The organism is Chitinophaga sp. CC14 (assembly GCF_048957795.1).
In the GTDB taxonomy this organism is placed as follows: Bacteria; Bacteroidota; Bacteroidia; order Chitinophagales; family Chitinophagaceae; genus Chitinophaga; species Chitinophaga ginsengisegetis.
Genome location: NZ_JARBFY010000003.1, coordinates 2,306,854 through 2,358,846, shown reverse-complemented (window position 1 = coordinate 2,358,846; position 51,993 = coordinate 2,306,854). Strand labels below are relative to the sequence as shown.

Below are 51,993 nucleotides of genomic sequence, written 5' to 3'. Positions count from 1 at the left end.
ACTATTTGTCCGTCGGCATCGCTGGAGGCGCTGCCATCCAGGGCGGCGCTGCTTACCGGCAGCTGAATCTGTATGTCACTGCCTACAACAGCCACGGGTGGCTTATTAACGGCGGCTGCTGTTACCGTAATGTTTACGGAAGCGTTGCTGGTGGCGCCGTTGTTATCGGTTACTGTTAACCGGAACGTATAAGTTCCTGCCTGCAGGTTGGTTACATTTGTTTTCGCGGCATTGGCGGCGGAAAGATTGCCCCCGGCAGGACCGGCGGTCTTTTCCCACAACCAGGTAACTATTTGTCCGTCGGCATCGCTGGAGGCGCTGCCATCCAGGGCGGCGCTGCTTACCGGCAGCTGAATCTGTATGTCGCTGCCTGCAACCGCTACGGGCGGATTATTAACTGGAGCCGCTGTTACTGTAATGTTTACAGTAGCTGTGCTGGTGGCGCCGTTATTATCGGTTACCGTTAATCTGAACGTATAAGTTCCTGCCTGTAGATTGGTAACATTTGTTTTTGCGGCGTTGGCAGCGGAGAGGTTTCCTCCAGCAGGACCGGCAGTTTTTTCCCACAACCAGGTAACTATTTGTCCATCGGCATCAGCGGAGGCGCTGCCATCCAATGCAGCGCTGCTTACCGGCAGCTGAATAGCTATATCATTTCCTGCGTCTGCTACCGGCGATTGATTGGGCGCTGCGGCCAGTACCAGGACAGTTACGGTGGCGGTAGCGGTGGCGTTACTATTGTCGGTGACTGTAAGCTGATAGGTATATGTACCGGCAGACAGGTTACTCACTGTGGTTTTGGCTGCTCCGGCACTTGCCAGGTCGCCACCTGCGGGACCGGCAGTTTTTTGCCACAACCAGCTAACGATCTGTCCATCGGTGTCAGCGGAACTGCTGCCATCAAGCGCTGTGGTGTTTACCGGCAACTGGATCTGTATATTTTTCCCGGCATTGGCTACCGGCGGTTTATTGGCGGCTGCCAATACGGTAATGTTTACCGAGGCGGTATCCTTTGCACCTGTGTTATCGGTGATGATGAGGCGGTAGGTATAGTTACCTGCTACCAGGTTGCTTACATTTGTTTTTGCTGCATTCGCGGCGGAAAGGTCTCCCCCGGCAGGACCCGCAGTTTTTGCCCAGGCCCATGTAGTTATTTGTCCGTCGGCATCAGTAGAGGCGCTGCCATCCAGTGAAGTACTGTTTACAGGTAACTGCACCTGGATATTGCTCCCTGCATTGGCTACCGGTGGCTTATTGGCAGCGGGTTTCACGGTAACGGTGATGCTGTCGCTATCAGTCAGCCCTTTATCATCGGTGATGGTCAAAGCATAAACGTAGGTTCCCGCAGTGAGACCCGTTACATTTGTTTTAACCACATTGGGACTCACGATGGTTCCCGCGGTGGGGCCACTGATCTTCTTCCACACATAGCTTTGAATGGTGCTGCCACCGGAAGCGGCAGACGAGGCGCCATCCAGCGTTACATAATCTATTGGTAAGATAATGGTAACATCGCCACCGGCATTTGAAACAGGCGGTGAGGTGGTACTGGTTTTCAATTCAAAGGCGCCCACATCATATTTACTCTGCTGCGGCCGCGCGGTATTATCGAAATCTGTTTTCAGGGTGAAGTCAGACATATCCCTGCCGGTGTTTACTGCAGTTGAAGTAGATAACAGCCGGTAATTTTTCGCGGCGCCGTCTACAAATTTAGCGGAAGCTACATCTGTATAACAGATGTTATTGCTGGCAGTTAATTTAATAGGCAGATCCCCTTTAATATACATCCCCTTTGAAGGATAATCGTAGGCGGTTCCTGTTTCCACCAGCAGGTTGTTATATACCTGGTGCCCGATGGGCGTCTGGTAAGCAAATATTTTTATACCATTCTTACCTGCGTCTGTATTAACGATGGTGTTATTATAGATAATAGCGGCAGGCGGAGGAAATACATCCGGGGTGGTATTATCCGGAATCTTGTCTGCCACATTAATCCCTTCATAAAAGATATCAGAGATCACGTTGTTATATATCTCGCTTACTCCTGAGCCGAAAACCGTAACACCAGGCATATAGCCGGTAGTGATGGTATTGTTATACACTTTCAGGGCGGAGCCGGAACCAATGAGGATTCCATAACCATGTGCGGAGTTCTTTGAAGTGGCGTAGTTTACCAGGCGGTTATTGAATACACGGTTGTCGCCATTTTTAGTCATGGAGATCTGTAATCCGTCGCTGCCAATATTTTCCAGGTCGTTGTCGTATACCCAGAGGTTTTCAATCCAGTGCGACTTCATATCAACACAGGTGCCTTCCGTCCAGTAATAGTGTGTGTTACCGATATAGAAACCTTCGCCGGTGGAGTTGCGGCATTTAATGTGATGGAGTTTCACATTCTTCATTACAAAGCTGGCTTCCAGGTATTGAGGCTGGGCGCAGGTTTGCAGGGTTTTAGCCTGTAACAGGATGTTGCCGTCGTGGATGTAAATATTATGCACATCAAAATCAGAAGCGCCTACACCCAGTGTAAGACCGAATATTTTAAGGCCGTTGATATTTGTACCATTCAGGTCGAAACCAAATTCATAATTTTTATCCCCGCTCCCGCTTATCTCTACAAACCGGCAGGTGGGTGCATTAAACACGGCTGCAGTTCCCTGGTTCTTTACCCCGAGCTTTACCTGTCCGCCGCAGTTGATGATAACAATAGGTTTCGCGGCTGTTCCGGTCAGGTTACCGAGATGCAGATACTCATATTCTCCTGCAGGAATACACAACGTGTCACCGGGACTTACGTTAAATGTTTTCATGGCATCCGGATAATATATTTCTGCGCGTCCGTTGGCGGTGTTGCTCATTGGCACTACAATACGCTTGCCTCCTGTAACAGGTGGCGGTGTTACCACTCCTCCCTGCGTGTACTGGAGCATCCACTCATACATATTTTTACCATCTTCTTTTGTGGCAGGGTCGTAGGCTTTAGTCCATGCATCGTGTGAAGTGGAACTATAAATAGACAATTTAGCCAGCGGATTGGGAGCCGGCACGGTGGCGTTGATATATTTTACCCAGTTCTTTGAATAATCGGAAGGTACGGTGGGATCGCCATCGTTATGGAATACCCATAAAGGTGTATTGTTGGAGGCCACTACGCCGGCATAGGCGGTAGTGGGTGGATACATGCCACAAACCGGAGCTGCAGCTGCAAATGCTTTTGCTTTTGTTTTATCTTCACAGAGTGCACCCCATGTTAATCCACCTCCCATGCTTAAACCTGTGATATAAATGCGGGAAGGATCAATATCATATTTTGTAAGAAGATAATTCTTAAACAGCGTCACATCTCCGGAACCCGGCCATGTGTTGAACTGAGGGGATATTACTATAAATGAAAAAGTTTGATTGTTTACAGTGAAGGTGGTGGGAAATCTACCATCATTGATTACCCGGGGAAGACCATTTCTCAGCACAGAAGATAAGGGAGAACCATAGCTGGCCAGTTCGCCGTTGCCATGAAAGAAAATGATCAGGGGATATTTCTTGCCACTTCCGGGCGTATAGCCGGCGGGAAGATATTCATAGAAGCCTTTGATATTGGACATCGAAGGATCATTGAAAGAACGCGCCGTTTGCACCTGGCCTGAAACAGGGACTAATCCAAAACAGGATACTAACAATATAGCAGCGCCTAGCCTATAAATACTGCGGCAAAAAAATTGCCTTAGCAATAGCAGATGGTTTATCATATAAATATATGGCTTGTGCAATGGTTTTAAAAGTCTATCCTCATAGTCATTACTTAAAAGTTCCCGGAAAAAGGGTTTTTATTATTGCAAAGAAAGCTTTTTTTTAATTCACATAATGAAAAAAATTAACATATATCACTACAATAAATAAAGTATAAATATTTTATATCTATATTTATTTGTTTATTTTCAATCTATCCTCCATTGCGATGCTAATAATTCTAAATAAAAAAACTACCTTTGTTATTCCGGGCATTGAATATTCCTCCTTTTTTAACCTCATCCTGTAAAAGACCATTATTTTTCATACAATTTGACTGTAATTAATGGTTCATGGCATTTAGACTTTTAGCTGTTGTCCGAAACAGGCATTTCCATTCCCTTCTTGGAAATGTAATAATGGCCTTTTTCAACGTACTTTCCTTTGCATTACTGGTTAGAATGCTTTCCCTGAGCGCATTTGGGGAATGGGTATTATTTCTGGCCACTTATAATATCCTGGATCAGATACGCACCGCCATGCTGCAATCCGGCATTATCAAGTTCAGCGCAGGAACAGATATTGCTGTCAGCAGGCAGGTAACAGGAGCTGCCTGGTATATTTCCCTGTTGCTCACCTTTTCTTTTATCGTGCTTTCCTTTTTGGTATATGCGATTGCCTATCCCTATTTCAGCGCCACGTGGCACTTCTTCCTGGGCTGGCTCGGAGTAATGACTTTATTTTCGCTGCCTTTTAACTTTGCCACCTGGGTGTTGCAGGCAGCGCACAGGTTTGATAAAATTGTGCAGATACGTATGCTCCAGAACGGGTCCTTCCTGGTTTTGCTCGGCGCCCTGTTCTTTATGAAACAGGTAACATTGCACAACGTGTTGTATACTTATTCGCTGTCGCTGCTGATCACCAGTATTTACTGCATGATATTCCGGTGGACCGCCTTAACTACGATGGCTGCCAGAACAAAGGCCCAGGCGATAGAATTGTATCATTACGGACGGTTGATAGTAGGCAGTATGGTGTCTTCTGCCTTTTTGAATTACTCCGATAACCTGGTACTCAGAACAATGCTTAATCCGGCTGCTGTAGCGGTTTACAGCATTCCGCAGAAATTCATGGAGGTGATTGAAATTATATTGAGAAGTTTTGTGGCTACTTCGCAACCTACTATTTCTGCGGCTGCCAACCGGAACGACTGGAAAGAAGTATCGCGTGCCTTTTGCCGGTACACCGGAACCGTTACAATTCTGATTCTTCCTTTTGTGATCGGACTGCTTTTATTTACCAAACCCCTGATTCTTTTACTCGCCGCAAAGGCTTATTTGCCGGCTACAGACATTGTACGGATATTCCTGTTTTCGGCTATCCTCTATCCTATCGACCGGTTTATAGGGGTTACCCTGGATATGATCAATAAACCGCTGATTAATTTCTACAAAAATCTTATCAAACTGATACTGAATATTGTGCTGGATGTTGTACTGGTATTACTTTTTGCAGATATCCGCGCGGTAGCTATCGCTTCTTCCCTGAATCTTTTATTTGCGGTAATCTTCGGATATATCTTCCTGCGGCGTTATCTTCCCGCGGTGAACCTGAAAAGCATATGGCGTTATGGCTGGCTTGAATGCAAAATGTTATTGTCAAAAATAAAACTGTTCCGTTTACAGTATAAATAATCTTCAGTTTATGAAACTCGCTTTTATTATACTGAGTCATAAAAATCCGGCGCAACTATGCCGGTTGCTGAACAGGCTGCAACATCCTGCTATTGATTGCTATATACACCTCGACGCCAAATGTGATATCAACGACTGGCAGGAGGCGATGAATATGCCGCAGGTATATTTTATTGAGAAACGGGTAAATGTTACCTGGGCGGGATATGGAACTATACAGGCAGCATTGAATGGAATTGAATTTATTGCCGGTTCGGGTAACCGGTATGGATTTATTCATCTCATCAGTGCCCAGGATTATCCGCTTACAGATATGAATGTGTACTATGATTTTTTCAACGATCATGCAGGACAACAATTCCTGGATCTGCTTCCTGCTGAAGAACTGAAGAAGATGATGCCCAAAATCACCTCTTATCATTTTGAAGATCTGCGGCTGCCGGGGAAATACAGGATCACTGCGTGGATCAACAAAATATTACCTCAAAGACGCCACCCGCTGAACCTGGAAGTGTATGGAGGATCCCTCTGGTGGAGCCTCACACAGGAATGCGCCGAGTGGTGCCTGCATTACATCAAGGATCACCCTGAACTGGAGCGCTTTTACAAATATACCTGGGGAGGAGATGAATTTATTTTCCAGACCGTTATCATGAACGGGCCTTTTAAAAACAGTGTGCAGAATAACTATCAGCGGTATATCGACTGGTCCGAAGGACATGCGCATCCTAAAACATTTGCCATGACCGACCTTTTTGCTATACTGCAATCCGGCAAATTACTGGCCCGCAAGTTTGATATGGATAAAACGCCCGAGCTACTGGATAAGATAGATGCGGCGGCTAACCGCCGATAAAAAAAAGAGAAGGCTGGTCACCGTGAGCAGCCTTCTTCTTTTTTGTACCAACATTCAAAAATCAACCGGCACTTTTTCTCCATAAGGTGTTAAAGCCACCGGTAAAATTGTAAGGCAATATTTCTGCCACCTGGCAATCGAGCGTTTGCAGGAATTTAAGTCGCTTTGTAAGCAGGGAAAAAGGAAATACATCTTCTACAAAATTCGTTTTCGCAAACCGCACTATTTTGAAATCGCTGGCCTGCGCCAGGTCCTGTAAGTCTTTACGCGTAAAAAACTGTACGTGATCCAGGTTATCTGCCTGGGATTGTGCGGTAGTTCCTTTAAACCCAAGCGCACTTTTTACTTTATTAATGTTCTTCCACAAAACCGGGTTGTTGCGTGCTTTGAGCATGGGTCTTGTTACACACAATTCCCTGGGGCCGTTACCATTTGGAACGGTTACTACCAGCAGGCCATCGTCTTTCAATGATGCGTGGATCGTGTTCAGCAGCAGTTGCGGATGATCCAGGTGCTCCAGTACTTCGCTGCATATTACAGCATCATAGGTTTCGCCCTGGGCAGTAAGCGCTTCCGCGCTGATGGCCGCAAACTTTACGTTGGGATACGTATTGCGCTGCTGGGCAACAGCAATGGTTTTCTCACTGATATCTATCCCCAGCACTTCATAGCCAAACTGCCCGAGATGCCGGCTGATAACACCATTACCACATCCTACATCCAATACCCGGCCTCCATCGGGAATATTACTCTTCAGACTATCCGTTATAAAATTGAGTCTTTTTATATCGGTGATCCGATCATATTCGTAGGTGATTACGGTTTTTGTCATATTGAAATTGATAAAATGTTATTATTTACAAAGCTGTTGATATACCGCCGCAATTTTCTCCGTCATACCAGCCACGTTGAAATTCGCTGCAATGGCAGCTTTAGCATTATTCTGCAAAGTAGTCCTCAATGTATGATCTTTTGCCACTCTCACAATGGCAGCACCCAATGCTGCAGGATTGCCAGATGGCACCAGCAGCCCGTTCTCGCCATCTTTCACTGCTTCTTTTGTACCGTCTACATCGCTGGCAATAACGGCTTTCCCCATTGCCATAGCTTCCAGTACCCCGATGGGGAAGCCTTCCCATAAAGAGGGCAAACAATAAATGTCTCCTGCGTGAAGCACCGCGGGTACATCCTGGCGGAAGCCTGCAAATGTTACCTGCTCTTCCACGCCTGCTTCAGCAGCTGCATTTACCGCGGCAGCCATCAGCTCCCCGTCTCCTATCATCAGCAAATGCAGTTCCGGCGCCTGTTGCAACGCAGCTGCAAAACCCTTTACCATACACACCGGGTCCTTCTGATAGGTCATGCGTGCAATAAAGCAGATCAGGAGCTTATTTTCCGGGATGCCATATTCCGCCCGCAGATCCGGGTATTGCTGGTCCGGGTTGAACTTCTGCAGGTTTACACCGTTTCGTACCACGATACCGGTAAAGTCCTTAAACGCTTTGATGCCGGTTTGCCGGTTGGATTCCGACACGCAGATATTTACCTGTGTTTTACCTGTAATAAATTTTTCAGCGGCAATGCGCAGGCGTTTAGCCAGCGGATGTAATCCGTCATGAAAAGACCAGCCATGAATAGTATATACCACCGGTAAACCCAGGCGGCGTGCAGCCCACAACACATTTGTGTTTGCCCGGGTACCATGCACATGCACAATATCTATCCGTTGGTCCTGCATGAATTTTTTTACTTTTTTCCAGACGCTGATATCAAAAGCTTTCTCACTTTCGATCACAAACACAGGAATATCCATTTTCTGTAAAGCCGTTATCATTGGGCCTTCTGTAAAAGAAAGCACGATGGGATCAAATGCGGATTTATCCAGCGAGGCCACCAGGTCCAGTACGTGACTCTCTCCCCCGCCAATTTTACCCTGGCGGATGGTTTCAAGTACCCGTGTTCTACCATTTGTTTTGCCCATGTTACAATTTTTCAATCCAGCGGCTATACCATAACTGGAAAACCAGCATATTCCATAGTTTCTGATGACTCACCTTGCCACCCGACAAATAAGTTTCCAATAAACCTTCTACGTGAGGTACATTGAAAAGTCCTGATTTGGCGAGGCGCTCACCCGAAAGATAATATTGCATCTGCTCTTTCAACTCATCTTTAAACCATTCCTGCAAAGGAGCAATGAAAGGTCTTTTCGGACGTTCCATTAAGGTTTTGGGGATATACTTATGTACAATAGTTTTCAGTATATACTTATTGATGCCATCTTTTACTTTCAGGCTGGCGGGCACTTTAGCAAGGAATTCCACCAAACGGTGGTCCAGCATAGGTTCCCGTCCTTCAATACTCACCGACATGGTGGCCCTGTCTACCTTTACCAGGTTGTTATCTACCAGGAAAGTTTTATAATCCACCGCCAGCAACCTGTTCAGCGGATCATTCATATTATCCAGCTCCCCGTTCATATCGAAGTTGGTTTTATAACCATCTGCGGGAACTGCGGTATAATAGTTTACTTCGTTTTCTGTGAGATACTGGCTGATATATTTTAGCGCATGTTGCGGCTTACCGCTGGCCCATATCAGTTTCATTTTTTCGTACCGGGAAGCAAAATTATATTGCTTGTTAAAGTAAGGGATAATTTCCGGTGATACCACAGACATCGCAGCGCTGAGCGTACGCTGTATAGGTTTTGGAAAACTTCCTGTATAACGGAGCGACTGGTTAAACTTGTTATACCCGGCAAACACCTCGTCTCCCCCATCAGCAGAGAGTACTACTTTTACTTCCTTGCTGGCAAACCTGCTGACCAGCGTAGTAGGCACGGTAGAATTATCTGCAAATGGTTCATCATATATTTCCGGTAAATGATGCAGTACCTCTTTTGCTTCGTTGGGACCTACTATCCATTCGTGGTGTTCCGTACCCAGGTGCATCGCGATTTTCTTCGCTTCCTTTGATTCGTCCCACTGCGGCTCTTTGTAGCCAATGGTGAAGGTTTTGATGCGACTGGAAGTATCGGACTGCAACAGTGCCGCAACGCTGGCGCTATCGTATCCTCCGCTTAAGAAAACTCCCACCGGCACATCAGATACCATACGGTAACCGTAGGCGCTGTGCATCAGTTCTTCCGTATGCTTAATCACATCGTGTTCAGACAACCCGGTAAGCGGCTGACGATAGGCATCCAGTACATTCCAGTATTGGACTTCCCGGATTGAAGCATCCCGGAGCGATAACTTCAGGAGATGCCCAGGTTTCAGCTTATGGGTATTCCTGTAAATAGTGTACGGCGCCGGAATGTAGCTGTACTGGAGGAACAGCGACAAACTCTTCTCATCAATTTCTTTCCGGAAAGCCGGGTGTTCACAAATTCCTTTTAACTCTGAGGCAAAAAGCAGGGTGCGGTTATGCCAGTAATAGTATAAAGGCTTAACACCGGCGCGGTCGCGGAACAGCGTTACTTCCTCTGAGGTGCGGTCATAAATAACAAAGGCAAACATGCCGATGCATTTATCCAGGATCTTTTCCTTCCATTGTGCATAGCCTTTCAGCAACACTTCTGTATCTGCACCGGAATGAAAGTGGTGACCCAGCTTTTCCAGCTCGGTGCGGATCTCTTTAAAGTTATATACCTCTCCATTGAAGATAATGGAATACTGTTCATAGTGCATTGGCTGGTGTCCTGACTTCGAAAGATCCAGGATCGATAAACGCCGCTGACCGAGGCCAACGGAAGCCTGTGGATGTTCGTACACTTCATAGCCGGCGTCATTTGGCCCGCGGTGTGCCATCACATCTGTCATGCTACGCAGGATGTCTGCGTCTGATTTTTGGGTAAAATCAATAAACCCTGCTATGCCACACATATATTATCTGGTTTAGGGTGTTTAAGATTCCAGAAAATTCCCTTCCAGAATGCATTCATATGAACCGATTCCCTTTTTAATAAAAACTGAACGGTATTTTTGGGAATGGTGAGAAAAATAAAATAAAGCATGAAAAACATCCTGGCAGGAAGCTTTACGTTCCGGCGCATGAATAATATCCTGTTACGTGTAATATAATACGTTTTCAACGGGCTGTTCTTACCGGTGGTCATGGACTCCTTGTGATAGATCAGCGATTTGTACTGATAGTATATTTTATATCCCTGGCGTTTGAATTGTTCGCACCAGTCGAATTCTTCATAATACAGAAAATATACTTCCGGCATCAGGCCCACCTTTGCGAGGGCGCGGGCTGATACCATCATGGCACCACCGTGTGCGTAATGCGTTTCTGATATGGTATCGTACTGACCCTTATCTTCTTCCCGGCAACCAATCATACTGTTTCTCCCGGTGAGTGTATCCACGGCTTTATACCCGGCATACTCTATTGTTCCTTTCTGAAAAAAATAATGGAACTTGGGGCTTACCACACCGGCATCCGGGTGTTTGGCAAATACTTCCAGCAGGCCTTCTATCAGTCCTTCGGTAAATTCTGTATCATTATTCACCAGGAAAAGATATTCACCGGTGGCGGCTTTGATACCGAGATTATTTCCTCCTGCAAAACCCAGGTTACTTTTGCTTTCGATAACAATAGCAGACGGGTACTCATCCTTTATCGCTGCAACCGGACTTTCTGCAGAGGCGTTATCCACTACAATGATCTCCAGGTTGGGATAGCTGATCCTGTTAAGGGAGGCCATGAGTTCCACCGTTACCTTAGCATTGTTATAATTAACAGTTATAATCGATACCAGTGGATAATATGTATTACTTTCTGGCTGCATCTAATAAAGGATTATCAATACCTGTTTGGGTATGAGTAGTATGTATAAAAGTTTTATCGGCGCCTTTCAGGCGGAATAACAATAATATCATGATGCCGACAGCGCGTGGTAAGGTAAGCACAGCGGTAAAAAGATATTTTGTAAAGAACTTCCCCGGAATAGGCAACAAAAGACTAAGTATATTCAGTATAAACAACGCTATCCACCAGTAAACAGAAACGGGTATAAAACGTTCCAGCAGGAAGGCCAGTGCTGTGCAAACCGTTAATGCCGCCAATAGCAGCATCCGCGGCAACAGTGCGTTCTGGCACACAGCAAGGTTGAAGTAATTGATATCGCCTTTGAATAAAGCCGACCATCCTTTACTCCAGAATGTGCGCAGGTATACCAGCTGACTGGACATCCAGCGCTTCCGCTGATTTTCAAACACCGCCGCATGCGTAATCTTTTCATCATACACGTAGGCGTCTTCCAGGTATAAAATGCTGTGTCCTTTTGAGATCACCAGCAATTGCAGTACTTTATCAAATCCACCGGTAGCCTGTATTTCACTAAGGATCTGTTTGATGAGCGGGTAGTGAAAAGCCATACCGGAACCAATTACCGAAGAAGACAATCCAAGTGCATTGGCGCCTTTGCGGTAAAGGTGATTGGCGATGATTTCATTGGCTGCATCCAGGATGGCAAAAGGAGTGTTCAGATTTTTGGCGACTCTTTGTCCCTGGATGGCGTAGTGTCCCTGCTGATAAGCGTGATTGATCTTCAAAAGAAAATCTGCTTCCAGCATATTATCTGCATCACAGATAAGGGCCAGGTCATAATTATCTCCCAACCTTTCAAAAGCGGTATTCAGCGATTTAGCTTTGGTACTTTTATCAAACTTAACGGCTATCACATTCACCCCTGTTGCTGCCAGCTCTTCCATCGTCCGTGGCTGGAGTGAATCCGCAATTACCACTACTTCAAACTGCTTTAATGGATAACGCAGGCGGTTATAACTATTTACAGTAGATAAAATAATACTGTCTTCCTTATATGCCGGGATGAGGATTGCAATCCTCGCATAGTTAACAGTTTCCTCATATGCAATTTTCTTTTTCCGGCTCAAACGACCGGCTATGGCTAACAACAGATTGTACAATACACAACCGGCCAGGTAAACAAACAGTATTACTTCTATAATTGTTATCATTATACATTATCTTTTTGTACAAGCGCGAATGGCGTACTTGCCATCAGCCACATATCATACCTGAGCGAGCGTTTATGGGCATAATTAATATCCAGGTCGATCCTTTCTTTCACCGACATATCTTTCTTTCCTCTTTTGCTAACCTGCCATAAACCTGTTATACCGGCCGGAGCAAGGAATCTTTCCACCCATTCGTCTGTAGTGAGCGTGGTAGCTTCATATAAAGGCAAAGGACGGTTACCCACCAGCGACATATCTCCTTTCAGCACATTCAGCAGTTGCGGAATTTCATCCAGGCTGGTGTTACGGAGGAAGCTGCCGAGTTTGGTTACCCGCGGATCGTTGGATACTTTTATAAAAACAGGGCCGTCCGTTTGTCCGTCGTACTGATTCAGGTGTTTAATTTTATCCAGCTGCTTATCCGCATCAGGCACCATTGTACGGAACTTATAGAATTTGAAGACGCGGTAATTTCTGCCGGCACGTTTGGCGGCATAAAACACGGGGCCTTTGGATTCCATCCTGATCAGTACCGCGATAGCCAGCAATACGGGGCTCAGCAATATTAAACCGCCGCCGGCCAATGCTACATCGAGGGTACGTTTCAGGAAATTACTGTAGAACTTACGGTTGTATAACCGGGTGCGGAGGCTGCTGCTTTTATATACCGGGAACGTGCGCATGCGTTTAAACTTGCTCACGATGGCGATTTTGTTACCCAGTACATGCCATGCGTCCATTGTGATGATATCATCTATAAAGGAATGCCTGGTCACCAGTGATTTCAGTTCATCAAATCCTTTTTCTGTGTATACGAAAAAAGGAATGGAGCAAAGAAACTGGTGTGTTTTAAAATAGGCCTCCCATTCTGAAAGCGCCGATTCATAGGCACTGTCGAACCGGTAAATAATGGCTGCAGGCACTTTCTTAAAAACGTGCTGCAACTGGCTGATCACTTTTTGCGCATCCTCTACGTTCTCTGTCACTATGCTTCTGAACTGGTTGTTTTCAGTCAGCATTCCCTTATGCGGGGCACCAACAAAAAGCAAAATACTTTCAGCGTCCGGTAGTTTGTAAAGCAGGGAGCTTTTACCGGTATCGACTCCTCTGATGCTTTCTACCTGCAGTAAGTTGTGAGTAAAGGTATCCATCGGTTAAAAATTAGTAGTGTATTCGTAGGTGACAATAACATTTATACAGTAGCAGCACTCAATTGTTTCTCCAGTATATAATCTACTTTGTTTAACAATTGCATCGGGTCGAAGGGCTTTTGCAGCACTTCTCTCACACTATTATATTTTGTTGAAAGATCATTTATCTTGTCGGCATAGAATCCTGAAAGCACCACTACCGGTGTATCCTGGTAGAGATAGCTGCCTGACAGATAATCCAGCAGTTCCCAGCCGTCTATATTGGGCATCTGCAGGTCGGTGATAATCAGATCCGCTTTGTTTCCTTTCAGCAGCCAGGTAATAGCTACCAGCCCGTCCTGTGCGGAAACCACCGAATATTCTTTTCCTAAAACTGCCTCCAGCAAATAACGCATCGGCATACTATCATCGATTATTAAAATTTTCTTTTTCATTTATACCTTCTTTACAAACAATTATTAAAACCGTTAATATGGGACACGCAAAAAATTATGCAAGCTCCCGAAGGCCTTTGATGGGATGTGGTCAATTATTAGTCAGGTAAGATACCTTCTGCGGTTTTAACATGGGGATATGAGAGAGGAAAGATGGTTTTTACATTTTTGTTGTTCGTTACCAGATCCGTTATCTGATGAACATGAAGCAAAAGTATTATTTTCAGGATATCATAGATACTTTTTTTGGTAAACGACTTAATTTGGTGGGTAAGTGTTGCAATTTTTACTGTAAACGGTCGGAATGATGTCAATAAAACGATATGAAACAACGATCTAATATAAAAATACAATTGCGTATGATGCAAATTGTGATACTTTTGCATTGAAAACATACGTGTCCCCATAAATGTATTGTCCTCTATGTCGATTTTGTCTGTGATTTTCTGGCTGAGTATTTTTATAGTATGCTATAGTTACGTAGGATATGGTTTCCTCCTTTACTTTGTAATCCGCGTCAAACGGCTATTACAGGGCAAACCCTCCGGAACGGCTGCGCCTTTTGTACCGGATGTTACTTTCCTGGTAGCTGCTTATAATGAAGAAGATTTTATTGCGGAAAAGATAGCCAATAGTCTGTCGATGGATTACCCCGCTGCGAAAATACAGTTCATTTTTGTTACAGATGGTTCTTCCGATAACACCAATGAAATCATTTCGCAGCATCCACGGATTACCTTATTGTATGATCCGCAGCGTAAAGGAAAAATGGCCGCAGTAAACCGTGCCATGGCATCAGTTACCACTCCTTTTGTAGTGCTGTCTGACGCCAATACCCTGCTGAACCCCGCAGCGGTATCCCTGCTCATGCAACACTTTGCAGATGACCAGGTAGGCGTGGTCGCCGGCGAAAAGAAAGTGATGGCTACCACCGGTGGCGCGGAGGCCGAGGGCGAGGGCATGTACTGGAAATATGAGTCATTACTGAAAAAATGGGATGCAGAATTATATAGCGTGATGGGCGCCGCCGGCGAACTCATAGCTATCCGTACTGCGCTCTATGAACAGCCGCTGGAAGATACCATACTGGATGATTTCATGATTTCATTCAAAATTAACATGAAAGGTTACCGGGTGATGTATGAACCTGCCGCTTATGCAATGGAAACCTCATCGGCCTCCCTCCAGGAAGAGTATAAGCGCAAGGTAAGGATCAGTGCAGGTGGTTTTCAGTCGATGGGCCGGTTACTCCCCCTGTTAAATCCTTTCAGATACCCCAAAATTACGTGGCAGTATGTGTCCCACCGGGTACTCCGCTGGACGCTTGCGCCTTTATCCCTGCTACTGGCATTGGTTTCCAACATTCTTCTTATCCTGTTCAATGGTGGTACCATATATATAGTTACCGGCGTATTACAGCTGCTTTTCTATATGGCCGCATTTACCGGTTACTTACTTGCCCAAAAACAGATCAAAGCCAAATACTTCTATATCCCTTTTTACTTTGTATTCATGAACGTGGCCGTTTACATCGGTTGCATCCGCTTCTTCAGGAAACGGCAATCCGCTGTATGGGAACGCGCACAACGTAGTATTGCTGTTCAATAATGAGAGCACAGGTTTATTTCACCCGATAAAAATTTGCGTTTACCAGCAAAAAAACGCCGTTTGCAAAAAAAAACTTAATATATAGCTACAGTTATTTACTTTAGCGGTGAATATATAAAACCAATTGTAGAATCATTTTTGTCACAAATGAGCTGAGAATACAAATACACCATCAGTGAATTGATGATTTACCTACAGCCATTTTTTTCCAAAGACCTCATCCTTCGATAAAGCCACGTCAACTTTGGATAGCAGCTATCCGGAGTGTATTTAATTTTTACCATCTCCTTTGAATTGCAAGTATGTCCGGCTTTCCGGATCAGTGCTTGTTATACTTTTTTTTCTGCAGTTGAAGCCGAATGACTGCCGGATAACATAACATATAACATACTTCCATGAATCGAACTTTACACCGCATGCTCCTTTTAATGCTCTTAGGGCTCTGCTATCTACCTGCAGTAAACGCCCAAACAGCATTAAACCCCAGTGATCCTGTAATCACTTACAATCCTGCAGCCCCCCCAGCAGATCCGCAGTACGACAAGATCACCAAATGGGTGAGAACAGTCAGGATGAGTTATACCACCAGTTCTTATAAATGCTACATTTATAAGAACATGGCATTTCGCCTGAAATTCCCGAAAACCTATGCCCCTGGTGTAAACGACGGGAAAAAATATCCCATTTACCTGTTCTTTCATGGTGTAGGCGAAAAAGGCACCATCTACGATAACGAATACCAGTTATTATGGGGAGGCCAGACATGGGCCAACCGCGTTGATAACGGCCAGTTCGATGGTTATCTTATTTATCCTCAAAGCCAGGGCGGTTACTGGGGTCCCAACGACTACGATAACCTGAAAGAAGTAATTGATTCCATTGTTACCAGCGCGAAAGGCGATCCCGATCGCCTGAGCGTAAACGGGTTGTCCGGCGGTGGATGGGCCACATGGGAATTCACCATGCGCTACCCCCAGTTAACAGCGGCTTCTTTACCAATGAGCGCAATGGCCACAGATTACGGCAATCATATTGATACCTACAAGTTTACGCCGATGTGGCTTTTCCAGGGAGGCCTGGATGGCAACCCTGCTCCTTATACTACTAACCAGGTGGTGGCATTGATTAATGCCGCCGGTGGTAATTTTAAACTTACTACGTACCCCAACGATGAACATAATACCTGGGTTGATGCATGGAACGAGCCTGATTTTGCACCCTTCATGCTGAGAGCCAACAGGCTGAATCCCTATCCATTATATGGATCTGCAACTTTTTGTCCGGGCGAGACTATCACCGTTGGTATAGCGCCTGGATTTTTACAATATGAATGGCAGAAAGATGGTGTCACTATATCTACCGGCACATCCAACTCCATCGCGGTAACCACTCCGGGCGCCTATCGTGTAAGAGGGCAACTGCCTAACGGCTGGACCGGCTGGTCGCCGACCCCGCTGGTGATCAGTTATAAGCCTGCTTCTCCTCCACAAACCATTACCACCTCCCCTGCCCTTGCCAGCAATGTGCTTCCGGCTCCGAATGGCAGTACCGGTATTACCCTGCAGGTACCTGCGGGTATGCTCAGTTATGAATGGATACGCGCAGGCAGCGCCACCGTTATCAGCACCACCAACACTTTAACAACCTCTACTCCGGGAGCTTATGTAGTACGGGTTAAAGCGCCAAACTATTGCATCGGCACCTACTCCGATACATTCAGGGTTGTAAACAGCACCGGTGTGAACGGGCCTGATCCTATCAGCAGCCTAGTGGTAAACAGTTTCACCAAAACACAGATCGTGTTGTCGTGGGTGGAAAATGCCACACCGGCATATAATGAAAAGTATTTTGAAATATACCGGGCAACCCAGGCCGGTGGCCCTTATGTGCTTGTTGGAAAAAACAATGCCAACGTAGTTACCTTTACTGATAACAATCTTATTCCAAATACCAGCTACTTCTATAAAGTACGTCCTGTAAACGACAATGCGGCCGGACCTCTCTCTGCTGAGGTAAAAGGCACCACTGCCACAGACAGTTCTGCTCCTTCTGCCCCTCCTTCTTTAACCCTCGGCAGCTATACCAATAACCAGGTAATACTGAACTGGTCTGCTGCTACAGATGATGCAGGCATCGCCGGTTACGATGTTTATGCAAACAATGTGCTGAGAACATCCGTAGGCAATGTACTTACTGCAACCGTAACAGGTCTTACAGATGGTACTTTGTATAACTTCTATGTGAAGGCTAAAGATGTGTCGGGAAAATCATCTACCCCAAGTAACCAGGTAACGGTGAGAACCAAAAAGGCAAATCTTAATTATAAGTATTATACCGGTTCTTACAGTAACCTGCCCAACTTTACCAACCTTACACCTGCCCAAACAGGTAAGGCATATGTACCGGATCAGAGCATCGTGCCAGCCGGTGTTACCACCAATTACGCGGTAATGTGGACAGGTTATATCCGTATCCCTGTTACCGGTACCTATAAGTTTGAAACGTATTCAGATGACGGCAGCAAGCTGTATTTCAATAAAGCATACAGCAACTCTGCTATAGCAACCGTAAATAACGACGGCGCTCATGCTGCTGCTTATGCGTCAGGCACTGTAATCGCCAACGCGGGAGTGTATCCTATCACGGTTACCTACTTCCAGGGCGGCGGCGGCTCCGCTATGGGCGTGTACTGGACCAGCACTACTGCGGGCATCAATACCCGTACGCTGATACCGGCAGAAGCCTTTATTGATACGTCTGTTGTAAATGGTACCGCACCTACCGCTCCAACTACCCTGGCAGTAGCTGTAAATAATTACAGTAAACTAAACCTGACATGGGCAGATAAAAGCAATAATGAAACAGGCTTTGAAATATACAGAAGCACCAGCAGCGGCGGAACTTATACCATCGTTGCTACTGCGGCAGCCAATGCGGTAAGCTATACAGATACCGCGCTGAACGCCTCCACTGCTTATTATTATAAGATAAGGGCTATCGGCCTTTATGGTGAATCTGCCTATAGCGCTGTAGCCAATGCTACCACAGCAGCCAAGCCATTACCACCGGCAGTGCCTACCAACCTGGTTACACAGGCGCTTTCCACCCAGGTAGTGAAATTAACCTGGACAGATAACAGCACCATTGAAACAGGTTACGAAATTCAACGCTCCCTGGCAGACAGCCTGCACTTCAGCGTGCTGAAGAGCGTAGGTCCTGTAGCCTCCGGACAGGGAACATTCTCTGATTCTTCCCTCGTTGCCAATACAGTAGTATATTATAAGATAAGAGCTTTCGGTGAAGGCGGTTACTCTGCATTTACCAAAGCAGTGATAGCAAAATCACTGAACAATCCGCCGGTAATAGCCGATATCAGCAGTCAGACTATCCGCTACGGCACTACCCAGAGTATCCCGCTGTCGGCTACCGATCCGGATAATGATGCAATTACCTTTAGTCTTTATAACGCGCCTGCATTCTTCTCCCTGCAGCAAAACGCCGGTACCACTTCCCTGATCCTGGCGCCAACAGCGGCACAGCAGGGCACCTATAACGGTGTTGGAGTGATTGCCACAGATGCTAACGGCGGAAAGGATACCGCACTGTTTAATATCATCGTAAATGATAACTATCCTCCGGTAATAGATTCTGTTGCAGGATGGAGCGTGGATGAAGGAACACAGAAAAATGTGAAGGTATCCCTGCACGATCTGAATCCGGGTAATACCTTTACCTGGACAGCCCTCCAGATACCTTCTTTTGCCACCATCACCAGTAATAATGATACCTGTGTCATTAACCTGCAACCAGGATTTGGTGCATCCGGTGCTTATACTATCAAGTTACAGGCAACTGATAACAAGGGAGGCATTGATGTACGCAGCTTCCTGTTAACGGTGGTAGATAAGCCAACACCTAATTACAAGCTGCTCCTCAACTTCACACTGAACAGCCTGGCACCTGCACCGTGGAATAATATCACCGGAGGAACTACCGCCAATCTGAAAGATGACAACGGTACAACCACCAGTGTGGGCCTGTCGTTCGATGAAACATGGTGGGCAGCAGGTACAGAAGGCGCCACTACCGGCAATAACAGCGGTGTATACCCTGATGCGGTGATGAGCCAGTACCTTTACTTTGGTTCGCTTCCAGGCTTCTTTACAGGTGCGCCGTCTATGCACGGACATCTCACCGGTCTGGAAACCAACAGGACTTATTCCATTAAGTTCTTCTCCAGCAGTAAATGGTGGGCGCCACAGCCGGATAACGGCAGCACACAGTACACTATTAATGGTGTAACCAAAGCCCTGAACGTTCAGAATAATACTACGAATACGGCGGTTTTTGAAAACCTGACAGCAGATGCTAACGGTGAAATCAAATTTACCCTCAGCATTCCGGCCGGTGGCCAGGTAGGTTACCTGAATGCGATGGAAATAAATGCAGGCGGAGCCGGTGATACTACCGTCGTAGTGAATCAGCCTCCGGTAATTACGGCTATTCCGAATAAAACGCTGACAGCCGGAGATACCCTGCATGTACAGCTGCAGGGATCCGATCCTGAAAATGATGCCATTACTTACACCGGTTATAACCTTCCTTCCTTTGTTTCTGTAGTACAGTCCCAGGGTAGTAATCCTTACCTCCTGGTGGCCCCTGCTACCAACAACGCAGGTCAGTTTAACAACATCGGCGTAATTGGTAGTGATACTCATGGCAACAGCGACACGGCGGTATTTAACCTCACAGTGAATGCACCGGCAGGTGGAGATACCAGCGGTTATAAACTGTTCCTCAATATTAAACAGAACAGTACTGCGCCTGCTCCATGGAATAATGTTACCGGAAGGGTTACCAACAACCTGAAAAACGACCAGGGACAAACCACCGCATCCAGCCTCGTGTTTGATGAAACCTGGTGGGCTACCAATGGTGAAGGCGCTATTACCGGTAATAACAGTGGTGTATACCCTGATGCTGTGATCAACGACTTCCTCTACTTTGGTTCATTGCCGGGCTTCTTCACCGGAGCGCCAAGCATGACCGGCCATATCACTGGCCTGGAAGCCGGTAAGAAGTTTACCGTTAAGTTCTTCTCCAGCAGTAAATGGTGGGCGCCGCAGCCGGATAATGGCAGCACGAAATTTACGATCAACGGTGTTAGCCAGACACTGTATGTACAAAATAACTCCACCGCCGTGGTGAGCTTCACAAACCTCAGCCCCGACGCGAATGGTGAAATAGTATTTACGCTGAGTATCCCTGCGGGCGGACAGGTAGGTTACCTGAATGCCATCGAAGTGGTAGCGGGTACTTCCACAGCGCCAACAGTCAATCACGCACCGGTAATAACAGATATTACCAACCAGAGTGTGGAGGCAGGTTATAGTCTGAATGTTCCCGTGACGGCAACGGACCCGGACAACAACCCGATTACTTATAGTACCGTCAACCTGCCTTCTTTTGCTACATTGACGCAATCAGGCGGTAACGTATCGCTTTCTATTGCACCAACTATCAGCGATGCAGGTACCTACAATAATGTAAAAGTTATTGTGAAAGATACCTACGGCGCTGCTGATACTACTACATTCAATATCACGGTAACTCCGCCGCCGAATACCAGCGGCAGTTACAAACTGTTACTGAACTTCAAGCTCAATAACACGGTACCGGCTCCATGGAACAATATTACAGGCGCTACGTCTAACCTGAAAAACGATCAGGGACAAACCACTACCGTAGGATTGAGATTTGATGAAACATGGTGGGCAGCAGGCGTTGAAGGCGCTACCACCGGTAACAACAGCGGTGTATATCCGGATGCGGTACTGGCCGAATACCTGTACTTTGGCTCATTACCTGGCTTCTTTACAGGCGCACCGGTAATGCACGGTCACCTCACCGGGTTAAGTGCCAATACCACTTACACCATCAAGTTCCTGTCCAACAGTAAATGGTGGGCGCCACAGCCGGATAACGGCAGCACCCAATTCACCATCAATGGTGTAAGCAAAACGCTGAATGCGCAAAACAATACCAGCACAACGGCTGATTTCCTGAACCTTACAGCGGACGCCAACGGTGAAATTGCCTTCACTCTCAGCATCCCTCCGGGCGGTCAGGTAGGCTATCTGAATGCGATGGAAATTATTGCTAACACCAATATCCAAAACCTGGGCAATAATACCCAGCTGATGGGTACCGGCAGTTCAATGAGCGTGACAACAAACATTGCAAAAAGCAGCATGCTGGTGAACGTTTATCCAAACCCTTATATAGATAACCTGGCCATTGATATGACACTGCAGAAAACAGCACCTGTAATGCTCATCGAAATCAATGACCTCAGTGGTAAGCGTCTCTACAGTGAAACCAGGAAAGAAGTACCACAGGGTAAAAACCTGATAAGGATCAATACACAACGTACAGTAGTACTGCCGGGTGTGTACATCCTGAAGATCACTTCCTCTACCGGTGAAACAAAGAGTGTTAAACTTATCAGGCAGAACTGAGTTGTAACTGAATGATTATTATAAAAGTAAAACCGTTCCGGGCGATGTTCCGGAACGGTTTTTTTGTAAAATATTCTCTTTACCCGCCAAACTTCAACGGTTACCAACTAATTTTTATGTTTCGCTTAAAAATAAAGTGTGTTTTAATATAATCTTTTACCTTTGAGCCATAACCGGATATACCTGGATAGCTATGCTCCCCGGATATCTCCCCATTAACCTCATCCTCGCCAAAAACCTGATATATTGTAAGGCTTGTTGCCAAACATTATCATCTTATTTTTTACCATCTCCTCTGACATGCCAGTTACCACGCCGGGGCAAGGCTGATATACACTTATCTGTGTATCCCACTCTGCGTATCAATTAAAGCTTAAAGGAAAAATTCTATATGGACATTGTGTATTTTATAAAGGCATTGCTTAAAAAGAAATGGTGGATCCTGTTCAGCACCATCGCCGCTGTGGCAGCAGCATTTGCCTTTACCATCGGTAAACCCAAGTTATATGCCTCCACTGCCCAAATGGCAACAGGCTTTACAACAAATGAACAGATTAAACTACGCGATGAAAATCTGAATCTTTTTGAAGCGGACGTTAAATTTGATAACGTCATCGAAACCATGAATTCCCCGCTGGTGATCGGATTGCTGGCGTGCGACCTGATGGTACACGATCTTACGTCCAACAAACCATTCAGGAATCTTTCAGAAAAAGATTTAAAAGATCCTCATTATACCAGTGCCAACAAGGAAGAAATTGTACGTATCTGCCGCCAGAAAATTGACTCGCTGCAAATACTCTCTTCCTCTCAGCCTGAAGAAAGAAAAATACTGGAGTTCATGAAGATTTACCGGTACGACTTTGAGTCTATCCGTAAAATGCTTTACGCTACACGCCTTTCCCGTACAGATTATATCAATATCATTTGTTATTCAGATAATCCTGAATTATCTGCTTACACCGTTAATACCCTTTACAAAGAGTTTATCCGCTTTTACCGCAGTTCACGTTCCGAACGTTCTGTTGAAAACGTAGAGACATTTGAAGCACTGGTGAACCAGAAGAAACAGGAACTGGATCAGAAAGTAGAAGCGCTCAGAGGTTACAAAACACAACAGGGCGTGTTAAACGTGGAAACCGCCAGCGGCAACGAATGGGACCTGATCAAACAGTTTGAGAAATCTGTATCAGATGAAAGAGCGAACTACAATAACCTGCAGGCTTCTCTCAATAATGTAAACGCACAGCTGGCCCAGGCAGGCAGTGGCAAACCAACTTACTCCAATTCAAACGGAGAAATAGTTAGCCTGAGAAAACAGATCAACGATCTGAATGACCAGTACGTAAATTCCGGTTCCACTGATAATGCGCTGGCAGAGAAAATAAAAACACAACGCGCCAAACTGCAAAAGGTACTGCTGGACGCCTCCTCTACTACCGGTAAAGTGAGCACCCGCGAAGAACTGATCCAAAGCAGGGATGCATTGGAAGCACAGGTAAGCGCCTCCAGGTTAAATATCAGCACACTGGAAGGAAAGATCCGTAATCTTCGTTCCTCTGTTGGTTCTTATGCCAATAAGGAAGCTACTGTTACTTCCCTGCAACAGGAAGTAGAGTTAGCGCAGGATGAGTATAATAAGCTGAAAGAAAAACTGGGGTCCGCATTGGATAACCGGAATGTTCCACAGGATAATTTCCGTCAAACATTAAAAGGACAACCGGCTTTCACACCCGAATCATCCAAAAGGCTGATCATTATGGGCATGTCTGGTATGGCTGTTTTTATGATCTCCTGCATCGGCATTCTCTTCCGTGAGTTTATGGATAATTCACTGAAATCACCTTCTGTATTCAACCGCAACTCCAACCTGAAACTGATTGCCACTATCAATCATACCAATCTTCAGCGATATAAACTGCTGCAAATATTGCAACGGAAAACGGATGAAGCACAATGGTTAAAAAGACAAAATGTTTTCCGCGAATTGTTACGCAAACTCAGGTATGAACTGGAAAGCAGCGGTAAAAAAATATTTTTGTTCACCAGTACAGAACCGCAGCAGGGCAAAACCACATTGCTGCAGGCAGTGGCTTACAGCCTTAGTTTGAGCAATAAGAAAGTGTTGATCATCGATACCAATTTTTGTAACAACGATGTGAGCGTTCAAATGGAAGCAAAGCCTACCCTGGAACATTTCTCTGTGCCGCCGGAAGAGTTTTCCATTGAAAAGGTAAAAGAGATTGTTACTACTTACGAAACACCAGGTATTGAAATTATCGGATGTAAAGGTGGCGACTATACGCCGTCAGAAATTTTACCGCCGAACCACCTGCTCAATTATCTGCCGGAGTTAAAAAAACATTACGACTATATTTTGATGGAAGGCGCGCCACTGAACGATTTCACAGATAGCCGCGAGCTGGCAGCATATGCCGAAGGTGTGGTGGCAATATTCTCATCTCATTTAAAAATAAAACAGATTGACAGAGAATCTTCCGAGTTCCTGGAATCTCTTGGTGATAAGTTCCTGGGAGTAGTTTTGAATAATGTAAAAGAAGATTTTATTGAGCTTTGATCTTTTAAACATGTATCAACGGATCTTTAAAGACATATTTAGTTTGCGACCCGAAAAAAATGATTCGCGTTATGCCTGGATCGATTACGCCAAGGGAATAGCCATTGTACTGGTGGTTTACCGTCATCTGGCGTACGGTCTGGTGGCGCGGGGCGTATCTCTTCCAAAAGAGGTGCTGGCTACAAACGATATGCTTTACAGTTTCAGGATGCCATTATTTTTCCTGCTTTCCGGATTTTTTTTCAGCAGAAGTGTTGCTAAAAGAGGCGCCGTAAGCTTTGGAATATCAAAGATCAATACGCTATTATATCCCTATATACTTTGGGCAATAATACAAATCAGCTTACAGATTTTCTTTTCAGATTACTCAAACGCGGAACGGTCGGGAAGAGATTTTCTGAATATCCTGCTCCAGCCAAGAACGCTGGATCAGCTGTGGTACCTGTTTGCGTTATTCAACGTAACTATGTTGTACCTGCTGACATCACTGCTGATCAAAGAGAAAAAGGGCTGGCAACTGGTGACAGGGTTGCTGCTGCTGGGCGTAGCGCCTTATGTGCGAAGCCACAGTGCGCTTTATGATATTGCATTGCACTACATCTACTTTGCAATCGGCGATATTACTGCAGGATACTTTTTTCGCGCGCAAACACAACAGCAGTTATCCAACCCGGTAAACCTGCTCGTGCTGACACCGGTGTTTTGTGCCCTGCAATGGTATTACCTGTATCATCAGCAAATGAACCTGTACCTGTTAATGCTCATTGCGCTTAATGGCTGTTTGTTTGTAATAATGCTGGCATCCTGGCTTGCAAAACTGCAGAAGCTGCAGTTCCTGAGCGTAACCGGCCATTACTCTCTATATATCTATCTGCTGCATATTACTGTTTTTGCGGCATTGCGGGCAATGCTGCTGGGTATCGGAATTACCAACGGAATAGTATTGCTGCTGATCTGTATACCATCCGCTATCCTGCTTTCGATTATTGCTTACCGTTTACTGGTAAAAATAGGATGCAGTTTCCTCTTTACAGGAAAGTTTGGTATAAGCCGTTCAAATGGAAAAATAATGACGCATAGTTTTATATGAAAGTACAACCAAAGAAAAAGCCGATAGACCAACATCTTCATCAGATGCTGATCCTCATCTTTATAGCGCTTACTATTATCGCTATGGCTGTTAAAATAGTGTTCTTATAAATTGACCTAAGTGGAAATTGCGAAAAAAAATATCTTCAATATATTTATTATTATCGGTTGGGTACTGCTGATTCCGGCAATAGCTTATATCAGCGCCCAGGAGATAAAATACATTGCGCTGCTCATCGGGCTGGTGATAGGAACCACTGTTGCTGCGATTTCCATTCTGAATTACCGCGCAGGTTATTTTATCTCCTGTACGGTAGCACTGACAGTACGTTTACTTGAAAGAATGTCCGGCACGGAAATACCCGTGGGCGTATTGATAGATGCCATCCTGTTAATTACGTTACTGGGCAGTTTGCTAAAGGCAGGAGACGACAGTATTAAGAAAGTAGACTTTCTCCGGGATCCTGTGCTGATCACCTTTTACATCTACGGAGGATACGTGCTGCTGCAGTTTTTCAATCCTGCGTTTGTTTTCGACCGGCATGGCTGGACCACCTTTGCGCGGGTATTTGTCCGCAATATGATCTTTATGTACCTGGTCATGAAAATGATCCGCAACATGAATGACCTGAAAGTATTCCTGAAATTCTGGATCATCATACTTACTATAGCGGCCTTTTATGCGTGTATTCAGCAGTGGTTTGGATTAATGCCATTTGAAAAGGCATACATCGCCAAATACCCGGAGAAATTCAAAACAGTAATTATCCTCACCGGCATCCGTATTTTCTCCTTTGTATCGGACCCCGCTGTATTTGGCGTTATCATGGCCTGCGGCTGTATTATAAATATTGTACTGCTGACCAGCTCCGGTAAAATGATATCTGCATCAAAAAAAGTGTTCCTGCTGATATCACTGGCGCTTCAGTTTATGGCACTGGGATTTTCCGGTACCCGCACGGCTTACATCATGGTTCCAATGGGACTGATCATGATGCTGTTTGTAAACCTGCGGAACAGGAATACCGTGATTGGCGCACTGGTATTTGTATTTGCTTTCCTGGTATTGATGTTCGGTCCGTTTCACGGCAATTCCACTGTTATCAGGATGAGGACTGCCTTCTCCGGCTCGGAAGATGCATCCCTGAATGTGCGGGAAGTGAACAGGCATCGTATACAACCTTACATCTACAGCCATCCTATCGGTGGCGGGTTCCTCAGCTGCGAACCTGGTTCCGGTAGCGAACTGGATGGCTTTCCGCCCGACAGTGGCTATTTACGTACCGCCCTTGAACAGGGATGGATTGGCTTACTGCTCATCATGGTAAATATCTACATGGTGATGCAATATATGGTCGCCAATTATTTTGCCAGCAGAACAGAAATGGAAAAGCAGTTTACGCTGGTCATCCTTTGTGTGATGTTCGCCCTGGTAGTAAGTATTTATGCACAGGAATCATCCGGCCTTATTGAATCAGCCCTGCTTTACTATGCCCTCAACGGCATCTCTATAAAATTAAAATATTTATTATCATCTCCAAATATCACAACATGAAACGAGTACTATTCTTTTTATTAGTAGCATTAACAGGTACAGTGGCAAAGGCGCAAAGAGCCGATACCAGCATTGTGCTGCGCCTGCCTGCAGATCAGCCAACAGTGGCCAGACTGAAAGCAAGACTGGTGGAGCTTGCAATGGAAAATCCCCAGATCAAAGCATTGGACATAAAAAAACAGATTACAAAATACGACGAAAACAGGGCTAAAGCCGGCTGGCTGGATATGATTGTTGCTTCAGGTAACCTGAATGAATTTACCATTAAAGGAAGCGGTACCACCAGCAACAACACACTATACCCCAGGTACAACTTCGGTATCAATGTGCCGCTCGGACATTTGATCAGCATTCCTAACGAAGTAAAAACTGCGAAGGCAAACGGGAAAGTATTCGAACAACAGAAAGAAGGTGAAAAGCTGGCTTTAAAATCGGCCGTATTGCGCGCCTACGAAGACTATGCAGCGAACAAACAACTGTATGAACTGCAACTCCCCCTGCTGGAAGATTCCTACAATCACTACAAACAGGTAGAACAGCGCTTCTCAAAAGGAGACCAGAACACTGCCGTGGAAGGTTTGAATGATGCATACCGTATTTATAATGCAGAAATGGTGCGTAAGGTAAACCTTGAAAGAGAAGTAAAACAATCAAAGCTGGTACTGGAAGCAATTATCGGCACTTCGCTGGAAGAAGTATTGCTTCATTTATAAGATGGAGGTTTGTGAACATGATTGCCGGCAAGGCAGATTACCGAAAATAAAATCAAGAATGAGAGTATTTCTTATTATCACGTTCATGCTGCAGACAGCATTACTGTCTGCACAGGACCTGAAACCATTCAAACAGATTGAGGTGCAGATTACGCCCTGGCACCGCATCCCGGCGCTGCTGAAGCTACCGGACAATCTGAAAGGCGGGAAAAGATACCCGTTACTTATTTGTCTTCACGGCAGAAGTATTGCGGGTACCGATATTACTAAAATCTTCCGGCAGGGCGTAGCGAGACAAATGCATGAAGGAAAGAATATTGATGCCGTTAATAAAGTGGATGGCAAAAAATATGAGTTTATTGTAATGGCACCGCTGGCCACCAGTTGGTCACTTGGTCCGGAGCACCTGGATGCCGCGATTACGGATGTATTGAAAAAATACCCGATCGACTCGTCCCGTATTTACATCACCGGGTACAGTGCGGGCGGATGGTCTGTTGCGATGGCCGTAACCGATAAAAGAACGGCAAAGCGCGTGGCAGCAGCCGTGAACATGTCTCCTGCCACTATTGATGCAGAAAACCTGAAAAGCTTCCAGGTAACTGCGCAGAACAATATTCACGTATGGTATTTCGGTGGCCGTGAGGAACCGGTGTTTCTTGGCAACTGCAAACTTTACGCAGATAGCACAAACAAATACAAACCGGGGCTGACCAAACTGAGCATCGGGGAGCATAAACACTGCTGCTGGGAACAATATTACAACCCTTCCTACCGGGAAGATGGTATGAATATTTACGAGTGGCTGCTGCAATTTAAAAGATAATCCCGTATGCCCAGGGTCACGAAATGGATACTATCACTGGTGGGTGGCATTCTATTGCTGCTGATAGCGGCTTTCCTGTTCATTAAACACGGGCAGGAAACCGCGCCTCTTAATGAGCACACGCGCAAATCTGCACCGGGGCAGTTCATACGCCTGGAACAGGGACTTGTACATTACAGCCTGTATGGCCCCGACACCGCCCGGTTGCTGGTATTGATCCACGGAGGTGGCTGCAGTGGCATGGAAGTATGGAAGTTTAACATCCCCTATCTCCTGTCCAAAGGCTACCGGGTGCTTACTTATGATCTTTACGGCAGGGGCTATTCCGACCGGCCGGAAACGGTGTATGACCTTGGCCTGTACCGGAGGCAACTGATTGCTTTGCTGGATACTTTACAGCTTCGCCAGTCATTTGATATGATCGCAATGTCAATGGGAGCGCCTATCGGGCTGGATTATGCCGCCGGCCACCCGGAGCGTGTAAAACAGATCATATTGCTGGGACCAGCTGCCAGCGGCGACCTTCAACCCAGCAGGTTGTTGCGGATCCCGGTTATGAGCGATATTTTAATGAGTGGCTACTGGTATCCCCGTTCAGTGGAGAACCAACGGAAAGAATTCGTCAATCAGCCGCTGTTCAACAGCTACGCGGAGCGGTTAAAATATTTTATAAATTTCAGGGGGTATAAGCGTATCACGCTGTCGTCCTGGATGAACATGCTGAATCAAAGCCAGCTTTATTTACTGAAGAAAATACCAGCCGGAAAAATATTACTCATCTATGGTAAACAAGACCCCTTTTTCTCAAAAGAAAAATTAAGTTCTTATACTGCTTTATACCCAACTTTAGAAGTACATGAAGTAGACAGTGCCGGGCATATGCCTCATTATGAGCAACCACAGGAGGTGAATGAAATGATGTGGAAGTATCTTGAAGGAAAAAAATAATGCCCGGTAAAAAAGAAAACAGCCGCCCGGATAACCAGGGCGGCTGTTTCATTATAGCATATTGCTGAATTGTCCGGATTAGTTTGTTCTATAGCCCGTGGTCAGCAATGCTGAACCGGATTTAGGCTGATAGAAATTGTTGGTGTCCACACCAGCATCCGCCACTGTTGCAAATTTGGAATTGGCATCTGCGCCGGTTCCTTCTGTAACAGACGCTCCATTTTCAGTGTATATATAGGCATTAGGAACAATTGTGCCGCCATTTACACGTGGTTGAATGAACGCGTTATCTTTAACGATCTGCGCTGCAGTCTGGCCGAAATAGCCGTTAATACGGAGAGACACGCCACCGGTTCTTGCAATGGTGTTGTTGGTGATTTGCACCACTGCCTTGTCGGTTCCTCTCAGGCTCACACCATCTCCCTGGTTATCTCTCAACAGGTTGTTATGGATAATGTGTGTGGCGCCATTTTCGCCGGATCCGTAAAACTGGATCAGTTCACCCCATCCATCGTGTACATAGTTGTCGTGCACGTTGGTGTTGGTAGTACGGCCGCCGATCAGGATGCCGCCGTTATGACCTGAATTATGCTGGCCACCCCAGTTAGTAACGGTGTTGCCATATATTTCCAGTTTGTCGATAGCGGCAGTCTGGATGCCATCTGCGCCACCATTTGAAACACTATTATTATAGATCTTTACATTGCGCCATTTAATGGGCTGCACATACTCCTGTCCGCTGGTAAACCCTGAAGGAGCACCATAGTAAGGGGCATTAGCAGTGAGGTTCCAGTAAAGGGCAGTGTGACCAATATAGAATGCTTCGTTGTTGGTACCGCTGATAGCCACATCGTGGATCAGCAGATTCTCCATGTAGGAATTAGGATACTGTGTGCTTACATCGCCCTTTACCGGGTCTGTTTTAGCCCATATTCCTGTGCCGCCGTTCTGTATGGTAACATTGGCGATCTCAAAATTATCGGTGTGCTGGCTGAGCGTAAAGTCGAAATATGCTTCCCTGCCTGTCTGGGTACTTCCTTGTACTACAAATTCAGATTTTGATTTTTCACCACCTGCTTTCACATAATGGCAGTTCACAAAACTGATGGCTGTAGCCCAGGAACCACCACTCCAGGATGGATTACCTATTTTAACTACGGTGCCACTGGCGTTTTTAACAATGATAGGGCTGCCTGAAGCGCCTTTCAGGTTATTAAAAACGATAGCAGAAAATGTTCCTTTCAGATTCAAAATTTCTCCGGCTTTGTAAATGCTCCCATCTACAACCAATCTCCCGTCTTTGTCGGGAACAAGCGTGTATTGCTTCCCGCCGACAGGGGGCTTTGCAGCAGTTTCAGTTGGATTATTTTCCGGTAGTACCTGGCTTAATTGATCCTTATTGCAACTTTCAGTTGTGATGACTAAAGCCAGAGCAACGGATACGAATGTAAACATAGACAATCGTGCGGTAATGTAGTGCCTCATGGTTTTTCAGATATTATATGGTTTCAATAAAAAGCTCACAATTACCCATTGGTAAATTGCAAATTGATTCAAGTGATATGGATTCGGTCATTCAAAAAATAATGCACTGCATACAATTGTCTCCGGAAACAATTTAAACGGTCCATTTTAATTTATGGCTGCGAATATCCAAGAATTTTGGATATAAAACAGCATCTTAACGGACGTCCACCGCGAAATATTATATGCCTGAAAAGGGGCTTTATGAGTTACAACGGATTTCAGGAAGCGAACTGACGTCTTTATGCATTTATTCCCAAATGGGCCGATCCGATAATGCGCTTGCCAGTCTTAAAACGTAGGCCAATCAATAATATTACTATTAAATATACTATAAAATCAATAGTAATATGTAACTTTTTTTGAACTTTTTATAAAAAAATTGAAAAACTTTTCCACATTCTAAAAATGTGATAAAATGAAGCACAAATGAATAAAAAGGTACAGGCTCTAAACAAAAAAGCCGTCTCAATAGTTGAAACGGCCAGTTTGTAATTATATATAATACTTCCGGAATGACTATAAACCGAAAGCTGCTTTTACTTTATCAACGTAATCCAGCTTCTCCCAGGTAAACAGCTCAACTTCCACACTCTTCTCGTGTTTCTTGCCTTTGTTGAATACTTTGGTAACCACTTTAGGTTCGCGGCCCATGTGACCATAAGCAGCAGTTTCGCTGTAGATAGGGTTGCGCAGTTTCAGTCTTTGCTCGATCGCATAAGGACGCAGGTCAAAGATCTCTTCAATCTTCTTTGCAATCTCGCCATCGTTCAGTTTCACTTTGGAGGTACCGTTGGTGTTTACATAAATACCGCATGGTTTAGCTACACCGATAGCGTAGGACACCTGTACCAGTATTTCGTCGCACACACCTGCAGCCACCATGTTTTTGGCGATATGACGGGTTGCATAAGCAGCGGAACGGTCTACTTTGGAAGGATCTTTACCGGAGAAAGCGCCACCACCGTGAGCACCTTTACCACCGTAGGTGTCTACGATGATTTTGCGGCCGGTTAAGCCGGTATCACCGTGAGGGCCACCGATTACAAATTTACCGGTTGGGTTGATATGGTGATTGATATCAAAGCCTTCAAACAGTTTTTGCAGTTCCGGTTTCAGCTGTGCTTTTACGCGGGGGATCAGGATATTGATCATATCTTCCTTGATCTTTGCCAGCATTTTCTCATCAGCATCGAAATCATCGTGCTGGGTAGAAATCACGATAGAATCGATTCTTACCGGTTTATTATCATCAGAATATTCGATGGTTACCTGGGATTTGGCATCCGGGCGCAGGTATTTGATTTCTTTATTTTCACGACGGAGTACAGCGAGTTCCAGCAACAGTTTGTGTGCCAGATCCAGTGCCAGCGGCATGTAGTTTTCTGTTTCGCGGGTAGCATAACCAAACATCATACCCTGATCTCCTGCACCTTGTTCTTCCGGAGATTTACGGTCAACGCCCTGGTTGATATCCGGAGATTGTTCATGTATGGCAGAAAGAATTCCACAGGAATTCGCTTCAAACATGTACTCACTCTTGGTATAGCCAATTTTACGGATTACTTCTCTTGCAATGTCCTGCACATCAAGGTATGCCTCTGATTTCACCTCACCTGCCAAAACAACCTGGCCGGTAGTTACAAGCGTTTCACAAGCTACTTTAGATTTTGCATCGTATGCCAGAAAGTTGTCGATCAAAGCGTCAGAGATCTGATCAGCTACTTTATCAGGATGTCCTTCTGAAACGGATTCAGATGTAAATAAATAAGGCATAAAAAACTGGGATTAGTAGTTTTATGGTTTAGTGTAAATAATTCTGAGCTTGATATTATACTGTGACAGGTTACTACCACCTACTTTCACACGGTTCAGATCCATGTACAACGGCGAATATCCTTCAAGCTTGAAACCCTTGTTGGGATCCAGTTTCCTGATAAACCGCTGCATGGTATTGGCGAGGTTAAAGGTGTATTGCACCACCTGTACGCCTCCAAAGTTGGTAATCACCTGGCGGGTGCCGCCGAAATAGGCTGCGCCTCCTCCTGTATAATAGTCTGCGGGGATCTTGGTGGTATCACCGTTTGTATACTGGCGTAAAGATAAGCTTCCTGGTTCAATAAATATATTATTCATATCACTTGGGCCGGAAGTTATTTGTGTAATCACCAGCTCAGCTTTATTGATCAATACATTCGGGAAGTTTTCCAGGCCAGGTATCGTCAGGTTGGTAAACAGCCCCGGTGCAGCGTTCAGGAAGAGGATACTATCCCCGTTCGGGTTGCTGGTATTGATAAACCTGGCGGCCTGTGAACCATTGTAATTACGGGTGAAGTAATTGGCATGGGCGCTGGCATACTGATCGAACGACATGGTAGCGCGGAGCGAATCGGCTGTGGTGTTTTTGTAGAACACCGTCAGCTTCGTGTTGGTATTGTTTAGGTTCAGGTAAATCATGTTCCTGTTGGTACCGAGGTTGGTGTCCGGTACAATGGCAAACCCTTTCAGGTAAGCGCGGAAAGAGGAATCTGTGGCAAAGGCGCCATCAGACTTCTGGCTCAGCAGCTGGTTACCGAAAGCGGTGCTCAGTTTAATACGCAGCTGGGCGGTTTCCTTCGTACCATAAACGCTTACGGAGTCACGGAGCGACAGTGGCGTAACGGTAGCAGTACCCAGTAACTCTCCCGGGTTATAAGCCAGGGCTTTGTTATAAGCGTAATTGGAGTCGATGGTGAACCCGGTTTCAGCCATCCGGTACACCCGGAAGGTTTGAGGTGAGGAAGAATCACCGGTATAGCCACTGTAGCTCAGCGACAATACAACGGAATCCAGTGTTTGACCGGTACCTTCAAAGGTAAAGGCGCTTTTGGGTAACGATACCTGCGTGTATACGAAAGCGTGAGTTCTCCCAAAAACAGGGTCGGTGGTAACAGATCCCAGGATTTTATTATAGGCGTTTTGTCCGTTTAAAATAGAGGAATCATACCGGAGTATGTTGTTGGCAATAATACCTGTGAGCGTTGTGTCCTGTGCATTCACAAAATCGCCGGGAGGAATTAAACCACTTCCCAGGATAGTGGATTTGTTACAACCGGTTGCTCCGTACAGCAGAGTAATATAGGTAGCTAAGAAGCTAAGGTTCCTGAAATTGATCTTCACGCGTTATGTTGTTAGTGAGTATTGGTTTTACTGCCCGAACATGCTTTTAATACGCTTTAAATACGCTTCAACTCGCTTTAAAGGTGGACTTGATGGTTATTTACCCAGCAGTTGATTATACAATTGCAGGTAATCGCCCAGATCATCGTTGTCTTTTTTAAACGGCAGAATGATCTTTCCTTTTTCCGCTTTCACTTCGTCCACTACTTTCTTTTCCAGTTTATCACCGGCCAGTACAACCGCGTCCGCGTATTTTGCCGCTCCCCTGTTCAGTGCAGTGTTGGTACCTTCCTTAAACAGTTCCATATCTTTTTCCTTGATCTGGTTACTGATTGTGGCCTTCTTAACAAAGGTAGTGCCTAACTTTTCCTTGAATGTATTGGGAGTCAGCGAATATATGATCTTTGAATTGGCAAAGACAGGCTCTTTTTTATAAGCCGTTTTCAGATACATAGGTATCAGAGAGGTCATCCAGCCACTGCAATGAATGATGTCCGGAGGCCATCCGAACTTTTTCACCGTTTCCAGGGCTCCTTTGCAAAAGAAGACAGCTCTCGCTGCGTTGTCGTCAAAAAACTCTTCGTTTTCATCGGCAAACACAGTTTTACGCTTAAAATAATCTTCATTATCCAGGAAGTAAACCTGCAACCGGGCGTTTGGAAGTGAAGCCACCTTGATAATCAACGGGTAATCATCCCCGTCAATCACAATGTTGATCCCCGACAATCTTACGACCTCGTGCAAACGGTGTCTTCTCTCATTAATAATTCCAAATCTAGGCATGATCACTCTCACTTCCAGGCCAGCCTCATTGGACTTAATTGCCATTTTATTGACCATTGCCGCGTAATCACTCAATTCCAGGTACGGCGACATCTCTTGGGCAATAAAAAGAATTCTTTTCTTTGTGGACATTTAACGCTGATTATTAATGCAGTAATTTTTAATTTGGCTTGCAAAATTACGGATTTTTTACGGAATATTGGTCAATCTGTCAGTTTTAACATCCTTTTAAGCAATGATTTATGTATCTATTTAAGCGCAGCACGGACCTGAAGAAGCACCTGGACCTGGTAAGAAAAAGCAACAAAAGCATTGGTTTTGTGCCCACTATGGGAGCCCTCCATGCCGGTCACCTGTCACTTATTCAGGCAACCCGGCAAAAAAATGATGTGGTCGTTTGCAGCATCTTTGTCAATCCAACTCAGTTTAATGATCCAAAAGATTTTGAAAAATATCCCATCACAATAGAAGAGGATATAAAAAAATTAAATAATGTATCGACAGATATACTTTTTTTGCCATCCGTAGAGGAAATGTATCCCGAAGGTCTGGAAAGCGATCTGCATTATGACTTCGGCGACCTGGAAACTATCCTTGAAGGCAAATTCCGCCCAGGGCATTTTCAGGGCGTGGGTCGTATTGTACACAAGTTACTGGATATTGTGCAACCTGACCAGCTTTTTATGGGACAAAAAGATCTGCAGCAATGTCTTATCATCCGCCGGCTCCTCGCCATAACCCATTCCCCGGTAAAGCTGGTGGTGTGTCCTACCGAAAGGGAAAAAGATGGTTTGGCCATGAGCAGCCGCAATGCGCGCCTCTCTCCCGCCGCCCGGAAAAAAGCTGTGGGGATCTACCAGGCCCTTCTTCACATAAAAAACAACTTCGGGAAAGGCCTTCACTTTATGGAAGGCGCCCATGAAGCTTTTGATACACTCAAAAAACAAGGCTTTGAACCGGAATACGTGGATATCCTCCGGCTGGATAATGATACCCTCGTTCCCCTGGATCAGCCGCCCGGAAATGCTACCGTAGTTGTTGCCGTTGCAGCCTGGCTCGATGGCGTCCGGCTCATCGACAACATGATACTGCAGGGCAGCCTCTAACCTTATCCCGCAAGGGATGCAGCAGACACTGCACTACTGCTGCATCCCCTGTTCGATCTTCCATATTTTTTCCCTAGCTTTGCAAACGCTCTATAGCGCTAAGCCAGTATAAATTATGCAAATCGAAATTTTAAAGTGTAAGATTCACCGCGCGGTTGTGACGGAAGCCAATCTGCAATATGTTGGAAGTATTACGATTGACGAAGACCTTATGGACGCCGCTGGTTTAATCGAGTATGAAAAAGTGCAGGTATTAAACGTAAATAACGGAGAACGCCTGGAAACCTATGTGATCAAAGGAAAACGTGGTTCAGGTGTGATCTGTATGAATGGTCCCGCTGCCCGTCTTGTTGCCCCAGGTGATATAGTTATTATTATTTCCTATGCCACTATGGATTTTGAAGAAGCGAAAAGATATACACCTGTTGCCATTTTCCCCAAAGAAGGAAATAAACTGTAAACCCGTATCTGTACCTGTTTTTAACTAACGCCCTAAAACAACTTTGGATCATGCCCAAAACGCTTAAGAACGTCATTAAGTTTATTTGCTTTTTCGGCATCGGGGTGCTGTTGATATGGCTTTTTACCAAAGACATCACAACAGAACAATGGGAACAGATCAATACCGCTTTCCGTAAAGCCAATTACTGGCTGCTTATACCCACCATGACCATCGGTATTGCCAGTCACTGGTTCAGGGCCGTAAGATGGAAACTGCTGATGAAACCACTGGGTCATCAGCCCACCACATTAAATACCTTTTTTGCGGTAATGGTAGGCTATCTTGCCAACCTCGCGGTACCCCGCCTGGGAGAAGTAACCCGCTGCGGGATACTGGCCCAGTATGAAAAGGTGCCGGCCGACAAACTCGTAGGCACCATGATCGCGGAACGCGCAGTAGATATGGTTTGCCTGCTCCTGCTCATGGCCCTCACCGTGCTCACCCAGCTGGATGTTCTCGGCTCCTATGTCAACGAATCGATCTTCGTACCGGTATCCAACAAAATAGCACACGCCAATGGTATACAACTGCTGATAGGCATCGTTATACTCGCCGGCGTAATACTGCTTTTACTCTGGCTACTGAAAAAATTTGCCAGATCCAAAGTAGCTATCACCATTAAAAACCTTGCAAGAGGTATCATGGAAGGCATTCTTTCTATCGGCAAAATGGAAAAGAAAGGTTGGTTCCTGATACATACGGTGTTGATCTGGTCCTGCTACCTGTCGCAGGTATACATCGGGTTCTTCTGTCTGAAAGAAACCAGCCACCTGGGCATCAGCGCAGCTCTCGCCGTACTGATGATTGGTAGTGTAGGCATGATCGTTACCCCCGGCGGTATTGGCGCTTACCAGCCCCTGGTACAGAAATCACTGGAGCTGTATGGTATCCCTTTAGCTATCGGCTTTGCCTTTGGCTGGATCATCTGGGTGGCACAAACAGTGCTGGTGATCCTGCTCGGCTTCATCAGCCTGGTGGCGCTACCTGTTTACAATAAAAAACTTCCTGCACGTAGTTAAGTTAAGCGAAGGGAAATCCCCTTCGCCACATTCTCCCCTATTTTCTTTAACTTTAATTTAATACTTCAATTAAAGCGAAAGCTGTATCATCGTGGTTTAGACGATGTGATTTTTTTGAATGTAAATAAGTTCGTATGCGTTTGCCGAATGGTGAGAACCTTGATATTATGACAATGCCCGAAGTAACAGTACCAAAAAAAACAACCAAGAAGCCCCTTACAGAGAAGAAGAAAATGATTGCCAGGGATATCAGCTGGCTCTCTTTTAATGCCAGGGTTTTACAGGAAGCAGCAGACAAAACCGTTCCATTGCATGAGCGTATCCGCTTCTTAGGCATCTTTTCCAATAACCTTGATGAATTTTTCAGGGTAAGAGTAGCTACCCTCAAACGCATGATGTCTTTCGGTAAAGCCGGAAAAATGCATCTCGAAGAAAATCCTGATAAAATACTGGATGAAATACAGGCCCGTGTAATTGAGCAACAGCGCGAATTTGACCTCGTGTGGAAAGATATTGCGGAAGAACTGGAAGCCCAGCACATCTTCATGCGAACGGAAAAGCAGCTTAACCGCGAGCAACAGAAATTTGTACTCAACTACTTCAATGAACAGGTACGCACCAACATCATCCCCCTGATGATTGAAAGCATACAACAGTTCCCTATCCTGCGTGATAAATCTATTTACCTGGCTATTGTACTGGCCCGCCAGGATAATTCTGTACGACAAAAATTTGCACTCATAGAAATACCTACCACTGTACTTCCACGCTTTATTATCCTGCCCTCCAAACCCGGAGAACATGATATCATCCTGCTGGAAGACCTGGTACGCTTCTGCTTACCCAATATCTTTTCCTATTTCGGTTACGATAAATTTTCCGCACACATCATCAAAGTAACGCGCGATGCGGAACTGGATATTGATAATGATATTTCCGACAGTCTTATTCACCAGATTGAAAAAGGACTGAAAGACCGCCGTAAAGGCAAGCCGGTAAGGTTTGTATATGACAAGGACATAGACCCACTGCTGCTGGAATACCTGATGCGCAGACAGGGCCTGTCCGGAAAAGATAACCTGATACCAGGCGCCAGGATCCATAACTTCAAAGACTTTATGGATTTCCCGGAATCCATCTTCCCGCCTCATTTACACCGTAAAACCTTTACCCATCCGCTGTTTGTTAATGCGCCAAGCGTAATGCATGTAATACAACAGCAGGATGTAATGCTGCACTTCCCCTATCACTCGTTTGATACCATCATCGACCTGCTGAGGGAAGCCGCGATAGATCCGAATGTATCTTCTATAAAAATAACTGCGTACAGGCTTGCCCGTAATTCCAAAATAGTAAATGCACTGGTGAATGCCGTACGTAATGGTAAACAGGTAACCGTAGTACTGGAGCTGCGTGCGCGCTTTGATGAAGCCGCCAATCTCGACTGGAAATCAAGACTGGAAGAGGAAGGCGTGAAAGTGTTATTGGGTATCCCGAATATGAAGATCCACGCCAAACTGTGTGTGATCAAAAAACGGATTGGTACCAAAACACTGCAATGCGGCTTTGTAAGCACCGGTAATCTCAACGAAAGAACAGCCAGGGTATACGGCGATCACTGCCTGCTCACCACCAACCGCGCTATCATTGCCGATATGAACCGCATCTTTTCCTACCTGGAAAATACGCGTCATGATATCAAAATCCTGCAGGGCTGCAAAACCCTCCCGGTTAGTCCGTTTAACATGCGCGATACCTTCCTCCGCCTGATGGACCGGGAAATCAAGAATGCAAAACATAAAAAGAAAGCGGCTATCACCATTAAAATGAATTCACTTTCTGATGCCGCCCTCATCGCCAAACTGTATGAAGCCGCGAAAGCCGGCGTGGAAGTGAAGATGGTGATAAGAGGTATCTGTTGCGCCTATACGGAAAATAAAAAGTGGAAGAAGAATATCACCGCAGTAAGCATTGTGGATGAATACCTGGAACATGCCCGCGTATTTATTTTTCACCACGGGGGACAGGAAAAGGTATACATTGCTTCGTGCGACTGGATGATCCGTAATCTCGATCACCGTGTGGAGGCTGCCGCGCCTATAACGGACCCGGCTATACGCAAGGAACTGATAGACATCATGAATATTCAGCTCAGCGGTAATGTAAAAGCCCGTATACTGGACAACGAGCAGAAAAATGAATATAAGAAAGCAGGTGATAAAAAGATCCGTACACAGATAGAGATCTATAAATACCTTCACGAAAAAGAATACCATTAACTTTAAAAAGTTATACTTTTGCCCTTTTGATCTAACGACTGACAGATGAAATTAGCTGCGATTGATATAGGCTCCAATGCTGCCAGATTGCTCATCTCTGAAGCATCGCCGAATAGTGCGGGTGTAATGGACTTTACCAAGCTAAACCTGGTAAGAGTACCGTTACGGCTGGGTTTCGACGTATTTAACAACCAGGTTATTTCAGACAAAAAGGCCACACATCTTATTGACACCATCCGGGCCTATAAGCTGTTGCTGGATGTATACGAGGTGAAATATCTCAAGGCATGCGCCACCTCTGCCATGCGCGACGCCAGCAACGGCGTGGGTATCCTGCAGGAGGTAAAAGCACAAACCGGCATCGATATACAGATTATTACAGGGCAGGAAGAAGCTGCTTTTATTTACGAAAACCATGTGGCTGAAAACATGGATAAAACAAAGTCGTACCTCTACATCGATGTAGGCGGCGGCAGCACAGAAATCACCCTTTTCAGCGCAGGCAAACAAATCTTTAAAGAATCCTTTAATATAGGCACGATCCGGCTGCTGCAGCAACAGGTAACCGAAGCGCACTGGCAGCAGCTGAAAGACTTTCTTAAACAACAACTCAAAGGCATCGGCCCCGTGATTGCGATCGGTTCCGGTGGTAACATCAATAAAATATTCTCTCTCTCTAAACGAAAAGAAGGCAAGCCCCTTTCACTGGATACGCTGAAAGACTATTACAAGGAGTTCAGCGCCTTCACCGTGGAAGAACGTATTCACCTGTACGGCCTGCGGGAAGACCGCGCCGACGTGATTGTTCCTGCCCTGCAGATCTATGTAAATATTATGCGCTGGGCAGATACGCCGGAAATATATGTACCCAAGATAGGGCTTGCAGATGGCCTTATTCATGCCCTTTATGAGGAAATCGCGGTGAGTTCCTGATCCCCGGCCGTACATAAAAAACATTTTCTTTTATCTTTTTATATTGCCACCTTTGCGGTTATTGCTAACAGCTAAATGCTAAAAGCTCACTGCTTATGTCTGTGAATAAAGAAATAAAGCGTGTCACTACGCATATACTGCAGAAGATGAAAGTAGACGGGGAAAAGATCTCCATGCTTACTGCGTATGATTATTCTATGGCCCGCATTTTTGATGATGCAGGCATTGATATCCTGCTGGTGGGAGATTCTGCATCCAATGTAATGGCGGGTCATGAAACCACCCTTCCTATTACGCTGGACCAGATGATCTATCATGCCGCTTCCGTAGTCAGGGCTATTAAACGCTGCTTTGTGATCGTGGATCTGCCCTTTGGCTCTTACCAGGGGAACTCCAAAGAAGCATTGGGATCTGCCATCCGTATTATGAAAGAAACAGGCGCCCACGGTATCAAAATTGAAGGCGGCGAAGAAATCATTGAATCCGTAAAACGTATTATCTCCGCCGGTGTTCCGGTAATGGGCCACCTGGGACTTACACCCCAGTCGATTTATAAGTTTGGTACCTACGCCGTACGCGCTACGGAAGAAGCAGAAGCCAATAAGCTGATCAAGGACGCGAAACTGTTGCAGGAAGCCGGCTGCTTTGCCATTGTACTGGAAAAGATCCCGGCATCACTGGCGAAGATCGTTGCCGAAACCGTGGAAATTCCCATCATTGGCATCGGTGCAGGCAGGTATGTGGATGGACAGGTACTGGTAATGCACGATATGCTCGGCATTAATAAGGAGTTCAAACCACGTTTCCTCCGTCGGTATCTCGACCTTTACAGCCAGATCTTTGGCGCCACCCAGGCATACATCAATGATGTAAAATCCAAAGATTTCCCGAATGAAAATGAACAGTACTGATTAAATAATAAGTAAGAATGACGGATTTGCAGAGAGATCATTATCTCCATACAAATTCGTCATTTGTATTTAATATAAATTCCCTATATTCGCTTCGCACTTTATAAGTTGAATGAACTACCTGTTAAACATACAACTCTCTTTACTCTCCTATCTGCGGAGCACCTGCTCCCATGTGCCATAGGTAGCACTTCCTTTCTATTCTTTTCCTTTCCTGCAGCGCCGCTTAGCGGTTTGTAATGCTATTGTATCTGCAATACTGACTTTCATCACAACAGATGATTTGCATTGGTTTGTTTTCAATCCATCCGCAAATGCATTGGTTCGTGTATAACAGTGATGGGTATACGTAGTTAAGGGAAGCGTCGTTTATTATTATTTATTCCGGAAGCAAAACATGCTTCCCTCTTCACTATAATTCCAAACAGATTATGAAACGTGTAATGATTATTGGCGCCGGTAAGATCGGCGAAACCGCGGCCTTCTTACTGCAACAGTCCGGCGACTATGAAGTAACGCTGGCCGACAGCAACAACGCCCTGCTGCAGAAATGCACTGACGCCCGTATCCGCAAAACAGTACTGGATGTAAACAATGCCACCTCGCTGCAGCAGGCATTGCAGGAACAGGACATGGTGCTGAGCGCCTGCCCCTTTTTCCTGAACGTAAAAATTGCTACCGCAGCCGCCAAAGCCAACACCCATTATTTTGATTTAACAGAAGATGTAGCTACTACCAATGCCATCCGCGAAATTGCCGCACAAGCCAATGTAAGCTTCATGCCGCAATGCGGACTGGCCCCTGGTTTCATCAGCATCGCCGCACATGATATTGCCAAACAGTTTGATACGCTGGACGCTGTTCGCCTCCGTGTAGGCGCGCTGCCACAGTTTCCTACCAACAGCCTCATGTATAACCTCACCTGGAGCACCGATGGACTGATCAACGAATACTGCAACCCCTGCGATGCCATTCACGAAGGCGAACGCAAAGAGGTAATGCCAATGGAAGGCTACGAGCGCTTTGCCCTTGATGGCGTGGAATATGAGGCGTTTAATACCTCCGGCGGACTGGGCGCCCTCGCTGAAATCCTGGACCGTAAAGTGTACAATCTCGATTACAAAACCGTGCGCTATCCGGGTCACTGCCAGCTGATGAAAATCCTTTTGAATGAGCTGAAACTCAATAAAAAAAGAGAAATGCTGAAGGAGATTATGGAAGATAGCATACCTTTCACCCAGCAGGATGTAGTATTGGTTTTTGTATCGGTATCGGGAATGGTGAACGGCCGCTCTGTGCAACGTTCCTATTCACGCAAGATCTATAACCAGGCAGTATCTGGCAGGGACTTTACCGCCATACAACTTACCACTGCCGGCGCGGCCTGTGCAGTGATAGACCTGCATGCGAAAGGACTGCTGCCAGCCAATGGTTTTGTGCGCCAGGAAGACGTGGCATTTAATGACCTGATCAACAACCGTTTTGCGGTATATTATAACTAGCCCTAAAAGCTGTATGTCATGTTAAAAGATGTTTTAAACGGGCTGATGGAGCGCTATCAGCAAAGGGTTCCGGATGTTGGAGCCGTTATCGCCGCCATGATAAAGGAAGGCATTATTACGCAGGCAGACGATATAGAGAATGACCACATCGCCTTCCGCACAATGGGTGTACCACAGCTCGGGGTACAGTCGCTCGAGAAGATATTTCTCCATTACGGCTATACGAAAATGGATAAGTATCACTTTCCTGCCAAGAAGCTGGATGCGTGGTGGTATGCTCCGCCCGAGCCACAATACCCGCGTATCTTTATCAGTGAGCTGCGGGTGGCCGAACTGAGTGCTGCTGCACAAACCATCATCCATCATTACACGGATGAAGTGAAGACTGACCCGGTGAATGCATTGGACCTCGACGACAGCAAGGCTGTAGATGCCTTCCTTCACAGCGCCCTGTGGCAAACCCCTACCCTGGCGGATTACAAAGTACTGGCCGCGGAGAGTGAGTACGCCGCCTGGGTGATCTACAACCGTTATTACCTCAATCACTTTACCGTAAGCGTACATAATCTTCCCCCGGGATATAATACCGTGGCCGATTTCAACCAGTTCCTGGAGAAACATGGCTTTCATCTCAACGACTCCGGTGGTAAAATTAAAACCAGTCCGGATGGCAGATTGCTGCAAAGCGCCACAGTTGCAGGCATGATCACTGCTACTTTTTCGGGCGGGGAACAATTCCCCATCGCCGGCTCCTATGTGGAGTTTGCTGAAAGAAAGGTACTCCCTGCATTTGCGCATTTACCTGCCAGCGAAATACGCCGGGAACACCGCAGGGAAGGTTTTGAAGCCGGCAACGCCGATAAGATCTTTGAAAGCACCTACGCCGCCCAAACAAAAAAAAGTTCCTAATTTAGTTTATTAATACACCAACAATGGAAGACATCTTAAAAGCATTTGGCATCACTGCGGCACAAAGTGGTATCAGCACGGGAACCCACTGGTTGCCGGCTCACGGCGAGGAAATCACCTCAGTTTCGCCGGTAAATAATAAGAAGATTATTACCGTCAGAAGCGCTAACCGGGAAGATTATGACCAGGTAGTAGCCGTGGCCCAGGAGGCTTTCAAGGAATGGCGCACATGGCCCGCGCCCAAAAGGGGCGAAATAGTACGACAGATCGGGGTAGCCCTCCGTGAACATAAAGAACATCTTGGGAAACTGGTATCCTATGAAATGGGAAAGAGTTTGCAGGAAGGATATGGAGAAGTACAGGAGATGATCGACATCTGCGACTTCGCAGTGGGCCTCTCCAGGCAGCTGCATGGCTTAACGATGCACTCTGAGCGTCCGGGTCACCGGATGTATGAGCAGTGGCATCCGCTGGGTATTACCGGTATTATTTCCGCCTTTAACTTCCCGGTAGCAGTTTGGAGCTGGAACTCCATGCTGGCATGGGTTTGCGGAAACGTATGTATCTGGAAGCCTTCTGAAAAAACACCTGTTACGGCCTTAGCCTGTCAGCATATAGTAGCCAATGTATTCGCCGCCAACAAAGTACCGGAAGGCGTTTCCTGCCTGGTAACCGGCAACCGTGATGCAGGTGAATGGCTGGCGCACGACAAACGAATTCCGCTGGTTTCCGCCACCGGATCCACCCGCATGGGTAAAGCCGTAGGAGCTGCCGTAGGCGAGCGTTTAGGACGCTCCCTGCTGGAACTGGGCGGTAATAATGCCATCATTATTTCACAGGATGCCGACCTGGATATGTCGCTCATTGGCGCCGTGTTTGGCGCCGTGGGTACCGCCGGGCAGCGTTGCACCTCTACCCGCAGGCTTATCATCCATGAAAGTGTGTATGATGCGTTTACCGCGCGGCTGGTAAAAGCGTACGCTCAGTTGCGTATCGGCAACCCGCTGGATCAACACAACCACGTAGGTCCGTTGATCGACAAAGCCGCCGTGGATGCTTATCTCAGCTCAATAGAACAGGTAAAACAACAGGGCGGTTCCTTTCTCGTGGAAGGCGGTGTATTGTCCGGCCCGGGTTATGAATCCGGATGCTATGTGAAACCCTGCATTGCAGCGGTGGAAAACACTTACGCCATAGTACAGCACGAAACCTTTGCGCCTATTTTGTACGTCATGAAATACGCTACGCTGGCCGAAGCCATTGCCATGCAGAATGATGTGCCGCAGGGGCTTTCCTCTGCCATCATGACGCTGAACCTCCGCGAAGCAGAACAGTTCCTTTCCAATGCAGGATCCGACTGTGGTATTGCCAATGTAAATATCGGCACATCCGGCGCTGAAATAGGCGGCGCTTTCGGCGGTGAAAAAGAAACCGGCGGTGGCCGTGAAAGTGGCTCCGATGCGTGGAGAGCTTACATGCGCCGGCAAACCAATACCATCAACTATTCCAACAGTCTCCCACTGGCACAGGGCATCAAATTTGATCTCTGATGTAAATAAATCAGCTATCCGTTTGCAGGTACAAATACCCCAAAACGGATAGCTGACAACAATATTTTTACTGTAAATTTTTCCGGATCATCCAGCTCCGAGGCGCTTGCCCCGGAGCTTTTAATTTTCGTGACAGGAGATGCTACCCGATCAGATTTTTAAAAGCGGTTGATAAAATTACTACGTGTCAAAAACGTTTCAGCAACCTGCGTTGCTTTTCTCTACATACACCGACGGCGGCAAGGTTTTAAAAATAGTAGCGAGGTTAGAGAACCCCGCTTTTCGTTAAACGGAAACCATGCTTATGAGAAAAGTTAGAAATGGCGGGAAGCCATTAGAAACTCTTCCGGATATAAATATTAGACTTTTTTTTGAATATTCATATTCAACTTTTGTGCTACTGCCGTATTATTACCACTGTGTTTCACCACTAAAACCTGCCCGGATCCTTTATCATACAGTGTTTTCATGATTTTGCCCTTTACGCCCGCATGCTGTAACATCGCAGTAATATTTTCAGGAACGCTGCAAATAACAATCGTTTTGCCCTTATTTTTCTTTATCATGTCTTTAAGGGTGGCGGTTGTTTGCTCGGGATCACCGTTTAACCGGAAGTAGTCCAGCTGCTGCTGGTGCGCCTTTGAGAGCGGGGTAACCGTTTGCACGGCACGGTTCAGATAGGTGGTGTAAATGGCGGAGATCTCCGTTCCTTCCAGGGAAGACGCCAGTTGGGTGGCCTGTTCCAGCCCTGTGGCACTGAGGCCGGGATCTGCTGATGGGGATGATTCCATTTCCGCAGCATTCACAAAAATGAGGGTGGTTACTTCAGGTTCAGCGGCAGACACAGGTGTGCCGGTAGCCAGCAAAGTGGCCATGAGAACAGCTTTTAACATGATTGGTAGATTTAAATAAATGAAATACGATACCTGTAATAATCCCGAACGAAGATCTGGCAGATGAGGGGTATGAGGAATAAGAACAGGTTAAAATTAAGACAGCCGGGAACAATTGCAAAAGGGATTGTGACAGGTGGTTACGGGCTATGTCCGGCAAGCAAATCAGGATAAGATAGACGTAAACAATGCCCGTCACCGGAATGCCCGGAAAACCCTCCAATCTCCCAATCAACCAATATATAGCGCGTTTATCATTAAAATTTAATGTTATACCGCTTTTTCTATACCTTTAATCTTATCATCATGATATTTTTAGTTGTTTTTTATAGGGAAAATTATTGAACATGAAATTGTTAAGCCGAGAGGTTGCAGTCCTGGCAGGGTGTGTTGCATTGATGACTGCATTTACAACAAATACTGAAGCGCAGAGTAAACCCCAGATACCCAAAAACTGGCAGTTGTTGAGTTACGATACCGACAGTGTATTTGGTACGTCAACAGAAAAGGCCTATAAGGAATTGTTAAAAGGGAAGAAAAGTACACCTGTTATTGTGGCGGTGATCGACTCTGGTATTGACACCACGCATGAAGATCTCAAAAGCATACTGTGGACCAACACCCGCGAAATTCCAGGTAACGGCAAGGATGACGACCGTAATGGATATGTGGACGATATTCATGGCTGGAACTTCCTGGGTGGTAAAGACGGCAGCAGCCTGAAAGAAGACTCTGAAGAAGCCGCCCGTGAATACTACCGCTACAAAAGCCTTTATGGCAACCCGGATTCCGCACTGGCAAAAGATTCAAAAGAATATGCCATCTGGCAGCAGTTGCAGTCGAAAATTGAGAAGCCCAATTCCCAGTTTAAGATGCAATACAAAAGCATGTCGAAGCTCCAGGAAAACGTGAACAAGTGTGAATCCATCCTGAAAACCTACCTGGGCAAGGATGATTTCAATGTAGCCCAGCTGGACAGTATTCAAACAACCAACCAGGACGTATTGCTGGCGCGTAATTTCATGAGCCGTTTGCTGAAAAGCGCCGGTGATGAACCCGCTACTTTCGGCGAGTTCAAAATGGAATTCGACGAATACATGAATGAACTGAAGCGTAAGGCAGAAAGTACAGAAGTAGCGCCAAACGCCAACAGGGAAAGGATTGTAGGCGACAACCTCGACGATATCAACGATAACAAATACGGCAATAACGACGTGATGGGTACCTTTGGTTTCCACGGTACGCACGTTTCCGGTATCATTGCAGCTGCCAGGAACAATGGCGTAGGTATGGACGGCGTGGCCGACAATGTGCGCATCATGGCGGTAAAAGCCGTACCGGATGGCGATGAAAGAGATAAAGATGTGGCCCTGGCCATCCGTTATGCGGTAGACAATGGCGCGCAGATCATTAATATGAGCTTTGGCAAACCGTTCTCGCCTCATAAGGATTGGGTGGATGCGGCTATTAAATATGCAGAAGAAAAAGGCGTATTGCTGATACACGCAGCCGGTAACGACGGCAGCAACAACGACTCCGTTGCCAACTATCCTAACCCCAATTACCTGGATGGCACCATTGCCACCAATGTGATTACTGTAGGCGCAAGCAATACAGGATTGGGCAACGATAAAGTGGCTCCTTTCTCTAACTATGGTAAGAAAAGCGTGGATCTTTTTGCGCCTGGTGTGCAAATCTACTCTACTATTCCGGGTGGCAACAAATACGGCAGCGCCAGCGGTACCAGCATGGCCAGCCCTGTGGTAGCGGGCGTAGCAGCACTGGTACTCTCCTATTATCCGGAACTCAGCGCCAGGCAGCTGAAATATGTACTGGAAAAAAGCGCTACACCATTACCGGGTGGTACTACTGAAGTAAATAAACCAGGTACATCTGATGAAAAGGTAAATTTTGCGGATCTGTCTATCACCGGTGGAATGATCAATGCCTATGAAGCATTAAAGCTGGCGGCTACTATCAAAGGTGAAAATGTGAAAGGTAAAAAACAGCACAAGGCAAAAATAAAGGCTATCAAAAAGAACTAATTCAATCAGTATAAAAAAGGGCGGGAATTTTATTTTAAAAGATAAAATTCCCGCCCTTTTTTTATGTAATTATTTAACGAGACGAACGCTTAGCGGATACTTGTAAGATTCGCCCTTATTGGCTTTCACGGCAGCAATGATACTAAAGATCACATTCAGCAACCATAATACACCGAGCAGGTTTGTCCAGCCCCATGTACTATAAAACTCCCCTCTTGCATGACGCCAGAAGCTGGTAAGCGACCAGAAGCCGGTTACAATATTATTGATCAGGTTTACAATCACCGCTGCAATACTCAGGGTGATCTGGAAATTGATCGCTTCTTTTCCCTGGTTATCTACAAAAGTGGATTCATTCCTTTTGATAAGCCAAAAAACAAGTACGCCAATGATGTTACCGACGGTAGGTAATATCAGCATACCAATAATTCCCCCCAGGTGTACAAGGGTTCCCCAGGTTCGTTCATCATTCTGATTCATAAAATAGAGATTAAATATAATGCGGGAAGTTAACAGCTTATTTCAGGATATCAAAAAAGAGAAGAAAAAAAACTACAAACCTGTAAGCCGGATTCTGTTTCTGCCCCGGCAAGCCGGGACAGACTGCTATCATTTATCTGCGACAACGTTCGCACGTTGTCTGTATCTGCCTACCCTCGGTCATCGGGCGAGCAGCCCTCAATCGACCGTATACATGGCATTTCAGCACGCAAGGTTTACCCGCACAAACAGTTACCTGCCTGCACCGTGGGCTCTTACCCCACATTTTCACCCTTATCTGCCGAAGCAGACGGTTATTTTCTGTGGCACTTGCTGTTCCCGGTTTGCACCGGGACCCACCCGTTAGGTGGTGCGTTGCTCTGCGCTGTCCGGACTTTCCTTCCCACTGAACAAGTCAGCGAAACGATAGCACGGTTTGTAGTTGAAGCGCGAAGGTAAATAAAAATATTACCTAAACGTTATTTCTGTAGCCCCATAGCCGTATTTGGCGTGATATTGATTCACAAAGCTGGCTACTTCCGGCGTTTGTTTCAGGATCTGGTGAATTTCGTCTTTGAGCTTTCCCTTTCCGATACCATGAATCACGATCAGGTTATGCTGATGATGACTGATAGCCAGTTCCAGGTAACGCTGGAAGGCATTGAGCTGTATAGCCAGGATGGCAATGTTGCTCAGCCCTTTCCAGTTTTTTTCGAGTGCCTCGATGTGCAGGTCTACTTCTTGTTTGGGCTCCAGCGAAGTTTCGGGCTGCAGTTGTATTTTACTTAACAGGCTGGCAAAGTTTCCCGATCCAACGGTGGCAATGGGTGCCTTCTTTTTTGCCTGTTCCGCCGGTGCCGGTGGTTCGGGTTCTTTCTCCGGAAATTTATCAAACAGCGGGTAAGTGATGGTAGCTTCCGCTTTGGTACGCAGTTGCTCCAGTTGTACAAACATCTGTTTGGGCTTGATCTTCCAGGTTTTCTTTACAGAAGTCGCCAGCTTGGGCTGTGGCTCTTTCAGGAAAAATGTAAACTCAAACCGTGGATTATCATTCAGCGATTCAAAGATAAGATCAGCGAGATAGAAGTGATTATAAGGGTGTATTTCGTTCTTGATTTCCAGGTCCAGCTGATTATTCAGCCATATCTGGAAATAGAAGCGCATGGCATGCGGCGTATCATTAAACAGGTGAAACTTCATCAGCTTCACGGTTTCATCGTATCCATCCATCTGGTATACCGGCAAAACAGACAGGAACATGCCCTTATCTGTTTTAAACACTTCATACTTGCTTCTGTCTACTTTGATTTCGTCGCCGGGAATCAGTTTTGGCTTTTCTTTGACCAGTTTCTGCTGGGTAAAACGATGGAAATAAGGGAAGTCGATCTGATCCAGGTACACCGGAAAAGACGTTCCTTTCACCTCTATCATAACCATATTATCATTCACAATGTCAACAACCGTTCCTTCTTCTTTTGAACTCAACAACAAGATGTTGTCGCCTTTTTGGTATTTCATAATTGCATTCTTCAACTGCAAAAATAGAATATTGAAGGGATATGCGTGGAAGAGATTTAAAGATTTGCCTGATCAGGCGGAGACACAGCTCCTTATTGCCATTAAAATGGTAACACTCACCTGCACGGCTATATGAAGAAAGCGTTATTCAGCGTACTTCCTGGTCCTTGTTTTTTCAGGATGCCGCCGCATGTAGTCGTCTACCGAAATGCGGCCACTGCCTTCTATCAGGAAGAAGATCAGCAGGAACAGCACCAGTAAGGAAATACCCATGACCGGGTATACTGTAAACAGCCCTGTTGGAGAATGAACAAAAAATACAGCCCCCAGCAATACCGGGATATTCACCAGCGCAGAAACCCTTGTAAGCAGTCCCATAGCGATGAACAGCCCTCCTACTGTGTGTGCGAATACAACATAATGTCCCAGTAATATGGACAGTGTGGCCAAAGCCGGGCTCTGGTTAATCATGGAAAGCAGTGCGTCCCTGTCCTGTACAAACCGGACGCCTACATACATGAGAAATACCCCCAGCAGAATGCGAACCACACTCAGCCAATTCGGGTGATGTGTATCACCCCAGTGTTCAACCCGTTGTAGCATGTTCATAAAATATAAATTTTAAGATCAAAGAGCTACCCTGAAGTTACGAAGATTTAAGCTTTTGTGGCCAGCTTACTGTTGGTATAGCTGTAGAGGAAATAGATGGTTAATCCTACCGCGAGCCATACCGAGAAAACGATCCAGTTTTTAAGCGCTATTTCTGTCATCAGGTAAAAACAGCTGAGCATCCCCAGAACCGGTATCAGCGAGAGCTTGCGGGTGAGTGAGAAATAAGAAAGTGCAATGGTAACGAGCACAAATATGTAGAAGGGAATATTATGTTTCCATACCTCCCAGCCGCCGGCGAAGGAAAGTTTTGTCATGATTTCCTTACTAAACAGGAAAACGAGTACCACTACAATGCCCGGAACTATAAACTGCCCGTTGATATAAGGCAGTTGAAACCGTTTTACCGTTGATTTTTCCTCCCTGGGCAGAATGAGTACACCGCCGCAAACCAGGATAAAGGCAAACAGGGTACCGATGCTGGTCAGATCCGTAACGATGGTCAGGTTCAGGAAAAGCGCGGGAATACCCACCAGGATACCCGTGATAATGGTAGCGAAAGAAGGCGTTTTAAACCGGGGATGTATT

37 protein-coding genes and 1 other RNA gene (1 of these 38 only partly in view) are annotated in these 51,993 nt (G+C 45.8%); 20 read left to right on the top strand and 18 right to left on the bottom strand.

Annotated features, from left to right (window positions below; translation table 11 throughout):
• Positions 1-3,602, bottom strand: a 3,602-nt coding sequence (locus tag PV783_RS19405) for a PKD domain-containing protein (protein WP_420989229.1), incomplete at its 3' end; no start/stop codon positions are given.
• Positions 3,603-4,079: 477 nt separating this feature from the next.
• On the opposite strand from PV783_RS19405, the gene PV783_RS19400 reads away from it, so the two are divergent.
• Both PV783_RS19400 and PV783_RS19395 read left to right on the top strand, forming a co-directional pair.
• Positions 4,080-5,420, top strand: coding sequence for a lipopolysaccharide biosynthesis protein (locus PV783_RS19400; RefSeq protein ID WP_420989228.1), 1,341 nt, complete (start codon positions 4,080-4,082; stop codon positions 5,418-5,420).
• A gap of 10 nt (positions 5,421-5,430) precedes the next feature.
• Positions 5,431-6,276 carry a beta-1,6-N-acetylglucosaminyltransferase gene (locus PV783_RS19395; RefSeq protein WP_420989227.1) on the top strand — a complete coding sequence of 282 codons (846 nt, stop codon included), beginning with the start codon at positions 5,431-5,433 and terminating at the stop codon, positions 6,274-6,276.
• A 61-nt stretch (positions 6,277-6,337) separates the two neighbouring features.
• Here PV783_RS19395 and PV783_RS19390 read toward each other — a convergent pair whose 3' ends face one another.
• From PV783_RS19390 to PV783_RS19360, 7 genes are read right to left on the bottom strand one after another with little or no spacing between them, the layout of a single operon-like run.
• Positions 6,338-7,108, bottom strand: a complete 771-nt coding sequence (locus PV783_RS19390) for a class I SAM-dependent methyltransferase (protein ID WP_420989226.1) — start codon at positions 7,106-7,108, stop codon at positions 6,338-6,340.
• A gap of 21 nt (positions 7,109-7,129) precedes the next feature.
• The gene (locus PV783_RS19385) at positions 7,130-8,257 is read right to left on the bottom strand and encodes a glycosyltransferase family 4 protein (protein ID WP_420989225.1); all 1,128 of its coding nucleotides are present in this window, start codon (positions 8,255-8,257) and stop codon (positions 7,130-7,132) included.
• A gap of 1 nt (position 8,258) precedes the next feature.
• On the bottom strand, positions 8,259-10,160 hold the full coding sequence (gene asnB / locus PV783_RS19380) for an asparagine synthase (glutamine-hydrolyzing) (protein ID WP_420989224.1): 1,902 nt from the start codon (positions 10,158-10,160) through the stop codon (positions 8,259-8,261).
• A complete protein-coding gene (locus PV783_RS19375) occupies positions 10,148-11,071 on the bottom strand; it encodes a glycosyltransferase family 2 protein (protein ID WP_420989223.1) in 924 nt (307 codons plus the stop codon). The genes asnB and PV783_RS19375 overlap by 13 nt, the downstream gene beginning before the upstream one ends.
• A complete protein-coding gene (locus PV783_RS19370) occupies positions 11,055-12,263 on the bottom strand; it encodes a glycosyltransferase (RefSeq protein ID WP_079467417.1) in 1,209 nt (402 codons plus the stop codon). The genes PV783_RS19375 and PV783_RS19370 overlap by 17 nt, the downstream gene beginning before the upstream one ends.
• Positions 12,263-13,414 carry a sugar transferase gene (locus PV783_RS19365; protein WP_200817178.1) on the bottom strand — a complete coding sequence of 384 codons (1,152 nt, stop codon included), beginning with the start codon at positions 13,412-13,414 and terminating at the stop codon, positions 12,263-12,265. Before PV783_RS19365 ends, PV783_RS19370 begins: the two co-directional genes overlap by 1 nt.
• 41 nt (positions 13,415-13,455) lie before the next feature.
• Positions 13,456-13,848 (bottom strand): response regulator, encoded by a 393-nt coding sequence (locus PV783_RS19360; RefSeq protein ID WP_420989222.1) that lies wholly within the window; start codon positions 13,846-13,848, stop codon positions 13,456-13,458.
• 423 nt (positions 13,849-14,271) lie between these two features.
• Here PV783_RS19360 and PV783_RS19355 point away from each other — a divergent pair, with 423 nt between their 5' ends.
• The 8 genes from PV783_RS19355 to PV783_RS19320 all read left to right on the top strand — a co-directional run bounded on the left by PV783_RS19355 (position 14,272) and on the right by PV783_RS19320 (position 29,683).
• The gene (locus tag PV783_RS19355) at positions 14,272-15,456 is read left to right on the top strand and encodes a glycosyltransferase family 2 protein (protein ID WP_420989221.1); all 1,185 of its coding nucleotides are present in this window, start codon (positions 14,272-14,274) and stop codon (positions 15,454-15,456) included.
• A 395-nt stretch (positions 15,457-15,851) separates the two neighbouring features.
• Entirely contained in the window at positions 15,852-21,974 is a 6,123-nt protein-coding gene (locus PV783_RS19350) for a fibronectin type III domain-containing protein (RefSeq protein ID WP_420989220.1), read from the top strand.
• 391 nt (positions 21,975-22,365) lie between these two features.
• The gene (locus tag PV783_RS19345) at positions 22,366-24,552 is read left to right on the top strand and encodes a GumC family protein (RefSeq protein WP_420989219.1); all 2,187 of its coding nucleotides are present in this window, start codon (positions 22,366-22,368) and stop codon (positions 24,550-24,552) included.
• A gap of 43 nt (positions 24,553-24,595) precedes the next feature.
• Positions 24,596-25,642, top strand: a complete 1,047-nt coding sequence (locus tag PV783_RS19340) for an acyltransferase family protein (RefSeq protein WP_420989218.1) — start codon at positions 24,596-24,598, stop codon at positions 25,640-25,642.
• Positions 25,643-25,762: 120 nt separating this feature from the next.
• Positions 25,763-27,196 (top strand): O-antigen ligase family protein, encoded by a 1,434-nt coding sequence (locus PV783_RS19335; protein ID WP_420989217.1) that lies wholly within the window; start codon positions 25,763-25,765, stop codon positions 27,194-27,196.
• Positions 27,193-27,909 carry a TolC family protein gene (locus PV783_RS19330; protein ID WP_079467424.1) on the top strand — a complete coding sequence of 239 codons (717 nt, stop codon included), beginning with the start codon at positions 27,193-27,195 and terminating at the stop codon, positions 27,907-27,909. The genes PV783_RS19335 and PV783_RS19330 overlap by 4 nt, the downstream gene beginning before the upstream one ends.
• A 58-nt stretch (positions 27,910-27,967) precedes the next feature.
• Entirely contained in the window at positions 27,968-28,735 is a 768-nt protein-coding gene (locus tag PV783_RS19325) for a prolyl oligopeptidase family serine peptidase (protein ID WP_079467425.1), read from the top strand.
• Between the two features lie 6 nt (positions 28,736-28,741).
• The gene (locus tag PV783_RS19320) at positions 28,742-29,683 is read left to right on the top strand and encodes an alpha/beta fold hydrolase (RefSeq protein WP_420989216.1); all 942 of its coding nucleotides are present in this window, start codon (positions 28,742-28,744) and stop codon (positions 29,681-29,683) included.
• A gap of 78 nt (positions 29,684-29,761) precedes the next feature.
• Here the strand turns inward: PV783_RS19320 and PV783_RS19315 are convergent, their stop codons facing one another.
• The 4 genes from PV783_RS19315 to PV783_RS19300 form a co-directional block, all read right to left on the bottom strand.
• A complete protein-coding gene (locus PV783_RS19315) occupies positions 29,762-31,168 on the bottom strand; it encodes a right-handed parallel beta-helix repeat-containing protein (RefSeq protein ID WP_227024526.1) in 1,407 nt (468 codons plus the stop codon).
• Positions 31,169-31,726: 558 nt separating this feature from the next.
• The gene (metK, locus tag PV783_RS19310; RefSeq protein WP_079467428.1) at positions 31,727-32,983 is read right to left on the bottom strand and encodes a methionine adenosyltransferase; all 1,257 of its coding nucleotides are present in this window, start codon (positions 32,981-32,983) and stop codon (positions 31,727-31,729) included.
• Positions 32,984-33,004: 21 nt separating this feature from the next.
• Positions 33,005-34,366, bottom strand: coding sequence for a DUF4270 family protein (locus tag PV783_RS19305; protein ID WP_079467429.1), 1,362 nt, complete (start codon positions 34,364-34,366; stop codon positions 33,005-33,007).
• A gap of 96 nt (positions 34,367-34,462) precedes the next feature.
• Positions 34,463-35,281, bottom strand: coding sequence for a glycogen/starch synthase (locus PV783_RS19300; RefSeq protein ID WP_079467430.1), 819 nt, complete (start codon positions 35,279-35,281; stop codon positions 34,463-34,465).
• A 110-nt stretch (positions 35,282-35,391) separates the two neighbouring features.
• Between PV783_RS19300 and panC the strand changes: the two genes are divergently transcribed.
• From panC to PV783_RS19255, 9 genes are all read left to right on the top strand, one after another.
• Positions 35,392-36,255, top strand: coding sequence for a pantoate--beta-alanine ligase (panC, locus tag PV783_RS19295; protein WP_420989215.1), 864 nt, complete (start codon positions 35,392-35,394; stop codon positions 36,253-36,255).
• A gap of 115 nt (positions 36,256-36,370) precedes the next feature.
• Entirely contained in the window at positions 36,371-36,715 is a 345-nt protein-coding gene (gene panD, locus PV783_RS19290) for an aspartate 1-decarboxylase (protein ID WP_420989214.1), read from the top strand.
• 50 nt (positions 36,716-36,765) lie between these two features.
• Entirely contained in the window at positions 36,766-37,776 is a 1,011-nt protein-coding gene (locus PV783_RS19285) for a lysylphosphatidylglycerol synthase transmembrane domain-containing protein (RefSeq protein WP_420989213.1), read from the top strand.
• 134 nt (positions 37,777-37,910) lie between these two features.
• Positions 37,911-40,055 (top strand): polyphosphate kinase 1, encoded by a 2,145-nt coding sequence (ppk1, locus tag PV783_RS19280; RefSeq protein WP_420989212.1) that lies wholly within the window; start codon positions 37,911-37,913, stop codon positions 40,053-40,055.
• A 45-nt stretch (positions 40,056-40,100) separates the two neighbouring features.
• Entirely contained in the window at positions 40,101-40,988 is an 888-nt protein-coding gene (locus tag PV783_RS19275; protein WP_079467435.1) for an exopolyphosphatase, read from the top strand.
• A gap of 95 nt (positions 40,989-41,083) precedes the next feature.
• Positions 41,084-41,899 (top strand): 3-methyl-2-oxobutanoate hydroxymethyltransferase, encoded by an 816-nt coding sequence (gene panB, locus PV783_RS19270; RefSeq protein ID WP_079467436.1) that lies wholly within the window; start codon positions 41,084-41,086, stop codon positions 41,897-41,899.
• A 431-nt stretch (positions 41,900-42,330) separates the two neighbouring features.
• Complete coding sequence (locus tag PV783_RS19265; RefSeq protein WP_079467437.1) at positions 42,331-43,401, top strand: saccharopine dehydrogenase family protein; 1,071 nt, start codon at positions 42,331-42,333, stop codon at positions 43,399-43,401.
• Positions 43,402-43,419: 18 nt separating this feature from the next.
• On the top strand, positions 43,420-44,310 hold the full coding sequence (locus PV783_RS19260; RefSeq protein ID WP_111578090.1) for a DUF1338 domain-containing protein: 891 nt from the start codon (positions 43,420-43,422) through the stop codon (positions 44,308-44,310).
• A 23-nt stretch (positions 44,311-44,333) separates the two neighbouring features.
• On the top strand, positions 44,334-45,860 hold the full coding sequence (locus tag PV783_RS19255) for an aldehyde dehydrogenase family protein (protein WP_079467439.1): 1,527 nt from the start codon (positions 44,334-44,336) through the stop codon (positions 45,858-45,860).
• Between the two features lie 359 nt (positions 45,861-46,219).
• Here the strand turns inward: PV783_RS19255 and PV783_RS19250 are convergent, their stop codons facing one another.
• Positions 46,220-46,753 carry a phosphoglycerate mutase family protein gene (locus tag PV783_RS19250; protein WP_079467440.1) on the bottom strand — a complete coding sequence of 178 codons (534 nt, stop codon included), beginning with the start codon at positions 46,751-46,753 and terminating at the stop codon, positions 46,220-46,222.
• A 347-nt stretch (positions 46,754-47,100) separates the two neighbouring features.
• Between PV783_RS19250 and PV783_RS19245 the strand changes: the two genes are divergently transcribed.
• Complete coding sequence (locus PV783_RS19245) at positions 47,101-48,798, top strand: S8 family peptidase (protein WP_227024525.1); 1,698 nt, start codon at positions 47,101-47,103, stop codon at positions 48,796-48,798.
• Positions 48,799-48,867: 69 nt separating this feature from the next.
• Here the strand turns inward: PV783_RS19245 and PV783_RS19240 are convergent, their stop codons facing one another.
• From PV783_RS19240 to PV783_RS19220, 5 genes are all read right to left on the bottom strand, one after another.
• On the bottom strand, positions 48,868-49,278 hold the full coding sequence (locus tag PV783_RS19240) for a DUF4870 domain-containing protein (protein WP_079467441.1): 411 nt from the start codon (positions 49,276-49,278) through the stop codon (positions 48,868-48,870).
• A 67-nt stretch (positions 49,279-49,345) separates the two neighbouring features.
• An RNA gene (gene rnpB, locus PV783_RS19235) (RNase P RNA component class A) lies at positions 49,346-49,721 on the bottom strand.
• A 25-nt stretch (positions 49,722-49,746) separates the two neighbouring features.
• Positions 49,747-50,796 (bottom strand): Smr/MutS family protein, encoded by a 1,050-nt coding sequence (locus PV783_RS19230; RefSeq protein ID WP_133256180.1) that lies wholly within the window; start codon positions 50,794-50,796, stop codon positions 49,747-49,749.
• A 144-nt stretch (positions 50,797-50,940) separates the two neighbouring features.
• Positions 50,941-51,405 carry a DoxX family protein gene (locus tag PV783_RS19225; RefSeq protein WP_079467443.1) on the bottom strand — a complete coding sequence of 155 codons (465 nt, stop codon included), beginning with the start codon at positions 51,403-51,405 and terminating at the stop codon, positions 50,941-50,943.
• Positions 51,406-51,452: 47 nt separating this feature from the next.
• On the bottom strand, positions 51,453-51,993 hold the final stretch of the coding sequence (locus PV783_RS19220) for an amino acid permease (protein WP_420989211.1). 1,094 nt of this gene lie beyond the right edge of the window; 541 of the gene's 1,635 nt are visible here — the last part of the coding sequence; its start codon lies off the right edge, out of view; the stop codon is at positions 51,453-51,455.

Bases quoted from the DNA above. Each gene is read 5' to 3' on its own strand.
- PV783_RS19400 (WP_420989228.1), top strand. From the start codon at position 4,080: ATGGCATTTAGACTTTTAGCTGTTGTCCGAAACAGGCATTTCCATTCC.
- PV783_RS19395 (WP_420989227.1), top strand. From the start codon at position 5,431: ATGAAACTCGCTTTTATTATACTGAGTCATAAAAATCCGGCGCAACTA.
- PV783_RS19390 (WP_420989226.1), bottom strand. From the start codon at position 7,108: ATGACAAAAACCGTAATCACCTACGAATATGATCGGATCACCGATATA.
- PV783_RS19385 (WP_420989225.1), bottom strand. From the start codon at position 8,257: ATGGGCAAAACAAATGGTAGAACACGGGTACTTGAAACCATCCGCCAG.
- asnB (WP_420989224.1), bottom strand. From the start codon at position 10,160: ATGTGTGGCATAGCAGGGTTTATTGATTTTACCCAAAAATCAGACGCA.
- PV783_RS19375 (WP_420989223.1), bottom strand. From the start codon at position 11,071: ATGCAGCCAGAAAGTAATACATATTATCCACTGGTATCGATTATAACT.
- PV783_RS19370 (WP_079467417.1), bottom strand. From the start codon at position 12,263: ATGATAACAATTATAGAAGTAATACTGTTTGTTTACCTGGCCGGTTGT.
- PV783_RS19365 (WP_200817178.1), bottom strand. From the start codon at position 13,414: ATGGATACCTTTACTCACAACTTACTGCAGGTAGAAAGCATCAGAGGA.
- PV783_RS19360 (WP_420989222.1), bottom strand. From the start codon at position 13,848: ATGAAAAAGAAAATTTTAATAATCGATGATAGTATGCCGATGCGTTAT.
- PV783_RS19355 (WP_420989221.1), top strand. From the start codon at position 14,272: ATGTCGATTTTGTCTGTGATTTTCTGGCTGAGTATTTTTATAGTATGC.
- PV783_RS19350 (WP_420989220.1), top strand. From the start codon at position 15,852: ATGAATCGAACTTTACACCGCATGCTCCTTTTAATGCTCTTAGGGCTC.
- PV783_RS19345 (WP_420989219.1), top strand. From the start codon at position 22,366: ATGGACATTGTGTATTTTATAAAGGCATTGCTTAAAAAGAAATGGTGG.
- PV783_RS19330 (WP_079467424.1), top strand. From the start codon at position 27,193: ATGAAACGAGTACTATTCTTTTTATTAGTAGCATTAACAGGTACAGTG.
- PV783_RS19325 (WP_079467425.1), top strand. From the start codon at position 27,968: ATGAGAGTATTTCTTATTATCACGTTCATGCTGCAGACAGCATTACTG.
- PV783_RS19320 (WP_420989216.1), top strand. From the start codon at position 28,742: ATGCCCAGGGTCACGAAATGGATACTATCACTGGTGGGTGGCATTCTA.
- PV783_RS19315 (WP_227024526.1), bottom strand. From the start codon at position 31,168: ATGAGGCACTACATTACCGCACGATTGTCTATGTTTACATTCGTATCC.
- metK (WP_079467428.1), bottom strand. From the start codon at position 32,983: ATGCCTTATTTATTTACATCTGAATCCGTTTCAGAAGGACATCCTGAT.
- PV783_RS19300 (WP_079467430.1), bottom strand. From the start codon at position 35,281: ATGTCCACAAAGAAAAGAATTCTTTTTATTGCCCAAGAGATGTCGCCG.
- panC (WP_420989215.1), top strand. From the start codon at position 35,392: ATGTATCTATTTAAGCGCAGCACGGACCTGAAGAAGCACCTGGACCTG.
- panD (WP_420989214.1), top strand. From the start codon at position 36,371: ATGCAAATCGAAATTTTAAAGTGTAAGATTCACCGCGCGGTTGTGACG.
- PV783_RS19285 (WP_420989213.1), top strand. From the start codon at position 36,766: ATGCCCAAAACGCTTAAGAACGTCATTAAGTTTATTTGCTTTTTCGGC.
- ppk1 (WP_420989212.1), top strand. From the start codon at position 37,911: ATGCGTTTGCCGAATGGTGAGAACCTTGATATTATGACAATGCCCGAA.
- PV783_RS19275 (WP_079467435.1), top strand. From the start codon at position 40,101: ATGAAATTAGCTGCGATTGATATAGGCTCCAATGCTGCCAGATTGCTC.
- panB (WP_079467436.1), top strand. From the start codon at position 41,084: ATGTCTGTGAATAAAGAAATAAAGCGTGTCACTACGCATATACTGCAG.
- PV783_RS19265 (WP_079467437.1), top strand. From the start codon at position 42,331: ATGAAACGTGTAATGATTATTGGCGCCGGTAAGATCGGCGAAACCGCG.
- PV783_RS19260 (WP_111578090.1), top strand. From the start codon at position 43,420: ATGTTAAAAGATGTTTTAAACGGGCTGATGGAGCGCTATCAGCAAAGG.
- PV783_RS19255 (WP_079467439.1), top strand. From the start codon at position 44,334: ATGGAAGACATCTTAAAAGCATTTGGCATCACTGCGGCACAAAGTGGT.
- PV783_RS19250 (WP_079467440.1), bottom strand. From the start codon at position 46,753: ATGTTAAAAGCTGTTCTCATGGCCACTTTGCTGGCTACCGGCACACCT.
- PV783_RS19245 (WP_227024525.1), top strand. From the start codon at position 47,101: ATGAAATTGTTAAGCCGAGAGGTTGCAGTCCTGGCAGGGTGTGTTGCA.
- PV783_RS19240 (WP_079467441.1), bottom strand. From the start codon at position 49,278: ATGAATCAGAATGATGAACGAACCTGGGGAACCCTTGTACACCTGGGG.
- PV783_RS19230 (WP_133256180.1), bottom strand. From the start codon at position 50,796: ATGAAATACCAAAAAGGCGACAACATCTTGTTGTTGAGTTCAAAAGAA.
- PV783_RS19225 (WP_079467443.1), bottom strand. From the start codon at position 51,405: ATGAACATGCTACAACGGGTTGAACACTGGGGTGATACACATCACCCG.